Raw genomic sequence first — 51,552 nt, 5'->3', positions numbered from 1 at the left:
TCTTTTTGTTTGCGTATTTTTTCAGCGGCGTTAGCTTTGCTTAGCGCTTTTTTTGCTGCTGAGTCAGCTGCCTTTTTCTCTAGTAATTTTTTCTTTCTTTGTCGCTCAAGTTCTTTAATACGTTTTTCTTCCTTAGCACGTTTTACCCTAGCGGAAGCCACTTGTTGTTCCAAGTCTTTTAACTGTTGAGCATCATCAAGTTTTTTTTGCTTAATTTTATTAACTTGTGCTTCAATTTTACTTTTATCAACAATAGTTGCCTGAATAGTCTGTACTTGCACAACTTTGGGCGCCACTTTGGGTTCGCTGTCAAAATCGCCAATCAATAATACCGCAGCTAATACGATATGTAATAAGAAACTCAATGATAATGCGATAGCAAATTTTCGGCTCATTAATTATTTAGCTCCAGGGTCTGTCATTAAACCAACCGATGGAACACCTGCTTTTTGTTGTAATAACACCATTAGTTGTATCACAGCATCATAAGAAACAGCACCATCGCCGTTAACAACGACTGGCGTGTCAGGTTCAACTTTTAAATGGGCAGCAACCAGTGTTGCCACTTGTTCAGCTGACATGGGTTCATTCTTACTGGTACCGACCGCTAAATAATAATTGCCGTCGGCATCAACAGAAGCGACTAAAGGGGGTTTTGACTCTTTATCAAGCGCTTCAGCATCGGCCTTAGGAAGGTTAACTTTCACACCTTGAGTGATCAATGGTGCGGTAACCATAAAAATAATTAATAACACCAACATAACATCAATGTAAGGAACAACATTGATTTCAGCAACTTTACGGCGTCTTACTCTTTTATACATAAGATATTACTCCGTTTATGCTGATGGTTCACTGGTACTTTGACGTTGTAAAATACTGGAAAATTCTTCCATAAAATTACCGTAGCCATTTTCTAATTTTTCAACATGGTGGCTAAAACGATTAAAAGCGATCACTGCTGGAATTGCAGCAAATAAGCCCATAGCCGTGGCAATTAATGCTTCAGCAATACCCGGAGCAACCATAGCAAGTGTTGCTTGCTCAACAGCGCCAAGTGCAATAAACGAATTCATAATCCCCCAAACAGTACCAAACAAACCTATGTACGGACTAATAGAACCCACGGTCGCCATAAATGGCAAGTGTGTTTCAAGATGGTCAACTTCACGTGAAAGTGCAACGCGCATTGCTCGATGAGTTCCGTCAACAATCGCTTGTGGTGAATCCATATTGCTTTTTCGTAAACGGGCAAATTCTTTAAAGCCTGATACAAATAAACTTTCAATACCGGTGGCAGGACCTTTAGACGAAACTTCATTATAGAGTTTACTTAGGTCTGCTCCGCTCCAAAACTTATCTTCAAAGATTTTCATTTGTGCCTGTGCGTCGTTAAGTGCTTTTCGACGTTGAAATATCATCGCCCAACATGCAATAGAAAAACCGAGTAGAATTAACATTACACTTTTAACTAACAAACTGGCTTGAAGGAATAAATCAAATATAGAAATTTCAGCTGACACGTTTTAACGCTCCTAATATTTTTTCGGGAATAGCACAGGGTTTGGCAAGTGCTAAGTTAACACAAGCAATTTGGACAACAACAGCACAAATAAGCTTATTTTGCTGATCACTTATTTGTTGAGTAAAAACCAGACTGGCGCGTTTCAATTCGCTAATCCATGAGGTAACAATAAGTAAATCATCTAAGCTGGCTGAAGCTACATTATCCATTTCCACTCTTCTGACCACTAAACCAATGTTTTGTTCTAAAAAAGATGATTGATTAGCGTTTAATTCTCTCAACCACTCAGTACGTGCACGTTCACAAAACTTTAAATAGTTTGCATGATAAACAATACCGCCGGCATCCGTATCTTCATAATATATCCTAACTGGATAAACGTGTTTAATATCTGGCATGAGTTGTATGATGTAAAACGCTCAGTGCATCGTTATTTGTATTTTTATCGTTAAAAATAAAATTCGAGACACTCAATTATAATTTCTTCTATATTAATGATAATAACTTCTGACGACAAGCGTTTAGTGGTAATCGAATGTAACATTTTGAGAAATAGTTTCTAGCGGAGAATTACCGGTTTGTACCGCGCTGATTAAAGACACACCAAAAAAGTAACATTAGTTTTTCTAATGCGGAATATCTAATTTTTTTATCTTGTATAAATAGAACACTTACTCTAAAATCCGCTTGTTGTTCGAGCTAGCGTAATAATTATTCAAGTTTATCTTCACTGATATAACGGGGTAGTTGATAGCCAGACAATTTGAATAGATTTTATCTCTTCTCTCTGACATGTTTATTGGAACCCTATTTCCTCTTATCAACTTAATTTATAAGTTGGCCCACATAATTTATGTGGGCTTTTTTTTACCTAAAATTTGATATAACGATGTGGATTGGTTATTAAACCGGCTTATCTAAACCAAAATGCTGGTAAGCACGTTCAGTTGCTATACGCCCACGCGGTGTTCTTTGCAGGAAACCTTGCTGAATAAGATAAGGTTCAATAACATCTTCAATTGTTTCGCGCTCTTCGCCAATGGCTGCTGCGACATTATCAAGGCCAACAGGACCGCCCATAAATTTATCAATAATCGCTTGCAATAATTTCCGGTCCATTAAATCAAAACCTTGATCATCAACCTCTAACATATTTAGTGCTTTAGCGGCCGTTGCTTGGCTAACAATGCCTTGCGTTTTCACATCGGCATAGTCACGGACTCGACGTAATAACCGATTAGCTATTCTTGGTGTGCCACGAGAGCGCTTGGCCACTTCAAATGCGCCTTCTTCATCAATAGGTAGCTTGAGAAAGTAGGCTGAACGTTTAACTATTTCAGTTAAATCTTTAGTGTTATAGAACTCAAGTCGTTGCACAATGCCAAAACGGTCTCTCAGTGGCGAGGTTAAGGCGCCGGCACGGGTCGTTGCACCAATCAAGGTAAATGCCGGTAAGTCTAATTTTATTGAACGAGCAGCGGGCCCTTCTCCAATCATGATATCTAGCTGATAATCTTCCATTGCGGGGTAAAGGATTTCTTCAACCACAGGACTTAGACGATGAATTTCGTCAATGAAGAGCACATCATTTTCTTCGAGGTTAGTCAGTAAAGCCGCTAAATCTCCGGCTTTTTCTAAGACAGGACCAGAAGTTGTGCGGATATTCACGCCCATCTCATTAGCAACAATATTGGCAAGTGTGGTTTTACCTAAACCAGGAGGACCAAATATCAATAAATGATCGAGTGGTTCATCGCGCTTCTTTGCTGCCGCGATAAAAATTTCCATTTGAATTTTGACATGATCTTGTCCAGTATAATCGGCTAGTAGTTTAGGACGAATAGCACGATCAATGGTTTCTTCTTCTGGCTGGGCAGTAGGTTCAATAAGACGATCAGCTTCTATCATTATTTTCTCTTGTGTCTTTGCTTATTTAAATACGGCTAAGTGAGTATTGTCAGGCCGATGTTACTATTAGCAGCCTGTTATTTACGTGTTAGCTTTATCTACATTTTATCAATGCAGTAGATATTAAAGCATTGACTTTAATGCGTCACGAATAAGATCTTCACTCGTTGATTCTGCTTTAAATACGTTTCGTATCGACTTTTCAGCTTGTTGCTGACTGTAGCCTAAAGAAACTAATGCGTTAATCGCATCACCTTTTGCATTAGTCACAAAAGTATTTTCATGATGAAGCTCAATCGGAAGTGTTCCCGATGCTAATGGCGATGCCGTATGAGTGACTTGCCAATCTTTTAAACGGTCGCGCATTTCAATGAGTAAACGTTCAGCTGTTTTTTTCCCAACGCCTGGTATTTTTACAATGCTGGTCAAGTCGTCATGAGCCACACAGCTAACAAATTGGTCTGCAGACATGCTTGAAAGTATGGCAAGGCCTAATTTAGGGCCAACACCATTAACTTTAATAACCAGTCTAAATAATCTACGTTCGATTTTATTAGCAAAGCCATATAATAATTGCGCATCTTCACGGACCACAAAGTGCGTATAAATAATCGCTTGTTCGTTTAATTCAGGTAAGGCATAAATACTGGTCATTGGCATAGTAACTTCGTAGCCAATCCCCCCACACTCAATTAAGACTTCTGGTGCTAATTTTTCTAATAATGTTCCACGTAAACGACCAATCACAGCTAAAACCTTCTCTACATTAACTTTTGGCAACCATACCACTATATATTTATACAGTAAAGTCGCTTGCGTGGTTTATCGTAATCGTCCACGGACGATTTTACTAACCTGCCCCGCCATTTTTGCAAGAGTATCATGGCTATGCGCATGACAAAGCGCAATAGCGAGTGCATCGGCAGCATCCGCTTGCGGCATAGCAGGCAGTTTTAAAATAGATTTCACCATGTGTTGTACTTGGCTTTTATCGGCGGCGCCCGTGCCAACAACCGATTGTTTTATCTGTCTGGCTGAGTATTCTGCAACCGGTAAGCCTTTATTGGTTGCCGCAACAATAGCAGCTCCTCGCGCTTGCCCCAACTTCAACGCGCCACCAGGATTAACGCCCATGAAAACTTGTTCTATAGCAAAAAGTTCGGGAGAAAATTGCAGGATCAACTCAGAAACACCAGCAAAAATAGTTTGTAGACGCAGGCTAAAGTCATCTTCCTCTTTATTGCCCGCATATGCTTTTATACAGCCACTGCCCAAATATGAGATTTTGCGACCTTCTTTTTTTATAACACCGTAACCGGTAATACGTGAGCCAGGATCGATACCTAGGATTATGGTCAAATTGAGTTCTCTTATTTAATAGTATTTTTAACGAAAGCAGGAATGGCTTAAAAGAGTATCGAGATTATGCGTTGAAGTCAGTTAAATGGCAATGTCGTCGTTCATTTTGACAATGAACGTTATGCAGATAAGAACTGTTATTCAGATACTGAAATGAATTCAGCATGACGACAGGAGCCCTAGTACATCCTCGGCTTGTGCATCTATGCTTCGCTCTACCTTCTGCATACATGCGGTCGTGACCATTCGTCGTTCGTTGTAATTCATGGCGCCACAACATTGCCTAGAGGGATCAGGGTCTATGATTTACCTAGAACAAAAATGACCTGTACAAAGCAATAATACAGTGAAGGCATGGTTGCCTAAGAACTGTCATGACCGTACATTCTATAGATAAAAAAAGCAGCTAATTAGCTGCTTTTTATCGAACGCTGATTATTTATAAACTATTCAGCTAAAGGTTCTTCTTTCTTTTCAGCTTTAGGTAAACAAGCGATGCCCAGTTCAACAAGCTGTGCTGGATTTGCTTTACCCGGTGCATTGGTTAGTGGACAAGCCGCTGTGGTTGTTTTTGGAAAAGCCATAACATCACGAATTGATGATGCGCCAGTCATTAACATTACTAAGCGGTCTAAACCAAACGCTAAGCCAGCGTGTGGTGGAGCACCATACTGAAGTGCTTCAAGTAAAAAGCCAAATTTTTCTTGCGCTTCTTCGTCACTAATACCCAAAATTCTAAAAACTGCAGCTTGCATATCTTGGTTATGAATACGTACCGAACCGCCGCCTAATTCACAGCCATTTAACACCATATCGTAAGCATCAGAAAGCGCGCCAACAGGGTTAGCTTCTAATGCTTCAGCCGTTAAATTAATAGGTGCGGTAAACGGGTGATGAATTGCATGCATGCCGCCATCAGCTTCTTCAAACATTGGGAAGTCAACAACCCACAATGGTTTCCAATCACCTTGTAATAATTCTAAATCTTCGCCTAGTTTAAGACGCAATGCACCAAGTGATTCAGTAACAACATTGTACTTGTCAGCGCCAAAGAAAATAATATCGCCTGTTTTAGCGTTAGTACGTGTTAATAACGCTTTTACCGCTTCTTCATTTAAGAACTTCAAGACCGGCGATTGTATGCCGTCAATACCAGTACTTAAGGCTGCATCAACATCATTAACTTTTAACCAAGGCATGCCTTTAGCACCATAAATGCCAACATACTTAGTCAGTTCGTCAAGACCTTTGCGTGAGAATTTTGCAGCACCACCCGGAACACAAATTACCGATACACGGCCTTTTTCGTCGTTTGCAGGTCCAGAGAAAACTTTAAACTCTACATCTTTAACAATATCAGCAACATCCACTAATTCTAGTGGATTACGTAAATCAGGTTTATCTGAACCAAAACGTGTCATTGCCTCTAAATAAGTCATACGAGGGAATGTGCCTAAATCAACATTCATCAAATCTTTAAATAATTTAACGATCATCGTTTCAGCAACATTCATCACTTGCTCGCTGCTCATGAATGACGTTTCAATATCTATTTGAGTAAATTCAGGCTGACGGTCAGCGCGTAAATCTTCGTCACGAAAACATTTAACAATTTGATAGTAACGTTCCATACCCGACATCATTAACAATTGTTTAAACAACTGAGGTGACTGCGGTAAAGCAAAGAACTGACCTTTATGTGTGCGACTTGGTACTAAATAGTCACGTGCACCTTCAGGTGTTGCCGCAGTTAAGATAGGTGTTTCAATATCTAAAAAGCCCTGCCCTTCTAAGGACGTTCGCACTGCCGATGTTACTTTTGCACGAAAACGCATACGTTCTGTCATCTCGCTACGACGTAAATCTAAATAGCGATATTTTAAACGTTGTTCTTCTGAATTATTTTGGTTGGAATCAAGTGGTAATGGTGCAGACTTATTTAAAATAGTCAGCTCTAATCCTAAAATTTCAATAGCACCGGTTTTCATGTCTTTATTAATTTGACCTTCAGGTCGGGCACGCACCTTGCCTTTAATTTGAACACAAAATTCATTACGTAAGGTATTCGCTTTCGCTATAACTTCAGGTAAATCTGGATCATAAACGACTTGTACCATACCTTCACGATCACGTAGATCTAAAAAGATCACCGCACCTAAGTCTCGACGACGGTTAACCCAGCCGCATAAAGTAATTTCTTTGCCAATGTGAGATTCGTTCACATCACCACAATAAAGATCGCGCATGTCTGTTGTCCTGATAATACTAACTAGCTCATGCAAAGTATTAGCATGGCAATCGTTAGGATGGAAAATTGCCGACATTATAAAGGAATATGACGACAAAAAAAGCATTAAGGGGAATAGTGACCGTAAAATGATTAAAAAATATTTTACGGATGATAAAATAGTTTGGTTTTATTTATTTAGCTGCGTATGTCTCTGAGTTGAAGACATAATGATTTTTTCCATTTGCCTTAACTCTATACATTAACGTATCGGCAATTTTTAGCAGGTCATTATCTGTCACACCATCATCGGGATACATAGCAATACCAATACTACAACCAATATTAACCCGTTCCACCGACAATTCAAAAGGCTGCTGCATCAGCTTTAATACTTTGTCGGCAATATAAGCCGCTTCACTTTTTTGATGCAAACCTGTTAGCAGTAGAACAAATTCATCACCACCGAAACGAACAACCGTATCTGACTGTCGAACACAACTTTTTAGTTTATTAGCCACTTTGACTAACAGTTCATCGCCAACATCATGGCCATGGGTGTCATTTATAGTTTTAAAACCATCAAGATCGAGAAATAAAACGGCCATTTGTAATTGTTGGCGCTGATGGAAGCTAATGGCAGTATTTATCCGGTCTTTTAGCAATACTCGGTTGGCTAACCCGGTTAATTCATCATGGGTCGCCATATGTTTCATTTTTTCTTCAAGCAATTTACGCGTTTTTATTTCACCATATAAGCGCCTATTCCACATTATTATCGCAATAATAATAATGAGGATAAGTACACCAATTTGTGCTGAGACTCGCATGACAACGTCTTTATTAAACCCTGTTTCTATATTCACTCCAAACCAGCGGTCATAAATTTTCTGTTTTTCATTCTCAGAAAGAGTCAATAAGGTTTTGTTTATGATTTGTTGTAATTCAAGCCAATCCGGTCTAATGGCAAAGTGACTGCTGTCCCTTTGCAATTCTTCCAACACTGACATATCTAAAACACTGAGACTTTCTCGTTTCATTAATTCAGAAGCAGACGCTATATTAGAAATAAAACCGTCAACCTTACCTTGCTGAACGGCAAGTAGGCCGTCATTGTGAGTATCAACGAGTTTTAACGATATTAATGGGTGTTCTTTTCTAATAGCAGACGATAGATAGTAGCCTTTAATAACGGCTAATGTTTTACCATGAAAACTGTTAAGTGTCAGTTGAGAGCCCAATTGACGTTGGTGTAAAATGACCCAAGGCATACTCCAATAAGGTTGAGTAAATAGAACCTGTTTCTTTCGCTCTTGCGTCACAGAAATACTGGCAAGCATATCAATTTTTTCCTCGACTAATCCTTGATATAAGTCATTCCAGCTATCAAAAAATGTAAATTCAAACGCTAAACCAGAACGATCTGATATCAACTTAAGTACATCGGGGTTGATACCTGTTACTTGGCCTTTTGCATTAACAAATTCCATTGGCATCCAGTTTTTAACCAGTCCAACATTTACTTTTTGATTTTGTTCTAGCCATAATTGTTCAGACTGAGATAAACTCACTTTTTCAGCAGAGCGAACAAAATAGCCGTTATTTTTATCGATAAGCCAATTTCTCTCGAGTCTAATAAGTTGCTCAATAGGGATATTGTTAAAGCCTTCGTTAATCAATTCAACCAATTTATCATTACCCTTTTTTACTAAGGAATAAACCGGTGTTGGGAAAGTAACATTTTTTAATTGATAAAATGAAGATTGTAAATTGCTTTCTATTAAACGGGCATTTAGGTATTCTTGAGCACTGACCATAGCATCAACATTGCCTAATTCAGCCTGATGAAGAAGTTCATTAGCTGTCTGGTAAACCTGAACTTTTAGATTAGGGTACCTCTTAGTTAAGGTGTTTTCATAAGTAGTCCCCGCTAAAATACCTATTCTTTTACCTTGTAAGTCTTTCAATGAATAAACATTATCAATTCGGGTAGAAACAAACACGCCAGCATCAACACCATAAATTTGTGAAGCGATCTGTAATTTATTATTAAAATTTTCGGCTGAATAACCAATATGTATATCGACATCACCGCCTTGTAACATCGCTAATTCTTGTGATGGAGATTGAGCAATAAATTCAATTTCAATGCCACTTTCTTTCGCCCATAAACGCCATAAATCAATAAATAAACCTTGCGGTTGCCCCGTAGGAGATACCGCCATATAAGGCGGTGCTTGTGTTAGGAAGCTTAATAACAATGTTTTGCTACTTTTCTCTCGTCCTAACCATTTTTTTTCTATTAGCGATTTTTCGGCAACCGTAATTTTATCAAAACCTTCAACGATAAAGTCTTTTAACAACGTATTTTCTATTGATGTGGCGGCTACATATTCACCTTGATAAAAACTAATTCTTTTGTAAGGTGGGTATTGTTTATTTAATTCAAAATACTCACTAAAAAGTTTAGAAGGTTTTTCAACGTCCGTATAAACCATTATTTCGTTAGCTAATGCCGCTTGATATAAGACATGGCGATTTTCGTATAAACGTAATTTAAGGTGCGGATATTTTTCTAAAATGATTGCGGCATGACTTGACCCGCGAACCGAACCAATAATGTAAGGTGACAATTGGCTAATTTCAGTTAAATTAGTAAAGTCTCTATGGGTATAAAAATAGAAATCGTGATAGAAAAATGACGGTGTAAGCAATAATTCTTTACTGCGCTCTACTGTTTTAGTCATTCCGCCATGAATGTCAACTTCACCTGATTGAACCTGTGATAATGTTGATAACCAGTCCGTGGTAATAAATTCAATTTTAACACCTTGTCGCTCTGCCCATAGCTTCCAAAGATCGGGCATTAAGCCATCCGCCTGTCCTTTGTCATTGAGGAACATATAAGGATAGCTGGTTTTGTTTATCGCTATTGTGAGTGGCTTTGCTGAGATTTCAAAACGTTCATTGTTTGCTTGCACTGTTATAGCAAAACACATCACCAGTAAGATTAGACAACGAACAAAATAATTGAGTTGCAACAGCAATTCCTTAATGGTTAAAGTGGATGAAATAACAACGATTATAGACCTTATTCGTCATAAGTTGCAGGGTAAATTTTAGCTTTAACTACTAAAAAGTACGCAATACTACCCTATGACAATAAATTTGGGTTAAAATAACGCAAAATTGATATTTAAATACCAAGACAAGTTCAGCCTAATGAAACCATCAGAACCCGATTTAATTTTTTCAAAAAAACAAAGCCAAATTAAAGATTTTACTTTTGACGCACATGTTGTCGAAGTTTTTCCTGATATGATTTCCCGCTCTGTACCTGGTTATAATACCATTATTGATACCATTGGCCGCTTAAGTCAGCGTTTTGTCACTGACAATAGTCATGTGTATGACCTAGGATGCTCACTCGGCGCCGCAACGATAGCCATGCGTAAAGCGATCACCGCAAAAAACTGTAAAATTATAGGTGTTGATAATTCTTCTGCCATGGTTGAGCGCTGTAAAATGCATGTTAGTGCATTCAAAGGTGCTACACCGGTAGAAATTATTGAAGGGAATATTTTAGATATTGAGATTGAAAACGCTTCAATGGTAGTACTTAATTTCACCTTACAGTTTATTGAGCCAGAAATACGCTCGACATTAATAGATAAAATAGCCAAGGGTTTAAAGCCTGGTGGCTTATTGTTATTATCAGAAAAAATATCAGCTGATGATAAGATCTGTAATGAACTACTTGTCGATTTGCATCTCGACTTTAAACGCGCCAACGGTTATAGCGAACTAGAAATAGCCCAAAAACGTACCGCTATTGAAAAAGTTATGCGCATTGATAGCTTACCCGAACATATTGCACGCTTAGAAAATGCTGGTTTCAACCATCAAACGCCTTGGTTCCAATGTTTTAACTTTTTTTCACTCATCGCCATTAAGTAACTTTATTCATGTCATTCAATAAATTTTATCAAGAAATAGCTCAAAACCGCCTAAGCCATTGGTTAAACACTCTTCCTGCGCAACTTAGCCAATGGAAAAAAGAACAATTGCATGGCGAGTTTGCCCAATGGCAAAAAACCTTAACCGCTTTACCAAAGACGACACCATCAGTCGTTAATATCAGTGACGGAGTAACTGTCGGTAAAAAAGAAGATATTACTGAAGGTGAATATAAGCGTTTAGAAAATTTACTGAAAAAATTTAAACCCTGGCGTAAAGGCCCTTACCATATCCATGGTTTGCATATAGACACTGAATGGCGCTCCGATTTTAAATGGGATCGTTTAAAAGAGCATATTAGCCCACTCAACAATAAATACGTTTTAGATATTGGTTGTGGCAGTGGCTATCACTTATGGCGTATGCGCGGTGATGGAGCTAAATTTGTTGTTGGCATAGACCCAACACAATTATTTTTTACACAATTTAATGCTATTCAGCACTTTGTTAATGACCCTAAAGTCAACTTATTGCCGTTAGGTGTAGAACAATTACCTGAGCTTAATGCCTTTGATACCGTATTTGCCATGGGTGTTTTATACCATCGCCGTTCTCCTATTGATTTTCTTTACCAATTAAAAGCACAGTTAGTAAAGGGTGGCGAGTTAGTGCTAGAAACTTTAGTGGTTGATGGTGATGAACATACCGTTTTAGTGCCTGGCGAACGTTATGCTAAAATGCGTAATGTCTGGTTTTTACCTAGTTGTGATGCGATGTGTGCATGGCTTTCGCGATGTGGATTTAAAAATATACGGGTGGTCAATACCGATATCACCGCACTTGATGAACAACGAAAAACTGACTGGATAGATACTGAGTCACTGGCTGATTTCCTTGACCCTGACGATAACAGTAAAACAATAGAAGGTTACCCCGCGCCAAAACGCGCTATTTTTATTGCTAATACTTAAGTTGTCGAGATAAGTAGTCTGTTAATTATCTGCAGAGCATATTTAGGTAGTGACTTTTATTATTTAAGTATGTGATTATGATAGGTAAAAAATTTAACACAATTAAGATAAAAGGGTGTCTATGAACGAACTTTGGTCGCAGCGAAAACTAGCTAGTGTTGCAAAACGTCTAAATGATCACCGTAGCCCTTTTCAGCGTGATCGTGCGCGTATACTCCATTCTGCTGCTTTTCGTCGCTTACAGTCTAAAACCCAAGTGATGGGCAGTGGACAAAGTGATTTCTATCGAACCCGTCTTACCCATTCATTAGAGGCAGCGCAAATTGGCTCAGGAATTAGTGCCCAATTAAGAAACAAGCATGCACAATTATCTGCTGAGCTTTTTCCTGATGATGAGAACTTAATTGAATCTATTTGTTTAGCCCACGATATTGGTCACCCTCCATTTGGGCACGGTGGTGAGGTTGCTCTTAATTATATGATGCGTAACCATGGCGGCTTTGAAGGCAATGGGCAAACTTTTCGCATTGTTTCACACTTAGAGCCCTTTAGTGAGTTTTATGGGATGAATTTATCTCGCCGAACATTATTAGGCTTAATAAAATACCCACAACTATTAACCGAGTTAACACAATTACCTTTACCTGTTGCTCCGCACAGTTTTAGACAATTAAAAGCGGCTGACTGGCATCCTGCCAAAGGCTTATATAGTGATGACACTGAAATGTTTGATTGGGTTTTATCGCCATTATCTGCTGATGATCGCGCTCTTTTTCAATCAATAAAAAAAACCAAAAACAAACATAACAAAACAATATTTAAATCACTCGATTGTTCAATTATGGAGCTCGCTGACGATATAGCTTACGGTATTCATGACCTAGAAGACGCAATAGTTACAGGTGTAGTCAGCCAGCAAGATTTTGAACAAGAAGTTATCACTAAACTTAAAGCAATCGATGAACCTTGGTTGCAAGATTATTGTCAACGTTTAACAGCAAAGCTTTTTAATGAACAACACTACATTCAAAAAGAAGCGATTGGCGGCTTAGTCAATTATTTAATTACCGAAATATATTTAGCTGATTTAAATGAAAACTCGACAATAAGCTTTACTGAACCCTTATTACGTTACAACGCTAAGCTACCAGTTAATGCCGCGAAGGCACTACAGATATTCAAAGACTTTGTCTTCTCATTTGTTATTAAACAAACCAGTATTCAACAACTCGAATATCGTGGGCAACAAATAGTGATGGAGTTATTTGAAGCACTGGCCAGTGATCCCGCTCGATTATTGCCTAAACATACCAAGCAGCGTTGGCTTTATGCAAAAACGCATAACTTGAACGAACATCGAGTAATTGCTGATTATGTCTCAGGGATGACGGATGACTATGCTACTCATCTTTATCAGCGACTGTTCCTGCCCAGTGGTTCATCCCGTCTAAGTGAGCGCTAACTCTAAGCATGCAATGAAGCTAGATATTGACTTGGCTTCATTGTTTACTGTTTGCGCTAAAAGTAAAACGGTCAATACTGACAAAAATTAGCGTAATAGATAAAGCTTAATTCAACCTTGCTGATAGAGTGAACAAACAGCACCTGCGGGATCTTTAATCACCACATGCTTATCTTTACCTACCTACTTTATTTCAGTGAGCAATTCGCCGCCAAGCTCGATAACATTTGCAACGGCAGCGTGAATATCTTTAACTAAAAAATAAGGTAACCATGTCGCAGGCATACTAGCATTCACTCCTTTAGCATGACAAATACCACTGATCGCTTCACCGCTATCAGGACTCTTCATGACATAATCGTTATGATCGCCCATCGCCACGTTTTCAACTTGCCAACCAATAACGCGCTGGTAAAAATCTTTCACCTCAGTGGCATTGTCTACCGTTAAATCTAACCAAGCCATTTCACCTATTTTGTCACTCATTTTATTTCTCCACTGATTCAATTATTTTTGGGTTTCTTGGATAATACTTTTCAGGCAAGGTGCTGATATGTTCAAAATATCGGGTATCTTTATAGGGTAACTTCATAAAGCCTGATATTCCCTGACCTTGAATTGTTGGTAATAGCGTAATAATTTCAGCTAAACACTCGGCAAATTCTTGCTTTTTTTCATGGTTAAGTAACATTAAATAACTATGAATTTTTAAGTGAGTGGGCAAGACTTCAAAAATAATGCAGCCAGTATGATGAATTAGATTTAAACGTCCTAATACAGCCATTATTTCATCGGGTAGATAGAGGTATTCATCGGGGTCTTTACCGTCTTCAAAGTATGAATGCAAACGTGTAATATCATCTACCTCAGCAACATCACTGATCTCAAATGAAAACTCCTGTCCCAACTCAGCAATGAAGTCGTGCTCACTACTTTGTCTTTCGACATGCAAAGTATTTCTGGCATTAAATAAACAACTCTTAAACATACCAACGCGGTGAATACCTTGAGCGAGATGCACCATATTATTGACAGCACTTTGAAAAGAAGCATTAAGATTAGGGTCAAACAAGGTTAAATTAGAATCAATATAAACACCATCGGCCTGCCAACGTATCGCTAAACCACCAACCACAGGAAAATTACCTAGCCGGCCAACTGCGGCAATAAATGCTTTTTCGGTATCGCCCATGCCCATCAAAAAGTTTTTGTAATATTTTTCTAGTTGCGCATCATCAATCTCGTTTAACTCATCACTCTCGGTAGACTCTCTTAAAAAAGATTTTCTCGAACCGTAAACCACAGTATCAAAAATTTTGTCTGTTTTAGATTTTAACCAAACAGGAATAAGTAATTTAGCATCGAAAGCCGTATGCTTTTTGGCCATGACCATGCGTTTTAAATAAGGTAACTGTTTAAAAAAGTAATCACCGGCGCTATTACGTGTTTTGAGATCGTCGCTGAGCATAGCATCAATAATTTTCGCCAGTAACTTTGGTAAACCCAATGAAAGCGGAGAAATAACCTGATGACCATATCGACACGATTGACCTGACGCAATCGCATAAATAGTTGCCGCTAACCCCTGCTCATCAAAGCGTGGCGAAGACATTGCGCCACTTATTTGGTCTTGACCAATAAAGTAAACATCACCTAAACGCGCATTAGTATTTTGCAAATCACTACTCATTAAGTCCATGACACTATTCGCGGTATTTTGCCCAGCAGCATCTAGCTGCGCAACAACAGCAGAGCCCCAGTCAACTAAGTAAACCTTGCCCGTTTTTTCATTAAAAACAACATTCGAGGGTTTAATATCTCCATGAACATAGGGTTTCCCTTTGCTGTGTTTTTTAGGGTTGCGTAAATAAAGCAAAATTTCAGCGAGTTGAATCGCGATATTAACGACAAGTTCAGGCGCTAACGGCCCATGTTGTTGAGAATATTTTTCTAAATCGATGCCCGGCGCTCGTTCCATATGCACGATAGATTGGCGCTTAATTTTGTAATATTTAACAACTTTAGGGATGCGTCGATGCGATAGCTCTCCTTGAATTTCAGCTTCTTCTGCTAGTCTGTCTTGTACGTGTTGCGGTAAGTTCATCCGTGAAAATTTGAAAACAAAGGCATTCCCTAAGTCATCATCACCATTAAACACAAACCCATAGGCGCCCTTTCCCAATAAGGCGATATTTTTATAGCCCAGTAAACTTAATTGCTGCTGACATAATTCAACCCAAACTTTTAATTTAGTAGCGTCTTTAGTGTTTAATAAGTAAACCGATTGCTCTTCGGCAATATAAAAATGTTGCAGTTTATTTTCGTGCACGTGATTTCCTAACAATGCTTGCTCTGCTAAAAAGTATATCTTTAAAGTGACTTGATGTTAACTCAAAGCTCCCGCTTAAATTTAAGCGCTTGAAAGATAATTCTATTGAGGTAATATCTTTAAAAAATAATAAAACATAGATAAAAGGATTTATATGAATTTACTAAAAGCACTGATACTTTTGGCTGCTGGAGCAATACTCGGCTATGGTTTTTCATCGTTGAGCACAGAAAGTTATCAAGATAATTTGGCTCATCCTACGGTAATGGCAGTTAAGACACCGCCAACCGCAAAGATATCAAAATTTAAAGTCGCTCCGGATTTACTCGATCAAACCGTTGTCGCTACTCAAGTCCAACCACAAGTCACCAATAACCAGACATTAACAACTGTTGACGATGAGGAAATGTTAAATCAGCAGCACCTAGATTTAATCGCTGAGCATCAATTATTAAAAGACAAATATAAAAAATCTAAACGTAAAGTATCATCATTGAAATATCAATTAAGTGAATTTGATGGCAGTGAAGCAACCGACGAAGAAATGGAAAAACTCGCTCCAGAGCCCTTCAAATTTTTCTTGAGTTCATTTCGAGGAAAAACAAGAAATGACATCTACGATTTTCATCAAAAAGAAGACGATTTAGATTGGGGTTATAATATGCAAAACAATATTTCAGACTTTGTACTAACCCACTATGATGGCATGAACGTAGATTTAATATCAGTTATTTGTAAACAGCCTTATTGCGAAATTCTAGTGACTGAAAAACAAGAAGATGCTTGGGACAATATTATCAAAGACTTATCGGTACAAACATGGTGGAAATTCTCATCATTTTCAACGTCAACAAAGTCAAATGAAGATAATGAACTCTCTATCTATGCTTTCTTCACTCAATAAAACGTCTCCTTGAGAACCGATACCACCATAAACAAAAAAACCTGCATGAGCAGGTTTTTTTTAATATCAAAAAGCGTCAAACTAAGACATATGCATCAACATATTGCTTGGCTCTTCTAAGAATGATTTCCACAAGTTACAAAAACGGGCAATTGAACCGCCATCAATAACACGATGATCACCAGACCAACTTACTTGCATAATGTAACGTGCTTCAACTTCACCTTTATCATTAAAGCGTGGTAATTTTTGTAATTTACCTAACGCAACAATCGCTGATTCAGGTTTATTGATTATCGGTGTAGCAACCGTGCCGCCAATCGCGCCAATGTTTGAAATGGTAATAGTTCCACCCTTCAAATCTTCTGCACCAACACGACCTGCACGGGCAGAGTCAGTTAAACGCATGATATCTTTAGCAACGTCAACAATAGATTTGTTCTGTACTTGCTTAACATTAGGGACGAGTAAGCCGACTTTAGAGTCAACTGCCATACCAATATTATGATCGTCAAAATAAGTAATTTCAGTACAATCATCATTAACTTGCGTATTTACAATCGGGAATTCTTTTAATGCTAAAGAAATCGATTTCATGAAAAACGGCATCATAGTTAATTTAATATCTTGTTTCGCATAAGCGTCTTTCATACCGCTGCGTAACGCCATTAGATTCGTCATGTCAATTTCTTCACAATAAGTAAAGTGAGGAATCGTTGACACTGAACGTACCATAGCCTTTGCCATCGCCGCTTTAATACCGCGAATAGGCTCAACACGTTTACCGCCACTTTGTGCCACAGCAACGACTGGCGCTACATTTTCAGTGCTTATAACTGGCGCTTTAGTGAAAGAAACAACGTCTTCTTTATAAACACGCCCTTTCTTGCCACTGCCTGGTATTTCATGAATATTAACATTTAATTCGCGAGCTACACGGCGCACCGCCGGGCTAGCAACAGCTTTACTGTTAATAATCTTTTTCTCAACAGCTGCTGCAATAGTTGTTAAAGCCACTTTTTCAACGGCAGAAACCGTTGGCGTTTCAAGAGTTTCTGCCGCGACAACTGCATTCTGATGGCCATTAGCCGCCAGTTTTTCTATTTCAAATAAAGGCGCATGTACTTTCGCAATTTCACCTTTAGCATAGTAAAGCTTAGTCACAGTACCGTTATGCATCGCTGGAATTTGTACTAGCGCTTTGTCTGTCATTACATCAGCAATGGGTTGATCTTCAACAATCACATCACCTTCTTTAACTAACCATTCAACGAGTTCACACTCAACAATACCTTCACCAATATCAGGTAAGATAAAGTCTTCACGTTCAAGTGTTGGCTCACCATGAGTCGAAGCCGCAACTGAATGCTCAGCAACTGGCGAACTTGGCGCAGCAACCACTGGGCTTGCTTGCACAGGCGAAGGTGCCTGCTCTTGATCGGTTGTCATTGAAAAAAGTGGCTGATGTACTTTGGCAATATCGCCCTGAGCGTAATAAAGCTTAGTAACCGTACCATTATGCATCGCCGGAATTTGTACCAGCGCTTTATCTGTCATCACATCAGCAATGGGCTGATCTTCAACAATAACGTCGCCTTCTTTAACTAGCCATTCAACTAGCTCACATTCAACGATACCTTCACCAATATCGGGTAGAATAAAATCAATACTCATGACAAAAACCTTAGTAATTTATGCTGTGTTTAATGGCTTCGTACACTTTTAAGTGGTCGGCAACATATTCTTTTTCTAGTGATAATGGGTAAGGTGTATCCATACCACAGATGCGTGCAATCGGTGACTCAAGGTGTAAGAAACACTCTTTTTGAATCGTTGCTGCAATTTCACTAGCAAAACCCGCCGTTAATGGCGCTTCTTGGCTAACAACTAAGCGTCCTGTTTTGGTAACAGAATTAACAACCGTTTCAATATCCCATGGTAAAATAGTACGTAAATCTATGATTTCACATGAAATACCATCAGCTGCAGCCATTTCAGCCGCCTTCTCTATTATTTCCATTTGTGCGCCCCACGCTAATAACGTGATATCACTACCTGGCGTAACAATTTCAGCTTTGCCAAGGGGTAATTGATAGTCTTCTAAAGGCACTTCGCCCACAGAGGCACGATACAAACGCTTAGGTTCAAAAAAGATAACCGGGTTTTTATCGCGAATAGACGCTAACAATAAACCTTTTGCTTGGTAAGGGTTACGAGGTACAACAACTTTTAAGCCCGGTGTATGAGCAAAATAAGCTTCTGGTGATTGGCTATGATATAAGCCTCCCGCGATACCGCCACCGTATGGTGTACGTATCGTTAAATTACCCACATCAAATTCATTACCACTGCGGTAGCGAAACTTTGCGGATTCATTAACAATTTGATCGAAAGCAGGGAAAATATAATCAGCAAATTGAATTTCAGCGATAGGCACACTGCCTTGAGCTGCTAAACCATTAGCAAAACCAATAACACCTTGTTCAACTAGAGGTGTGTTAAAACAACGTAATTTACCAAATTTTTCTTGTAAGCCACTGGTTGCGCGAAAAACACCACCAAAATGGCCAACATCTTCACCAAAACACACGGCGCGTTCATTTTCTGTCATTGCAATTTCAAGTGCGTTATTAATTGCATGTAATAAATTCATTTGTGCCATTATTTAATTCTCCCCGCGGTGAATGGGTAGGCTTCTGGATACTTTTTAATATGTACTTTCAGCTCGGCAAGTTGTGCTTTTAATAACGTTGGTGGTTCATCATAAACATCAGTGATTAAATCTTCAACGGGTGGCTTATCAATTTTTTCAGCAACTTTTACTGCCGCTAAGACTTCTTCACGTAATTTATCAAACAAGGTTGTTTCTTGTGCTTCATCCCACCACTTATTCGCTAACATCCAATTTTTCATACGAAGAATAGGATCATGTGCTTGCCATTTAGCCTCTTCTTCACGCGTACGATATCCAGAAGGATCATCTGAGGTAGAATGTGCACCTAAACGATAAGACATGGCTTCAATAAGTACTGGCTTGTTTTCTGCTAAAGCATAAGTACGAGCATCTTGTGTCGCTTTTAAAACCGCAAGTATATCGTTGCCGTCGATTCGAATCGTTTTAATTCCGTAACCCACACCACGAGAAGCAATACCATTACCTGCGTACTGCTCATCTGCAGGTGTTGAAATTGCGTAGCCGTTATTACGACAGAAAAAGATAACAGGAGCACGATGTACTGCTGCCATATTTAATCCCGCATGGAAGTCACCTTCTGACGCAGCGCCTTCACCGAAATAACAAATTGTTACCGCGTCAAGCCCTTGTATCTTCTGGCCATATGCATAACCGGTCGCTTGTGGTATTTGAGTAGCTAGTGGCGATGAAATCGTCATGTAGTTTAATTCACGGCTGCCGTAATGAATGGGCATTTGACGACCTTTGCCTAAATCCTTTTCATTACTGAACATTTGATTCATGAAGTTTTCAAGTGAGAAACCACGATACATTAATGCACCTTGCTCTCGATATTGCGCCATGATCATATCTTGAGGTTTTAAACCGGCAGCACCACCGACACTTGCGGCTTCTTCGCCAAGTGCGGTCATGTAAAAGCTTAAACGACCTTGACGTTGCGATGCGACCATTCTCTCATCGAGTACACGGTGAAACGCTAACGTTTTATAAATTTTTGTTGCTGATTCTTGATCAATTTCAGGAAGCTCAGCACCTTCATATACGGTGCCGTCTTGTTGTAATACTTTGAGGATGGGAATTTCAACTGAATGACCATCAATAAAAGCGGGTTGATGTACCACCGGACTTTCTTTATATACGTCAGTGTTCATAGCCTTCTCTTCTCTTCTTGTCTTATGGAATATGTTCATTGCAGGATTTGCTATACCCATTATTCTTAATGTAAGTGTACTTAGTTTTAGTACTTTTTGGGTTTTGCGCAATGAGCTGCTGTAAATAATCGAACGTACTTTACCTTTACGTAAACTGAAACACAAGTTGTGTGAGCTAAGTAAAATTTTGGGCATACGGCAATATCATCAATATGCCCATAAAAGTTTACATAAGCATGACCATTATTCGATAGATGTGGGAATAACGGTTAATAATGCTCGCTGCCCAATAGCAACATTAGCATTAGGGAAGATAATTGCTTCCCCGACTTTATCTGTTTTGATCTCGTTACCATCATCTATTGCGAGTACGGTACCTTTTGGAAAGTCAGTAAAGTTTTCAACGTTATCAGAAAAATTTAAAGCAAAGTTTTCACCCTGACGATTAATGGTTTGGTAGATCTCATAAATACTAAAGTCATTTTCATCATAGTCTTTTAGCAACAAGTCTTGTCCTGAAATCAAACGCGTTAGTGTTTCTTTAACTTGAACGAATTTAGCCATGTCATTTTCACCAAAGGGCATCACTTTGCCTAATTCCACAGTAAAAGCGTCAGCATTAAATTCATTTGATGAAAAGTAACTAAAGGTCGTGGTGGGTGAATGCGAAAGTAAAATAGTACTTACCCCACACGCATGCATAAATTGAAGTTGAGATTTTTTCCAAGCTTTACCATGTCGAAAAGGATAAACCGCAAATTTATCGTTTTTTGAGCCTCTAATGGCGGTATGTAAATCGTAATGACAACGCTCTCTCTCTTTATTACTGGATAAGCTTTGACCTTGCTGGAAAAAATCTCGCACGGTATTTTCAAGTAATAAAGCACGGTGGCGTTCTTTATTAATTAAACCCGCCCCCTGTCCCTGATCAGCAGAATGGCCACCAGAGAATAAACGATTCATATTTTCTTCAATAAAACGCTCAGAAATGTTAATAGAAGCTGGGTTGCCAAAAATAAACAGTACACGCTCGGTACAAGCAAGCTCTCCTAAAATAAGCTTTTTAATGAGCTCAGCACAAATTTCAATTGGCGCGGTTTCATTACCGTGCACGGCACTAGAGAGCACAATGTCTTTATTAGATGTTTGCAGTTCAACGGGTTCAAAAGTAATAAGACCGGTATCAAGTACGGTAACGTTTGTTTCGCTATTACTTTCTTGATGTTTAACTTGAAAGGAAAAACGTCCTGCTATTGACCACTCATTTGCACGAGTTAAGGCGAGAAAGTCACCCGTAGATTGTAACGCTTGCTGTTGTTCTTGTAAGACTACTTGTAATTTATTCAAACCACATTCACTAAGGCAATAAAAATTACTTATATTGTACAAAAAAATAGAGATTATTGCTTGGTTTGATCACAATAAAAGTTAAAGCGACGATAAAGAAAAGTGATGAGAAGTAGCGACGTTTGGCAGTGCTAGCATATAATATGGGTTAATGATTTAGGTCACTAACCCATATTATTATGTTATTTCAATTTATAGCAGGGTAAAAATTCTGATACCTTTATCTTAACTATCGACCTATAAACCGGCTTTAGTAAAAGCAGCACTTACCAGTACTTGGGCTTCGGTAATAATAAGGGCTAAGTGTTTTTGATCGATAAAACTCTCGGCATAAATTTTATAAATATCTTCGGTCCCTGAAGGACGAGCAGCAAACCAACCATTGTCAGTCGTAACTTTCACACCACCAATAGCGGCATTGTTGCCAGGTGCGTGTGATAAAACTTGGTTAATTTTTTCACCAGCGAGCATCGTAGTCGTAATGTCGTTAGCGCTTAATGAAGTTAGCACTTGTTTTTGTTCAAAACTTGCAATGGCTTCAACACGGCCATAACAAGGCTCACCTAATTTTTCAGCAAGCTCTTGGTATAGTTGATAGGGGTCTTTACCGGTAACAGCAAGAATTTCTGCTGCCAGTAACGCCATAATAAAACCGTCTTTATCTGTTGTCCAGCAACTACCATCACGAGATAAAAAAGCAGCACCCGCACTCTCTTCACCACCAAATGCATATGAAGCATCACTGAGACCATCGACAAACCATTTAAAGCCCACCGGCACTTCTGATAAAGGACGGTCAATATAGTTAGCAACACGGTCTATAAGTGAACTAGACACTAACGTTTTCCCAATTTTACTGGTTTTAGGCCAGTCACGATGAGTCATCAAATAATATATAGCAACGGCTAAGTAATGATTAGGGTTCATTAACCCGCCCGTGCGAGTGACGATACCGTGGCGATCAAAATCGGGATCATTGCCAACAGCAATATCAAACTTGTCTTTTAAAGCAATGAGTCCGGCCATGGCATAAGGAGATGAGCAATCCATGCGAATTTTGCCATCTTTATCAAGTGGCATAAAAGCAAAACTGGCATCAACAACAGGATTGACAACTTCAAGATTTAACTGATATTTCTTTGCGATAACTGGCCAGTAATGAATCCCTGAACCACCAAGCGGATCAACACCAATTTTAACACCGGCTTTCGCAATAGCTTTCATGTCAACCACTTGTTCAAGTTCGTTAACATAAAAAGTAATAAAGTCTTGTTTTGATAATAAAGCGGACGAACAAGCTTGCTGGTAGCTAACTTGTTTGACATTGATGAGCTTTTCGGCAATTAAGTCATTGGCTCGTTGTTCAATTTTTTTAGTCACACCACCTTCAGCTGGCCCGCCATGAGCTGGATTATATTTAATGCCGCCATCTGTTGGTGGATTGTGAGAAGGGGTAATAATTAAACCATCGGCTTGCTTATCTTTATTTATCGATAATTTATTATGAGCAATAATGAGCCTAGAAATAACCGGGGTTGGTGTAAAACCATCATCGTCTTGAATAACGACCGGGATGTTATTAGCAATTAACACCGACAGCGCATTAGCAAAAGCGGGCTCTGAAAGGGCATGGGTATCTTTACCTAAAAACAATGGCCCTTTCAATCCTTGTTCAATGCGATGTTCGGCAACTGCCTGGCAAATAGCCAGAATATGTTGCTCATTAAAGCTGGTTTTACTGGCATTACCGCGATGACCTGAGGTACCAAAAGTTACCCTTTGCGCGGTAATAGCAACGTCTGGCCTTAATAAAAAATAATCACTGACTAATTTACCAATATTGATACGGTCTTGTGGTCTAACTGGTTTTCCTGCGTGTGCATGAATAGTCATGATATTCCCTTTATTTTTTATTTAAATATTATCGTCGACAACTTTATACGGCTTATAAAAGATCTCTAATATTTTCGGCATCTTCGTTAGTGTAACCTAACATTAGCGATGCTTTCGTTAACATCATTTTTTTACGGGTAGTGTTCGAGTTTGTCATTACCCAAAATGGACTATCAGGTATTTGTAATGGTTTAGTACTGCTACCACTGGCGGAAAGCTCATCTTTGCTTTTGGCAAAATATAGACGGTCTCGCCCGCGGATCTCAGAGACAACAGCAAAACTTTCACTGTGCACGCGATATAAAGCGGCAAGAATAAGTAAAAATCGACCAACTGCACCACGTTGCATGGCTAACTCTTCTTTATTGATATAATTGAGTACATTATCAATACTAGGTGGTTCTGCCATTACTTCTTCAACTATCACGGCTTCCATTTCGATATTTTCTTCAACGCCAGGCACTAAGTTGTCAGTGGTGACTTCAACATCTTGAACACTTTCGACAAGATCATCAAGCGCATCTTCAGCTAACGTTAAACTCAGTAAGCGACGCAAGATTGACGAAGCACTTTCGCCAATAAATTGGGTATTCGACACTATGTGTTGATAAAGTTCTTCATCTATTTCAATGTTTTTCATTAATTACCCTAGAATTTTATTATTCGCGCAGGATTATACTTAGCTTAAGGAAAACTTTCCAGCGCCAATATCTCGATAAAGCCTCAAAATAATTGCATGGTGCAATAAAAGCTAAGACAATAAAGGTTAAAGCAAGTATATACATTCGATGAGCTATCAATGACTAAGAATTTACATTACCAACAACAAGGCTCCGGCGCCGATATTATTTTAATACATGGCTTATTCGGTAGTTTAGAAAATCTCAATATGGTGGCAAAAGGTTTAAAAGATAATTACCGAGTAACTAATATCGATGTGAGAAATCACGGTTTATCTTTTCACAAAAACTCAATGAGCTATCAAGAATTAGCCCAAGACGTTGTCGATCTAATGGCAATAATTAATATTGAACGTGCCCATATCCTTGGACATTCGATGGGCGGTAAAATAGCCATGCAGCTTGCACTAGACCATAGTGAAAAAGTGGATAAGCTTATTGTTGCTGATATCGCGCCTGTTGCCTATCCACCTCACCACAATCTAATTATTGAAGGTTTACAAAGTATTAAGCTTGAAGACATTAATAATAGAAAAGATGCAGACAAGCAATTGTCTGCATTCGTTGATGACATAGGCGTTAGGCAGTTCTTATTGCGTAATTTAGTGGCCAAAGATGGAAAATTCAATTTCAAATGCAATTTAGATAATATTCAGCAATGTTATCGACAAATAATGGCGGCAAACGAAGGTAAACAAGATTTTAAAGGTGAAACCCTTTTTATCAAAGGTGGTAACTCTGATTATATAACCGCAGCGCATCGTGATATTATCCAAGCATTATTTCCAAATAGTCGAGCCAAAATCATACAAGGCACAGGGCATTGGTTACATGCAGAGAAAACGACAGTATTTAACAAAATTGTTAATGACTATTTAAGCCTTTAATATCGACTTATAAACGCTTTAAAACGAATGAATCAAATAACCTTTTTAGGTTTGCTACAATTAATTGATTGAAAAAATAGCGTCAAATTGCCTTGTCATTTGTGGTAAAAATTATGTGTTTAAGCGTTAGATTATGCTATAGTGCGCCTGAAATTTTTAGGGTGAATTATGTTAGCTGAAAACTTAGAACTTATTGAAACTATTGGTTTGAATTTATTTTTTGCTTTTATCTTTATTTTCATTGGCTTATCGGTCCATGATGTAATGACAAAAAATGATGTTCCCAAAATGGGCCGTATGGTCGTTTATTTGGTTCTATTTTTAGGTTGTGCTGGCTTTATTGCCAAAGGCATTATTCAACTGGTTTGGGAAAGCCAAGGGGTTGGGTAAGAGTTAACAATGGCAAAAGAAGCAAGTGATTTAACCACTATTGATTTGTTTAGTGATGAAAAGCGTCCCGGGCGCCCAAAAACAAATCCTCATTCGCGTAGCGTGCAAGTAAAAATAAACAAGCGCAATCAAGTTAAACGCGATAAAAACAATGGCTTAAAACGAGTTGAGTTTAAAATACATCAAGACTTGTTTGAGCAACTCGACGACTTAGCTAAAGTTAAAGGTGTTAGTCGCGGAGAACTTATTGAGTCGATATTGAAAAATTCAATGACGGCACCAGCATTAAATATTAGTAAATAAGGGTTTTATACCATGGCAATTGTAGGTTTATTTTTCGGTAGTGATACAGGCAATACTGAAGCTGTCAGCAAAACTATTCAAAAAAAGTTAGGCAAAAAATTAGTTGAAGTAAAAGACATCGCAAAAAGTACAAAAGAAGAAATAGCTGAATTTGATTTAATCATTTTAGGTATTCCAACTTGGTATTATGGCGAAAATCAATGTGATTGGGACGACTTCTTACCTGAGCTTGAAGAAGTAGACTTTACCGATAAGTTAGTCGCTATTTTTGGTTTAGGTGATCAAGAGGATTATTCTGAATACTTCTGTGACGCAATGGAACCTTTAAAAGATATTGCCGAGTCAAGAGGCGCAATTATTGTTGGTAACTGGTCAACTGAAGGTTACGAATTTGAAGCATCTAAAGCCTTAGTTGATGAAAAAACGTTTATTGGTTTATGTATTGATGAAGACCGTCAGCCAGAATTAACTGAAGCGAGAATTGACAAGTGGGTTACTCAAATATTTGAAGAAATGTGTTTAGCAGAACTTGCAGACTAATTTATTTCTTATAAGCCACTAATAATAAGCCTGTATCGACAGGCTTTTTTTTGTCTTACTTTTACCTAATTAGGTCAATAAAGTCGGTTTATTCTTCTGACGTATATATAAACGCCTATTTAGTTTAGCCACTAGCTCACCATCAATATTTTTGACATAAACATTGACCGTGGGTTGATATTTTTCACCATGACGGGTTTTTTCAATAATCTCATTAATAAAATCATCACTGACGTAAAAATCAGCTGTTACTTCGCCTTTCCCTGGTCTGATAAAGTCAATGTCAGCTGATTTATCCCAGACATAATATTGATTATCTAAACGCGCTAAAATCATTAACACATAAAAAGGGTCGGTCATCGAGAATAGTGAACCTCCAAAATGTGTGCCTAAAGCATTTTTATTCCATGCTCGCATTTTTAAACGCACCTTGGCTTGTCTAAAATCACTAGAAAGTTCTGTAACTTTGATACCCGTAAATAAAAATGGCGGCCAAATATTTAGCAGTAATTTTAATAACCACGCTTTTTTTAACATCTAAATCTCCTTTGATCCTATAATCACTCGCTCATACAACTCATCGTACCAGTAAAGCTATTGGTGTTTATACAAATTTCGAAAATCAAAGCCAATGAATTTACTATTCATTTCAACTAAGGCTTCCCTCAAGCAGAAGAACCCCCTATAATTTTGTTTAAATTACCGAATTAGAGAATTAAAGTTAATGGCAGACCAAAATGAAGAGCTAAAAAGAGCTGGATTAAAAATCACCCTGCCGCGAATCAAAATTCTCACTATTTTGCAAAATCCGAATAATCAGCATATTAGTGCGGAAGATGTTTACAAAATATTATTAGTGCAGAATGAAGAGATTGGCTTGGCTACCGTTTACCGGGTACTTAATCAATTTGACGATGCGGGCATTGTTAGTCGTCATCATTTTGAAGGCGGTAAATCAGTTTTCGAATTAAGTCATAAAAAGCATCACGACCATCTTGTTTGCTTAAAATGTGGCAAAGTAGTTGAGTTTGAAGATAACGTCATTGAACAACGCCAAGAAGATATTGCTAAATCACATAAAATAAAGCTAACAAACCATAGTTTATATTTATATGGTGAGTGTGAAGATGAAGAAGCTTGTGATTCATACCGAACATCTAATAGCTAAGTTGTAGTATGAATTTCGCTTGATAAAACCTGCTTTTAGCAGGTTTTTTCTTTACTGAACAACAATATAATTTCTACAAGTATTAAGATAAATTAGGTGTGTAAATAATCTTTTTCTAGACAAAGAAAAAGCGACATAAAAGTCGCTTTTTTCGTTGCTAAATATAATGCTGCAAATCCATTTGCTAATTTTTAAATTTCCTAAATCATACGGAAATTATTTTTGGGTAATATCACTTTACTCAAACTTTATTACTATCCTTAATTAACATCCATTTCAGTACTAACTGTTCATTTAATTCCTTTAAATGACTCCGTATAAGCAGAGGTATTATCTCTGTGTTAAGTATCCCTTCTCAGCTAGTTTCATCCATAAATTTTTATTCATTATAAGCGTAGTAAATTAAGTTAACTTCAGCACTTGTTGTTGCATCCATTCATGTAAATCCATTTACCTTCCATTCCGTTGGAAATGTTAGTGTCCTTGCGGGTAAATCCTTTATCAACTGAATATTAACTTATACCACTTTCCATTTCGTACTTCCTATACGTGTTCAACAAATAGTATTTATCCCTTAAACTTATTTGTAGTGTTATCCATAACTTGTGTCGTCCTGACAAGATAAATATTAGCATTCATGTGTTTTGTCGCTAGCAAGGTAAACGAAATAAAATTAACGTTATTTTGTCTTTTTATCGAACAATTAAAATTTATTACTATTAAACATATAGTTACAAAGTGTTTCTTTTTACACTTACAAATTATTGTATGATCACTGACGTCATTGTGCGAAATGGCTTACACCAGAGGTGTGACTTTGTCGGAAGGTATCAAGATGATAAGTGATGGAATATGAAAATATCACTGAAAGTTAAAAGAAAATTGGTTACTCTTGCCAAAGTTTTCAGATCAAACAATATTTTTAGGAGTTTATGTGCTTTTGTTGAAGTCACTATTTTGTTTAACCGGTTCAGATAATCGTCGTCGATTCATCGCTATTCATATAAGTTGTTACTTGTTGTTTACCCTTACTAGCGCCATTTTTTCTTTTAACAACTTATTATCTTTTATGGCATTGTCTATTTTTGCAGGTATTTTTACTCTTTCAACAAAACGTCGTCTAAATGATGCCAACCTCAAGATAAGCTGGTTGCTGCCACCTACAGCCAGCTTTTTACTTGCTGGGTTAATTATCGTCATCAGTGATAACACCATAAGCTACTGGTTACTTTTACTCCCTTTAGCTATTTCTACATTCTTAATGACCTACAAAAGCCAAAAAATTAATCATATTCTTGGTTACGCTGGTGATGTCGATTTAACGGGCTATATAAAAAAAGGAAGTTCTCAACCTCAAAAACGTATAGAACCGACATTTAATCAGCACGAAGTAAAAGATTCATTGGCAAGCTCCTATCAAGATACCCCTGATACGTTGGCTCAACATGATAACAAAGCTAAAGACTCGCCTGTTTCCCCTGCTAATGATATTGGTGAAGCGATCAGGCTGAAGCTACTTAACAATAAACAGAAGGTATTAGTGTTAACAGTACTAATATTAATCATCATAATGGCAATAATTCTGCCATCGAGTATTACCTCAGTTGATGATGACGTTATAGCAGCAAACACTAATGAAACAACAGCCATAGAGCAATCAAAATTATCCCTGAGGCACGAAGTTACACTGCCTGATAACTTTTCTTTATTGGCATCATCTTTTGATGGTATTACTATAAAATGGCAGGGTGACAAATCTATTAGTGGTTTTTTATGGCAACAAATGACCGCACAAGGTGATAAAAGCTGTCAGGTTATCTCTTATGATAGTGGTGAAGTGATTAGAACATTGGACGTTAATCAAGAAAATAATGGTGACTATTTAGCGCGGTTTTCACCACTAGATACTAAAGTGATAATCAAGAATATTGCCATTAGAAGCAGCTTTACTTTATGTGGTTATACCTTTTCTCTTAAGGGTAGCCAAGCCATTTTAGGTAAGCACCCATATTATTCAACATTCCTTGAGAATTAAATTACTATATTTTAAGCAAAAAAATACGGCTCTAAGAGCCGTATTTCCTGAACTAGCTTATATGCATCCTGCATATTATATGTGTCCCGCTTCATCCATAAAGAACTGTCCGTAGTGTTTCCTAATAATCCTTTGCTTTCCATTCATCTTCCGTGATTGCAACTCGTCCTGAGTCACATCAATAGTGATATTTCATCCTTGGGCTTATTCCGTCAGCCGTTATTCCTTTAACCTAAATCCATTTAGTTCATTCGATGACTCCTGTCATCTGGCTTGTTCCTCTAGCCGTTATTCCTTTAACCTAAATCCGTTTAATTCCTTCGATGACTCCTGTCATCGGGCCTATTCCTTCAAGCGTCCTTTTAAGAGTACTCTACTCTATCGGTCTTCCTGACCTGCATCTTCCTGATGTGGTTAATATTACGTTAATTAAGATTTATTCGTACCCATAATAATATTTTATATTTAACGATATAAAAATGTAACAAGCATGTAAATATACAAAAACCAACATAATCAACAACTAAAGTATATAACACGTCTTTTTTTTTACATCTACTTACTCAATATCTTACATTAACGTAAGATATGTCTTACAAATATTTAATCAAAAATGCAATAGTCTGCAATAAATTGCGTGGTTCGTCACAAATAATAAGAAATGACTCACACGATGAGGAAATTTAACATTTAATTTACACCGGAGAAAATTTTGTAACCCGTCAACGATCCAATAAGGTCAGCAAAGATACGATAGCGGAAGTTAGCATTGGCTTCACTAACGACAAGAGAACCGACAACAGTGACCAAAAATGCTTTCAAAATTTATCGTTACTAAAGACTCCTCTGTGGCAAAAATGATCAAAAAAAATTATCATATAGAAACTACAATATTTAATGGCTATCCATGTACCACGAAAATCTACTAAATCTTTGCTTTGAGGCTTTATTACATCTTTACTTCACAGTTCAGTCAAATGATAGTTATACTTCTGCTACAGCTAGAAATGCGATACTAGTTAAGTTTTTAAAACCTAAATTGAAGTTAGCGGCTTATAAAGATCAAAAAAAGAATATTCAGCTCATGCTACGACTGGGACGTCAAAAAGATAAAAAATTAGAGCTAGAATTATTTGAGTTAAAAAAACTTACGTTCGATGTTTATAATGCTCCCGATTCTTAAGATCCCTGACTGGCATCTAAGCCACCATTGCCGTCAGTCACGAAGTTTCATGGCATGACTTCAAAGTGCGCCTTGTTGACATGGCCTAGTGGCTAATCTTTAGGTCAACTGATAGCAGTTAAGCAGATGGTCAGCGGTTGTTATCAAATTTCAATTTCAGCGAGATGCAGTTATATGAATAAATAAGTCGTGACTGACTTGTGGATCGCACTTACCAGTCATGCATTGCGTACTGTTTTTAGTATTTTAGCGGCCAGTGATCATCCAAGATAGTTAACTGGCTTTGATTTGATACTATTGAAATTGTAAATTGCTCCTTAAGTTCTTTTTTTTCGATATTTCCATCCAAATAAAAGTGTCAGGTTTCTTTACATTTTCTTATGTTTAATAAATATAGAACAAACCAACACATTGTATTTTATAGATAATTTAATGATGGCGTAATTCGTGCTGAATAAGCATAATAGACAGTAGTCTCTTCCTGTTTCCTAATTCTAGACACTTCCCGTGTTGAGTTTTTGCTGATATGAAGTCCTCACCTTAGGAATAAATTGTCCTTCTATGGGCATTTCAATTAACGTGATATGGAAACACCAAATGAAATTTAAGTTCCGAAACCAGATACTAGCCGTGTTTTACGCCATAACCATGTTTATTACGGGTGGCGCAAACGCTGGTTTGATTACAATAGACGCCGTTAAGCATAATATTGGGAGTGTTATAAGTTTTGACGAATTTGATGATACGTTAGGCACGTTAAGGAATGTTAAGGAATGTTAAATTACATTATAGTCTTAGCATGTGGCTACGTATAGTGAATGATTGTTGCGATATAGCTGCCGACGAGTGGAACGCGGCCGTCGAAGTCAGTATTGATGACTTTATGACTTATGAAGCCTTGGGGGTTAAGACGTACGATGTTGCAACGTTTGATATTGTGGAAAGCGGCGGGTCGGTGGTGATGTATGAATTCACTATAAGCGATGTAATGGACATCGCGCCGGCCACAGGCGTTGTCGGGATTCAATGGATTTATGTGAGAATTTTCGGAAGCGGGGCTGACGCAATGTTTAGGGGGTTGAGCGGAGGGGACGCGTACTGTGAGGATGATTACCATTGTATAGGCGGCGGTTTTAGCAGTGTACGTTTAGAGTACCAATACGAGACATTTGCCACAACCACCCAGACCAATGTACCCGAGCCGTCAACACTTGCTATTTTTGCATTAGGAATGATGGGTTTAGTATCACGTCGGTTCAAGAAGTAATCTTAAATTTACTGATTCAATATCAAAATTAATTATCGACGACCCAATGCTTTGGTTTATATTAGCCAAGCCATGTAAGCCAGCGTTGTCACGTAATTTATAAAAGAATCACCAAGAAGCATCTTCCAATTAGGTAGGTGCTTTTTTGATCGCCAAGGATGGTGGAATGAGACAAACGCAGGTCCAGTTTTTGTGCGGCTCATAAAGGCGTGTAAATCTACGAATGTAGTTGTTTAATATTAATACTAACATCAGCTATACGCTTTAAAGCGTTCAGCATATGAGTTAAATATCTCCATTAATCAAGACCGCAGTGTGGAAAGGTTTTGTGTCCAGCGACGATACGCCACAGAGTCCTTTGAGCTTAAACCAGCCCCACAAGTGAGCAGAAAATTTTGGTTAATATTACCCTAAATATACTCCTGAATTTGCTAAGGCTTAATGTCCGCAATTGGCTGATAAGTGACCATTCAGTACATAGCTTAGGAGGTTTTTAAATTTCCTTATTTTTTGTGACGTTTTTTATAGTTTTCTCACGATTTTTGACGAAAATTTTTCAATCGATTTAACTCAATCTAGCTACAGCCAAGAAAATCCTGAACGAGAGTTCTAATTATTCATGAAGATCCATAATTGTGCAGATCCTCCCTCCTTAATCATACAGGGTAACGCAGACAAGGATGTAGCGATTGTTTAAGGGGGAATTACGTTTAGAGAAGGTCAATCCCCTGGAGTTGAATCTCAATATATAGAGTTTGAGGATACGAGTCACTCGCCGACCCTCGAACAGGATCAGCGCGGAGTATATGCGGTATTAAAGTCGTTTAAAAAGCATTTTTAATATGACTAATTAGCGTATGCCAAAAATATTAATGAGACGATTAAAAAGGTTATTTTTAATCGTGATGTCTAGCAATAAACATTTGCTACCCAAACTTTAATGATTTAGAGAGCGGTTGTTAGAACATGGGGTTTATATTTCATCCTTTAAATAATAAAGGCACAAAGCTATTTTGTTAACTATGCCCACCTATGATTAGTTAATAACTTCTCGCCACGAGATGACTCGATCATTTCCTCTAAAGACTCCAAAGGTGGCAACAGCAGTAGGATTATCATCATACTCACCATCATTGTCCCAATCATATTTCAACCAGTCATAGCTATCGTACAAGACGCCTATTTCCCCTTGTTTACCTGATCCCGGCGCTGTCAATTTAATATCCCGAGCTTTACCCGTCATAAACACACCCTGTCCTTCTGCACGAGTAAGTGCGGGGTCTAAACTAATATTGCTCAGGGAAATTTTATCTGCGTTATAAGTAACACAATTATTATCAGTGGTAGTAATAAAAGTTGTACCATCAAAATGTTCACTATTGATCAGTTGGTTAAGATTGGCAGTTTCAGGCCCAAAGCTATTGACTAATGATAATCTTCCAAAGCGAATTTCGACTCCCACCGGTGACGCATCAGCCGTCGTTATTACGTTAACATTGTCAGAATCGGTAATTGAAGCTATTGAAAAATCAATATCAGCGGTAAAGGGTGCCACCAGAGCGTTGGCAGAGCGGTCATAAAAAAAGTTATCACTATTTGATAGTTGATAGTGCAATACCCCTTTAGGGAGCGGATTATCTTCGGGTATTAATGTTGTTAAATCATTTTGACTCAAAATACCCGTATTCATATTAGCCGTTAACAATAGTTTAGTGCTATCAGCGCCTATCGCCACTTGGTCTAAAGTCGGCTCAGTGATACTAACCCCCGTATTGCTGAGCTTCATATAACTGTCGGTATAGTTCTGGGTAATTTGGCCCTGTTGATTGTAAGCCGTAATAGCCAGTGTTGGATTAGTTAAGTATGTTATTGCACCAATAGTGTTAGTCGCTTCGTCTTTTTGGCCGCTGTAGGCAAATGTTGTTCCTGAGTTACATGTCGCCAAAAAATAACCATCTTCTGCTATTGTTTGAATAAAGTGATCGGGGATAAAGCGACCGATATCAATTGCATCAGCTAAAACAGTAATATTAGCATTGCCATAATTACTGTCTTTTACCGCTAAGTTAAGCAAGCCTACTTCTGAATATTGTGCTTCACTATAAGTAGATACACCTGAAGAAAAATCACTAAGCGTTACATTTTCAAATTCAGGTTTTAGATAAGCCTTTAATAGACCTGTTGTTGCATAATTAAAATTACCATCTGCACTTACACCTACTGTTGGACCTGTCCTACTTAACTTAATTTGTATTTGCCCTGGCGAGTAGTTTGGCGTAATAACATCAAGACTATTGAATGCTTTTACACTTAACTCAAAATTTGCACCTGCTGGGTGTACTTTAGTTGCCGTTGACGTTGCGCCATTTATATCAGTTGTGCCCGCTTTAGCACTAACAATTAATTTAGCTGGACTTACCCAAAAGGTATTACTCGTTCCCAATACTGTTGATTCACCTAAGGTATAACTAGCATGCAAACGAATTTGACCTGCATCATGATAAATTGGCATGGGTATGACGGCAATACTATCACCCGTAAACTGTAACGTGGTAGGTGAAGTGTTTGGATGTTTGGCAATAATCCTATTGTTAGTGGTAAAGCTAAGACCGCTCGTCCCAACAGGATCGATATTTTCTTGCGATAAAGCTACGCTAACATCATCATTAAATAACCCCGTACACACTCCAAGAGTATCTTTTACAGCCTGCAACTTTAATGTATCGTCAAATACCGAACCTGATATTTGATTCGTTAATGTCAATCGATTATCGTCACCGTAGAGGAACCTAAAACCAACATTACTAAACGCCATATCACAAGAAGAGCCAACGCCATCATCACACACAAAGGGATTAGAAGAGGTAACTGAAGCGTTTGCTATTGAGAAGGTTAAGGTTTCAACGCTGGTATAACTAAAATCAATGCGAGCACTACCGTTAAAAGTAGGTGAACTGATGATATTGCCATCAGCAAGGAAATCTAATGACACTGATACGGCACTTAAACTTGAGCAGCTTTCATCAATACAGGCTTTAACGGTCACAGACTCTTCTGCACAAGTTAACCCTTGGCCATCATGTACGATTTCGTAGTGATGAACAACGGGTTCAGGACAAGTACGCGGACTACCGTTATAATTTTTTTCGCCGGTAAGTTGGTTGTTATAAATAGTACGCACATCATTTAAAGATAGCACTGAACCAAAAACCAGCAATTCGTCGAGTTGACCGTTAAAATTTACTCCATTGTTTTTAATGAGACCAATACTAGAGAAGGCTGTACTCACATCTCCAATTTCAGAGGTTACAGAATTGTCTAACTTTCCATCTACAAATACTTGCACTACTCCGGTTGAGCTGTCCCAAGTTAATACAACATGGTGCCAACTGCCGTTATTAATAGGTTGGTTTGAAACGGCGGAACGTCCATTACCTTTTTGTATTCGTATATGCCCAGAGGCATCTATATAGCCCCAAAAAATATCATTGCCACCACCGTTTTGCTCAACACCGGCAATACCAGGGGCATTCCAAGCAGTATTATTACCAACTTGAAGAGTATTTATCCAAAAGGAAAGACTTGCTGTCGTACTAAGGTATTCATCGATACCCGGTACCTCGACGTAATCGCCACTACCGTCAAAAGTACCCGCTCTACATACCTGTCCATCATTAATGGTCGTGCTATTACCAATGGCAGTACCATTAAGGCCGTTACTTAAATTATCAAGTACTTCACCACTGTTTCCGCCCCAGCTTAATTCATCAAAGTGATACTCAACTAACAGGTTTGTTTTTTCATAAACAACGATATTACTGAAAAAGCTATCAGCTCTTTGTCTTCTATCATCGTCATTTATAAAAAATAAATATTGAAAATTACCGGTATAAAATTCGCCTACAGGAATAGTAAAATGGGTTGTACCGTTACCGGTATAAGTAGCAAAATTAGAAATCCCCCAGTTTTGTGTGCCATGTACCCTAAAACTTTTATCTGAGCTGATGCCTAAATCGTTATCAAAACCTAAACCGTGTATCTCACCCTCAACAGTACTTTGAAAATCAAATTCTATAACCGTATCTACGGTAACCGTATAAGGAAAATCAATCTTTTGCCAACGATTACCATCCATGTAAAGCCCTAAACCAGCATCTCTTATCTCTACCGCTCCGGTTCTGTCTTGACTTGAACCGCCATAACTAGAAACACCATACTCACCGATCACGTCCTCGGTATATACAGATAATTTAATCGGTTTTGGTGTGTAATCAACAACTAATAACGGGCCGTTATTACGTTCCCCATCATATGATTCTGCAGTACGTTGGCAAGTCGGTAATATGCACCCCGAACCAGGTTCAACAATCAGTACTAGATTATTGTTAGCCAACCAACCGGCTCTATCAACAATCTCTTGAATGATACGGCTAAGATCAGGCGTTTGATGAAGGGCACTAATAGTATTCCAAGCTGATGGTGTCCAATTTACCGCTGCTGAGGTTTTAGCTCGGTTGTTGCTAATATTATTAGCAACACTGGAAAATTGATTAGCGCTGTCAGCATCTTCGCCAAATATAACTAGAGTAGTAGCACCACTGTCACGCTCATCAGTTTCGAAAACAATATAAGCTGAATTTATGGTTGCACCTTGAGGAATATTGACATTTTGAAAGCGCATACCAACAATTTGTAAACCGCCAACAAACTCATCAAAACCAAATTCAAGATCTGTACTATCCCGGTACATGTCGCCATCCGTGATACGTTCTTCTACGTCATCATTAGTCGAACTTATTCTAATTTGTTCAGTGACAGCCTGAGCGGGTAATGAGAATATTGATAAAGCCCAGAGAAGGCACGCGATTAAACAGCGAGAATTTTTATGATAAACATACATTTGAGACTATCCCCTAAAAAGCTATTTCCTCTACAAAACATCATAATTATAATATATAAAAAATCGTATGTATCTACTAGAAAAGTAAAAATAACTAGTCAAAGATCTAAGCTTATGCCCTTTTTTATAAGGTATAAAAAAAACACTAAAACAATAAAAACACCCTTCAAAAACAAAACTTACCTTACCACCAAATAAAAATGGATACTCACTTGTATCCATTTTTTTACTTATTCAAACAACCTATAGCTTACGACTGTTAATAAACCTGTTAAATAACGAGACCATAAAGATATTATTTATCTTTATGGTCATTAATATCTACCCATGAATTACCTCAAAGATATCTTTAAATGAGGTTTTAGTAATAATATCAATATGTAAATGTAATTTCCGCGCAATATCACTCGAAGATATAACACCTCTTATATGGTGATTACTCCTATCAACAACTAAACAATGGCGTAATCCATAATTTTTTAATGTTGAAACAACATCATTAACCTTAGCATTTTCAATATCTTTGTAATCAAGTGCGTGTAGCATAGACCTTGGTATCATCATATCTTTTACTAGTATTTCATCTCTAGCAATGCCCTTCGCAACTTCTGCTACGATACTTTGCTCTGACAACTCATTGGTACTCACTATACCTAAAAAATCATTGTTTGTTGACACAACTATTTTCATTTTTACATGTGCTTTGAGCATCAACTTTAAAGTATCAGCAGCATCAGTATCCCCTTCAATCACTAACGCCTTATGTTCTTTAAAATCAGTAAAGATATCTGTAGCTGGCGATGTTAAAGATATATTGTGAAAATCTTCTGGTGATATAATCTTATCTATTAAATCTAAATCAAATAACTGTAAACTGGTCATAATTACTACTCACTTTATTAAGAATCATCTTGTCTATAACAGAAAAACACATACTAAATAAATGATATTTTCCTGCTGCTTAATCAAGGTTTTAATCGTGTTACTCAGTTAATTAAACGCTTGATTAAAAGCATCTTTTGTATAATTACAAATCACTTTTATATTGATGTTTTTTCTGCCTAGTAAATGACATATGACAGCCGAACTTAGCATGACCTTTTCGACAACTATCAAGCTCAAAAGTAACGTGAACACAATGAATTAAATGTGTATGTATACTAAGGTTTTTACGATTTTATTAACGTAGGATTTTAATTTTGCGTCCTACGTTTAATAACAAAATATCGTTGATAGCATCTTAAATAAATCTCCACAAAAAATTGTCGAGATTAGGTCAAAAATCAATATTTAAATGGTCTAATTAAAAGCAATGAAATTTATACGATTTTTAAGGGAGGAGCTCTTGGGTGCAGGTATTGAAATTTGTCATTCAATAATATGATGTTTTTGTTTGTTGAGATTTTAAATAGATAGGTAACTTGGTTGATGCGATTATTTGTTTTATTGCTGATAAGCAATACATCAGGTTCTGCATCACATGCGATATCAGTGAAGACTTCAAGAGTGAATTGTTGAGCAATGTTCGAGTTTATTTCATCGCCAATACTATATCCTAACTCTCCATGGGAGCTGGTTATAACAAATAAAAGTATGGCGAAGATAAATTTACTCAAGCGGTTCTCAAAATAAATTACTATTAAATATATATTGAGTGACAAGTTTATTTTTTCAAGTCAGTAAATGTAATTTTTTATTTCTATGATTTTCAAGTTACTTTTTCACATGTAATTTCTCTTAAATGACACTTTAGATAGCGCTTATTTAGGCTATCTACTGGTTATATCTAACAGCATAATCTAAGTAAAAACTCAGCAAATCTTAAGTTAACTCTGCTATCTTCTACAAAGAGAAACTGTTTATTATAGGCTTACCTTGAAAATATTAATTATTGAAGATTCAACTTCATTAAGAAGAAGTCTAAAAATAGGGCTGTCAAACTTAGGTTTCACGGTAGATGATACTGGCGATGGCTCTGAAGGCCTGAGTATGGCTTTAGCTGGTGATTACTCGCTACTAATACTTGATTTGATGCTGCCATCTGTTGATGGCACTGCAATATTAAAAGCTATAAGAAAAGCCAATAAAGACCTAAGGGTACTGATACTATCAGCAAGAGATCTGACTGAGGATAAAATATCAGGCTTACTAAATGGCGCTGATGACTATTTAACAAAACCGTTTTCATTCGATGAACTCCATGTTCGTCTGCTTTGCTTAATGCGCAGAGGCAGCTTAAATATAAATGACAGCAAAATTAATATTGGCGTTTTTTCATTAGACATCCATTTAAAACAATTGCTATGCAATAGCATCGATGCCCATTTAACACCTAATGAATATAAGCTTGTTGAATGTTTATTTACCAATCAAGGTAAAGTCGTCTCTCCTGAAAAACTAAGTGACTATCTAGCCGGCCAGTACAATGCAGTAGCAAAAAATTCCATTGAAGCCCATCTATCAACTACCCGAAAAAAAGTAAGAGATATAGGTCATGATTTACCCATAAAAACCAAGCGTGGTTTCGGCTATTTTGTTGAGAAAAATTAATGACTTCTATTAAGAAAAAGTTAAGTCGATATATATCAATATCAATATCGATATTGTTAGTCTCGCTCTTTTTAATTACTGATATTAGTGTTGATAGTTGGATCAGCAGTCAGTTTGACCGCGCGATGATTAATAAAGCCGGTTTATTAGAAACCTTAGTAAGCGAGCATCCTGACAAAGTAGATTTTGATTTTGCTGATGAGTTTATGCCTGAGTTTTCAGGGGCTAACGATCCTGAATATTTTCAATTATGGCGAGATGACAAGGTATTTGAGCGCTCTGAAACACTTAAGCTTTTTGAAAATAACGACTTACCCAAGTTAGACGTTACACTACACAAATCATCAATAACAAATATAACGCTACCCGATGGGCGTTCTGGCCGGATGTATTTCACAAAATTCATCCCTCAAATCGACAGTGATGTGAGAGAAGAATACGGAATAACAAAAGCGTTCTTTGCAAAAACTCAAAAGCCAATGGAGTTGGCCTATGCAACGAGTAACGAGGGCTTAAATCAAATTCTTTGGTTTGTTGATATTATTTTTATATTGACCTCGATTTTCGCGGTTATCGCGGTAAGGATTATCGTTTTTAATGTTGTTGAGCGAGGGTTAAAACCGCTCGATGAGTTAAATATCAAACTGAAACAGATTAATTTAAATTCTGAAATTAGCACCATATCAACTAGCCAACTCCCCGAAGAACTTATCGCAATAGCAAACGGAATTAACCATTTTATCAGCGAGAATAAAATTCTTTATTCCAGAGAAAAAAGAATTACCTCTGATATTGCACATGAGTTAAAAACGCCAATCACCGAGTTACTTAATTTAAGTGAAGTTGCAATAAAATTCCCTCATGAAGAGCAGTTAGCCGCAAGCTTTAAGACGGATGTACTTGCGATCACACAGCGATTAAGAAATATCGTCAATGGGATACTTTTATTGCAAAAAAGTACTTATCAAGCTGAATTAGAGAAACAACAAGTAAATGTTGAGCTGTTACTCAAGACAATCATGGTCTCTGAAAATAAGCAGTGCAGAAATATTACCCTTAGCTTTAGTAAGCAATGTGGTTATATTCAGACCAATGAATTTGCTTTCACTACTGTGCTAACTAATCTGATTAATAATGCGATCTACTATAGCCCAGAAACAACTCCGGTGATTATTGCCGTAAGGCCAGAAAAAAATACCAATAAAATACGGCTGGATATTTCAAACGTCAGCAGTTTTGAATATTCAGAACAAGACTTAACGATGTTTTTTGAACCTTTGTGGCAAAAAGATTCATCAAGAACATCCGAAGAAAGGTACGGGCTAGGTTTAGCAATTGTTAAATCTTACTGTGAGAGAATAGGGGCTATTTTAGACGTAGCAATAGCACCTGACCAACGTATTACTTTTACTATTATAATATGATCTACGGTATTATTTTATCTAGCCTATGACTAAGCTTGTGGCGTTATGAAAAATAACGACCATCAGTACCACTCAATTGCATTTATGTTTACCGCTTTAAAATTAAATATTTGCGATAAAGCTACGATAATTCGTAAACGTCAAGGCAGTTACCAGGCAACTAAGCTGCCGTTAATATTTTGTCAAACATTGATGATATAAAACTTTTAACTTTAACGATGCCCCCATAACGATCATAAGTAGATATAATAGCTATTTCCCTTTATCAATTTTATTTGTTAATGTGCCAGTGCGTTAAATCAGTATCGATGTGGGGACGACCTCACCGCTCTATTTTTTCAGGGGACGACCCCTAAATTTAATAGAGTGTCTCTATGTATTGGTTCATCTTATTTCTCGCAGGAATTTTAGAAGCTGGCTGGTTAGTTGGTATTCAAAAATCAGAATCTTTTACAAATATCCCATATGTAATATTCGCTGTTCTTTCAATGACGCTTAGCTTAGTGTTGTTCTCAATAGCATTAAAAGACATTCCTGTTAGCCAAGCATACCTCGTTTGGTTAGCTATAGGTGCGTCATCAATTTCAATCATAAACCATTACTTTTTTGATCAACCACTTTCAATTCAACAATTGTTTTTCTTTTGTTTGATCTTTGTTGGTGTGGTTGGTCTAAAAATATCTAATTAATACAAAAATTAAACTTAGGAAATATATATGTCTGGTGAAAAAAACTTAACAAAATTAATCGCGTCAATGACGCCTGTTTTAGTCGAAAATGAATATGTGTTTGGCACTCTTGAGACATACGATTATCAACAAGTTTTGTTGCTAAACCCTTTAAGTACTTTTCAAGAAAAGGAAGGACTAACCGTTATATTGACGAAAGAAAAAGCCGATGAATTTGGCATTTCTTACTCTGGTGTTTTTAAATGTATTACATTGAATGTACATTCAAGCCTTGATGCAGTTGGGTTAACCGCTGCGGTTTCTACTAAATTGACGCAATCCAATATTAGTGCAAATGTGGTTGCTGCTTACTATCATGATCATGTTTTTATTGCCGTTAAGGATGCAGAACAAGCATTAATTGATCTTAACGCACTGACTCAACAAGGCATTGCAGGTTAATACCGTACTGGTTATTGAAAGGCATTACATGGTTTGTATACTGCTGAAGTATCTACTTTGTCAGAGGTTGCCTTTCAAATTTAAAACCCTAATGACTTCAATGTTGGCTTAGTTGCCAGTTAGGATAAATCCGCATCTATGACTTATGATTATGCTCAGTGGCCTAATAATATATTGATGCTAACGTCGCTTAATCGGAACAGTTACTATTATAAAAATGAGTATTAACGACTCTTTTTCAGAAATGATGATGATTTATTTCTGAAAGTTGGTGGTTAACCTAAATAACATTAGCTGGTCAATGTATTAGGTCGCAGTAGTCAATGGTAGAAATCGAAAGTTCTAATATAATTGGGTGGCATAACCGATGTTATTATTCAAAAAAGTAATGCCTAAAGAAGTACCTATTATTGAAATAAATGCCAATGTCGTTCAGTTTCGTTACAAATATGTTTTTTAACACTGGCCACCTTTTATCTAAACTATCGATTTAGTGGCGAATGCCAGATGACATGACTCAATTTAAAAATACTAATCTTAATCTTTATAAAAGACAGCTTAAAAAAAAACGCTCTTCGCCTTTTGACTAAACTGAGGCTTGAATTTTAATCTAGTCACGCTTTAACCTAATAGGTAAACTAGAAGAATCACCTATTTAAGATTCTTCTAGTTTACGGCAGGTATTATCAATTTTTTTAATTCGAGTGTTGCAACTTCTTTACCTTCTTTTTCTTGCTCTACTCTAAAAGGAATAAAGTTATGCTCGACACTTAACCAAAAATGGGTTTTTCTTGAGCTATTGGTTTTTACTCGAGAAACCTTTAACGTATCAACCAGCCCCATTGGTGTCTTAATTTTTTCTCTACCTGAATATTCAAATATATAACTTTTAACTGAATTATCATCATAAACAAAATATTCTAAATGCTGTTCTTTTTTTTGTAAGTCATGGCTCAATTTCTCGATAACTAATAACGGGTCGAGTATATTAGCTTTTAAAGCAAGCGACCATTGTTCAGCGGTATCGCTCCCTAAAACAAGTTGGTTAGCATAATCAAATTCAATCGTTTGATTCTTTGTCTTCTTAAATGTTCGCTCATCTTTGCTGGTATATTTTATTGGTTTTATCTGTTGAGCATCATATGAAAACTCACTAGATTCTTCGGTATTAATAACATAAAAATATTTTGAAGCCTCCGTTTTAAATGTCAATTTATACTGATTATCAGCAGTTTTTGATAACATCCGCTCTGCTGTTCCATATTTATCACCTTTTCGATAAACGGTATAATGCGCTGTATATTCTGCCAAAGTGGCATTATTCGCTACAGTGGGTTTCTCTGTACTTTGTGCATAACAACTGACCATAACTAAACAGGACAATATATAAGTTCGAATATAAGTTGAGCGTAAAAAATGAGAGTAGAGAAACATCCAAATAGTACCTTGTGGTGGTGATGCAGAAAAATCACATGGAAAACGTTCTCTTTTTAGCGTAAATCACGTCCAAGGTAAATTGATTTTTATCTTAAAGGCTATTTTCAGTTTAGCCTAAGCGAACCTTAAGTTTGTATTATTACTATGAAGACACTAACCCATAGGTGTTTTTATGAATTTAATAATTAAATATATCTCTTATTTCAACAATATAAAATTAACAACGAATCAATTATTGTTCTTTACCAGTTGCTACATAGCACTGATCTTGAATTTACCTTTTTTGATCAAATCCACAACGATTATTACGGCGCTTGATAACTATAATTTATTCTTTCTGGTGTCATTGCCAATATTTTTATTAGCGTTAACCATGATCATTCAAGGGCTTTTTTCATTTAGATGGTTAACTAAACCTTTGTTGATCGCTACGGTGATTTGTTCTGCTTTAATATTTTATGGCACCATTTCATACGGGATCGTTTTTGATTACGGTATGGTGCAAAATACTATAGAAACCGACACGGCTGAAGCGTGGTCCTACATAAATTTTCACGCTATTATATTCTTTATATTTTTTGGATTGCTCCCCTCGTTCATTATTTATTCGGTACAATTAATTTATAAGCCCTTTTTCAAAGAACTGTTAAGTCGACTAAAAATCATTGGCCTAAGTCTTATCTCGGTCTTTTTAATAGGCGTCTTTTTCTATTCAAATTACGCGGCTGTTGGCAGAAATAATAAAGACCTTATTACCTACATCATCCCTTATAAAATGGTGGTTTCGTCATTCAAATTTGTCCGAAATCATTATTTTTATCCACCATTAGAATTTAAGGTCTTAGATACAACACCATCAATAGTGCGTGACAGTCAGAAAAAGCATGTCACCGTAATGGTATTAGGAGAAACAGCTCGCGCTCAAAGTTTTTCACTAAATGGCTATAGTAAACGGACTAACCCATATACCGAAAAACAAGGTGTTGTCTCTTTCTCAAATATGAGTTCATGTGGAACGGCAACGGCTGTTTCTGTCCCCTGCATGTTTTCAAGATTAAATAAAACGGGTTATGACAAACGTGTTGCGATGGCACAACAAAATGTTGTAGATCTTATTCACTTAGCGGGGGCTGACGTTTTATGGATAAGTAATAATAACGGCAGTTGTAAAGGCGTTTGCACGCGGGTAAAAACGAAACAAATAGACACTAACAAATCAAACCCTTTGTGTGATGGTGAGTACTGCTATGACGAAGCACTTTTAGCGCCCTTAAAAAGTAAGCTTAATGAACTAACCCATAAAAACACCATGATCATACTGCATATGATTGGCTCTCACGGACCCACTTATTTTAAACGCTACCCTAAAGACAAACGTATTTTCACTCCTGATTGTCAACGCAGCGATATTCAAAATTGTACACAAGAGCAACTTATTAACAGTTATGACAACACTATCGCTTATACCGACTTGGTACTCTCAAAAATTATTAATGAGTTAAATCAAGTGGCTGAGAAAAATGATATTGAAACTTCTTTGCTTTATATTTCAGATCATGGCGAATCACTTGGTGAGAATGGACTTTATTTACATGGTTTGCCCTACGCCTTCGCTCCAGAGGAGCAAACCCATGTTCCCATGATCTATTGGAACGACCCAATGCAAAATGACTTTGACCTTAATTGCTTGAAAACATCCGCAAAATCACCTATAACTCATGACAATGTTTTTGACACTTTACTTAGTATTACGTCAGTTCGAACAAAAGCATATTATATTGATAATGACCCTTTTCTGGCGTGTAAATCACAAGGTGCTATAGCACGCACCACTATAACCCAAGACAAATCAATGGAGATTCAAGACTAGTGTTTGACAATATAAATAAACCCAAAGGGTTGCATAGAGTCTATTTAGCGGCTTTAAATTCACTACGCGCATTTAAATGGCTTTACGCCAATGAGTCAGCATTTAGACAAGAGCTTTTACTGCTTATTATAGCCATACCACTGTCTTTTGTTTTTAATATAAGCTTCAAAGAACAAGTGATATTAGTCCTGGCGATCCTCTTTGTTATATTTACAGAAATAATAAATACCGCCATCGAAGCTGTTGTTGATAGGGTTGGTTTAGAGATTCATCCATTGTCTGGGCTTGCAAAAGACTTAGGATCTGCAGCAGTGATGATCAGCCTTATTGTCGCCAGTAGCATTTGGCTAATAATACTTCTGTAATGCTCATAAAAGCTTAACTTCAGTTTAAGTTAAGCTTTCCTTAAGTTTTATACTTTAAGGTAAGTATCGTGTTTTATTAGAGATATTAATAACGATGTTTACCTCTACAACCGCTTTAGTTCGTCCATTTTTACTGTTTGCATTATTATTAATTTTTACACTTCTTGTCGCTAGGCTTGGCTTTTCGATTTGGCAAATTGAACGTTTTACCGATTTTAGCAGTATGGTTACCCTGATACTTAATGGGCTAAAAATCGACTTAAGCACGCTAGGTTATCTATTAATTTTACCTGGAATAGTTCATCCATTGCTAATGCTGTCTAAATTTCAAAGCACATGGCTTAGCGCGTTAAGAGCAATGTTTTTCTTTATTTTTATGGCAGTGCTCTTTTTTGAGCTTGCCACACCTGCATTTATTAATGAATATGGATTTAGACCTAACAGGTTATTCATCGAATATTTAGCTTATCCTGATGAAGTCATGAAAATGTTATTCAACGGACACTTATTGACCATAGTTGTATTATGTTCCTTAATGATGGTGTCTAGTCCGTTTATTTGGCGTACGGTAGGTAAACTCACTCGTACCAAAAAGCCAATAATTGCTGTAACGCCCTCATCATCATCCCTATCATTTATCATACTCTTTATTGTGCTTTTTCTCTGCGCCAGAGGTACTGTAGGTCATCGCCCTATTAACCCGTCATTCGTTTATTTTTCTACCGACCCACTGATTAATTCATTAACCTTAAATTCAATCTATAGTGTTGCTCATGCTTATAAACAGTTCGGTAATGAAAAGTATGCATCAAAACTTTATGGCACTATGGCTACAGAACAAGTTATTAAACTTGTTCGCCAGGAAACTGGCTTAAATACACAAGTTTTTAATAATAATGCGCAACCTTCTTTTAGCGCTAGGGCACCCGTTTACCAAGGAAAACCTAAAAATTTAGTGATAATTTTAGAAGAGAGTTTAGGTGCGCAATTTGTTTCATCATTAGGAGGGCTACCACTTACGCCTGAAATTGATAAATTAAATACTGAAGGCTGGGCGTTCAAAAATTTATATGCTACCGGTACACGCTCTGTAAGGGGCATTGAAGCGGTTATTACTGGGTTCACACCAACGCCAGCTCGAGCAGTAGTAAAGCTTGATAAATCTCAGCATGGCTTCTTCACCATCGCAAGTTTACTTGAGAGAAATAATTACACCACGCAATTTATTTATGGTGGTGAAAGCCATTTTGATAATATGAAAGGTTTCTTTTTAGGCAATGGCTTTAGCGATATTGTTGATTTTAACAAAATACAAACCCCTCAGTTTGTCGGTTCGTGGGGAGCCAGTGATGAAGACTTGTTTAATCAAGCTGATATCGAATTAAGCAAATTACACAAAGGTGATAAACCTTTTCTAAGTTTTATTTTTTCATCCAGCAATCATGATCCTTTTGAAATACCCTCAGGTAAAATAACGCCACTAGCATATTCAACAGCGCAATTAGCTCTGTACGATTCAAAAGAACTATTGCGCCATCAGGCGATCCAATATGCAGACTATGCTCTGGGTAAGTTTATCGACCAAGCAAAAAAACAACCCTATTGGCAAGACACTATATTTATTATTGTTGCTGACCATGATGCTAGAGCGTTAGGAAACGACCTTGTTCCTATTAAAAATTTCCATATTCCAGGCGTTATTCTTAATTCAGGCAATAAACATTTATCTGATGAAAGAATTGTAAGTCAAATCGACCTTGCTCCGACCTTGCTGTCCTTAATGGGCGTAACTAACGATTCCCCTATGATTGGCCGTGATTTAAATAATACCCAGGTCAAAGGAAGGGCAATGATGCAATATGCCGATAACTTTGCCTATATGACCGATGAGAATGTCACAATACTGCAACCACAAAAGCCACCAGTAAATTTTGACTATTCTTTAAAGAAAAAGAAACTAGAACCTAAAGCAATTAACGCGAAACTTGCTGAGATCGCTTTAGCCCATGCTTTATGGGGAAGTTTAGCCTATGAAAATCAGTGGTATTCCAGTAAAACTGAGTAAAAGACTGAGTAATCGAAACTTAAGTTATTATTTTTAATAACTTATTAATGATATCACTGACATATTTTCGTCAGCATTCCATTCGTGAGCTTTATTAAGTCGGCGGGGCTCAATTCTATTTCTAATCCTCGCCGGCCTGCACTCACATAGATAGAGGCGTAATGGTTAGCTGAGGCGTCAACAATTGTTCTCAGTGCTTTTTTTTGCCCAAGTGGGCTTACTCCTCCAAGAACATACCCCGTTGAACGTTCAACATCAGACTTATCAGCCATATTAGCTTTTTTAGCTCCAACAGCTTTTGCAATAAGCTTCATACTAAGCATAGCGGAAACCGGAATAATACCTACGGCTAAGCTTTTATCATCTAGCATTACCACTAAAGTTTTGAATATTCGTTGTTCGATGACACCTAATTTTTCGGCTGCTTCGAGTCCATAGGACTCCGTGGTTTCATCATGAGAATACTCATGTATTTTATGTGAAACTTTATTTTTTTTAGCTACATTGATTCCTGGTGTCATTTCAATATCCTAAGTGAGTAGCCTAAAGAAATCGCTGATAATTGTTGGCTAATATATTATTATAAAAACAATGTTCAAACTTAAAGACTTCTTTAAAGCGACTCTTTATGTTCATGCTGACAGTTCCAGCATATCTCAAAGGAAGCATCATTTGTTTCAGCGCAGCTTTTACATAGCCAGTCTTCGCCTTTGTTTCCCTGCTGATATGACGTTAATATCGTCGTCGCACGTTCAAAATCAGCCTCATTAACAAGCCAGACTTCTGGCCAAGCATCAAAAGCTGATATTTCACCTACGGCTCCTTGAGCAAATTCATTTTTAATAAAGCAACTTATTTGTTGTGCTTCAATAAGGTTTTTAACATTGTTAACCATAAAATGGTTTTCGTGAGCATAAAGCAGTTTCATCATTTCGCCCTAGTGATAGCTATTAATAGGTAGGGTGTAGTTAGCTAAAAGATTAATCAATAAATTCATTATTATTTTGTTAATAACACTGAATTTACGCAAGTACGTGTTGGCTAATATGCTGATTAAATTGGATAAGATCGAAAGAACCTTTAATCTCAAATTTAGCCATACCGAGTTCACTAACATAGACTTCTATTTCACAATCCAAATCTAATGTGCCAGATGACTCAACTGAAAAAGCCTGTATTTTGCTATAAGGTAAAGAAGTATAGTCGACCTTTGAACCGGTAATTCCCTGAACGTTGGCGGCAATAATGCGCTTATTCGTGAATACCACTTGGTCTCTAATACTCTTAAAGGCCGCAAAAATTGACTCCCCCTCAATCATAAACTTGTGAAAGTCTTCTCTCGCATCTTCGATTTCTATTGGTTTTAATTTGAACACCGAAGAGTTTTTAAAATCTATCATAGTTAATCCTTATGTAAATAATTTTCGAATACCGTAATAAAAAGCATAGCTTTGCAGTATTGACAAACGTGACATTTATCTCCAACTTCATGGTTTCCCACGATAATGTTACGCCATAGCAGTATAGTTGGGGTGTGTTTGTACCCTATTGATCCACATTTGAATCGCAGGATATTCAAGCAGATTAAAACCACCCTCTTCTGCTACGTGTGTATATCCATAAAGTGAAATATCAGCGGTAGTCAATGTGCTCCCGACAAGATAAGGTGTTATTTCCAATTGCTTCTCCATAATTCTTAGAGCTTTGTGACCCCCTTCTTGTTTGGATAGATATTCCGCTTTACGGTTATCAGGTAAACCAAGATATTTAGCAATAAACCTAGCAACAGCAATAAATGGCTCATGGCTATATTGTTCAAAAAATTGCCACTGCTGTACCTTTGCATTTTCATATCTATCTTTAGGTAACAGTGATGAACCTGAGGCAAGGTAATTCAAAATAGCGTTAGATTCTGATAAAAAACGTCCGTCATCGAGCTCAAGTAACGGAATTTTTCCTGTTGGGTTCTTTTTCAAAAACGACGCTGTGCCACTCTCACCTGCAAGTATATTAATATTAATCCACTCATGCTCTATCTTTAAAATTGAGGTGACAAGCTTAATTTTATAACAATTACCTGACTGAATATCCGCATATATTTTCACTAAATTATCCTTAAGCATGCCACGGTGCAATAATTGCTCGAACAATTATTATCGACAATATAAATAATAGCTTGTGTAATCAAACAGCGTAATACTTTACTGACTAGCTATGCCGATTACTCGTCCAACAACCAACCTTGCTCTACCGCATTATCAATTTGCTGACAAACATATAACCATAACTGAGGAGCGAGTCCTTCAAGAAAACTATTACGTTTTAGTACCTGTGATTTGTTAACCTTATGCTTAACCCAACTGCCCCCCTCATTCTTTATATTTTGTAAAAAGGGTAAAACGCTGTCTATGGCTTTAGCAAATCGAGCATCAACAGTTTCAGCTTCTTCGAACTCTAACCATAAGGCATTAAAAGCTTGAAATTGTTTATCCGGCAATAAACCAAAGATACGGGTTGCTGCAGCAATTTCTTTTTCTTGTTGCTCTGCTAGTGCTTGTTTATCGGAAAAAGCAAACATATCCCCTGCATCTATCTCGACAATATCGTGAATAAGTAACATACTCATCACTCGTGCTATATTGACCTTCTCTACTGCATACTCTTGAAGTATTTCAGCCGTTAATGAAATATGCCAACTGTGCTCTGCACTGTTCTCAAATCTATTTTTATCAGACTTGACCAGCGCTTGTCGATAAATTCCTTTGAGCCTATCTAATTCAATAATAAAATCTAATTGTTTATTGAGTTCTTCCATTGTTTTTCCAAAATGATAAGGTAAATGAAGCATAATTTGACGACAGTTCGCCGCCTATAGCATAAAAGATCGTGCTTAGTGGTGGTCAACAAATCATCAAATAATGGCGAGGCGGGAATGAGCAACTAAGTGGCGTTTAAAACCAAACCTTTCGATTGATTAATGATCACAAGTGAGAAGACAATTTCTGTTGCTCCACCAATAAATGCGCCAATGATAAAATTAGCACCTAACAATATACATAACATACCAGAAAATATCAGCACGCTTCCTAAAAGCCAATATATTTTTAAGCCATACAGCGTATTAAACACTAGATAACGTACACCAATGATCATCAGCATTATCGGATAAAACCATTCAACTTGCAGCTTTGCTACATAGAAAGCCAAAAATAAACCAACAAATAAGATAATTGTACTTTCTAATGCCAGTTTGCCAAGTGGATTTTTAGGATAGTGATTGCCAGGACGTTTAAAGTATTTTGACAATAGCATCGACAACGGATGGATAAACATACCGCCAAAGAATAATGCTAGCATACTCAATTGATTCGAATGCACTAAGGCAACTGAACCAGCAGCACACCAAATTAAACCAGAAACTAATACACCAATTCCACCATCAAAATATGAAAAGCGCATATTTTCCTGTGCTGCTTCAAACTTCATCTAAACTCCTTAACTTTGCAATGCATGTCCTATTAACGGCAATTCACTAACAATAATATCCTTAACAAAAATATTGAGTAAACCCCTATAGCTAATACTTAGTGTTTGAACATTTTTTGTAAGCTAAAATGGATAGTTAAAGCA

At 37.2% G+C, this 51,552-nt stretch carries 47 protein-coding genes; 20 read left to right on the top strand and 27 right to left on the bottom strand.

Going from position 1 to position 51,552, the window contains the following annotated elements:
• The 9 genes from tolA to H4J76_RS14645 all read right to left on the bottom strand — a co-directional run.
• A partial coding sequence (tolA, locus tag H4J76_RS14685; protein ID WP_182230873.1) for a cell envelope integrity protein TolA occupies positions 1-395 on the bottom strand: 395 nt, incomplete at its 3' end.
• Between the two features lie 3 nt (positions 396-398).
• Positions 399-824, bottom strand: a complete 426-nt coding sequence (gene tolR, locus H4J76_RS14680) for a protein TolR (protein WP_146798955.1) — start codon at positions 822-824, stop codon at positions 399-401.
• Positions 825-839: 15 nt separating this feature from the next.
• Complete coding sequence (gene tolQ, locus H4J76_RS14675; protein WP_070376296.1) at positions 840-1,523, bottom strand: protein TolQ; 684 nt, start codon at positions 1,521-1,523, stop codon at positions 840-842.
• Positions 1,513-1,923: a tol-pal system-associated acyl-CoA thioesterase gene (ybgC, locus tag H4J76_RS14670; RefSeq protein WP_182217695.1), complete on the bottom strand. Its 411-nt coding sequence runs from the start codon at positions 1,921-1,923 to the stop codon at positions 1,513-1,515. The genes tolQ and ybgC overlap by 11 nt, the downstream gene beginning before the upstream one ends.
• 505 nt (positions 1,924-2,428) lie before the next feature.
• Complete coding sequence (gene ruvB / locus H4J76_RS14665; RefSeq protein WP_146798954.1) at positions 2,429-3,433, bottom strand: Holliday junction branch migration DNA helicase RuvB; 1,005 nt, start codon at positions 3,431-3,433, stop codon at positions 2,429-2,431.
• 123 nt (positions 3,434-3,556) lie between these two features.
• Positions 3,557-4,180, bottom strand: coding sequence for a Holliday junction branch migration protein RuvA (gene ruvA / locus H4J76_RS14660; protein WP_070377216.1), 624 nt, complete (start codon positions 4,178-4,180; stop codon positions 3,557-3,559).
• 75 nt (positions 4,181-4,255) lie between these two features.
• Positions 4,256-4,792, bottom strand: a complete 537-nt coding sequence (gene ruvC / locus H4J76_RS14655) for a crossover junction endodeoxyribonuclease RuvC (protein WP_146798953.1) — start codon at positions 4,790-4,792, stop codon at positions 4,256-4,258.
• A gap of 446 nt (positions 4,793-5,238) precedes the next feature.
• Positions 5,239-7,038 carry an aspartate--tRNA ligase gene (gene aspS / locus H4J76_RS14650; protein ID WP_182171721.1) on the bottom strand — a complete coding sequence of 600 codons (1,800 nt, stop codon included), beginning with the start codon at positions 7,036-7,038 and terminating at the stop codon, positions 5,239-5,241.
• Between the two features lie 175 nt (positions 7,039-7,213).
• Positions 7,214-10,060 (bottom strand): transporter substrate-binding domain-containing protein, encoded by a 2,847-nt coding sequence (locus tag H4J76_RS14645; RefSeq protein WP_182230872.1) that lies wholly within the window; start codon positions 10,058-10,060, stop codon positions 7,214-7,216.
• A 181-nt stretch (positions 10,061-10,241) separates the two neighbouring features.
• Here H4J76_RS14645 and cmoA point away from each other — a divergent pair, with 181 nt between their 5' ends.
• The 3 genes from cmoA to H4J76_RS14630 all read left to right on the top strand — a co-directional run bounded on the left by cmoA (position 10,242) and on the right by H4J76_RS14630 (position 13,409).
• Entirely contained in the window at positions 10,242-10,976 is a 735-nt protein-coding gene (gene cmoA / locus H4J76_RS14640) for a carboxy-S-adenosyl-L-methionine synthase CmoA (RefSeq protein ID WP_182171727.1), read from the top strand.
• Positions 10,977-10,984: 8 nt separating this feature from the next.
• A complete protein-coding gene (cmoB, locus tag H4J76_RS14635) occupies positions 10,985-11,947 on the top strand; it encodes a tRNA 5-methoxyuridine(34)/uridine 5-oxyacetic acid(34) synthase CmoB (protein WP_070376289.1) in 963 nt (320 codons plus the stop codon).
• A 121-nt stretch (positions 11,948-12,068) separates the two neighbouring features.
• Positions 12,069-13,409 carry an anti-phage deoxyguanosine triphosphatase gene (locus H4J76_RS14630; protein WP_182230871.1) on the top strand — a complete coding sequence of 447 codons (1,341 nt, stop codon included), beginning with the start codon at positions 12,069-12,071 and terminating at the stop codon, positions 13,407-13,409.
• Positions 13,410-13,592: 183 nt separating this feature from the next.
• On the opposite strand, the gene H4J76_RS14625 is transcribed toward H4J76_RS14630, so the two are convergent.
• Together H4J76_RS14625 and H4J76_RS14620 are read right to left on the bottom strand one after the other, a co-directional pair.
• A complete protein-coding gene (locus H4J76_RS14625) occupies positions 13,593-13,895 on the bottom strand; it encodes a VOC family protein (protein WP_182230870.1) in 303 nt (100 codons plus the stop codon).
• A gap of 1 nt (position 13,896) precedes the next feature.
• A complete protein-coding gene (locus H4J76_RS14620) occupies positions 13,897-15,738 on the bottom strand; it encodes a protein kinase domain-containing protein (RefSeq protein ID WP_182230869.1) in 1,842 nt (613 codons plus the stop codon).
• 154 nt (positions 15,739-15,892) lie between these two features.
• Here H4J76_RS14620 and H4J76_RS14615 point away from each other — a divergent pair, with 154 nt between their 5' ends.
• Positions 15,893-16,642, top strand: a complete 750-nt coding sequence (locus H4J76_RS14615; protein ID WP_182230868.1) for a hypothetical protein — start codon at positions 15,893-15,895, stop codon at positions 16,640-16,642.
• 81 nt (positions 16,643-16,723) lie between these two features.
• Here H4J76_RS14615 and H4J76_RS14610 read toward each other — a convergent pair whose 3' ends face one another.
• The 6 genes from H4J76_RS14610 to seqA form a co-directional block, all read right to left on the bottom strand.
• Positions 16,724-18,316, bottom strand: a complete 1,593-nt coding sequence (locus tag H4J76_RS14610; RefSeq protein ID WP_182217709.1) for a dihydrolipoyllysine-residue acetyltransferase — start codon at positions 18,314-18,316, stop codon at positions 16,724-16,726.
• Positions 18,317-18,326: 10 nt separating this feature from the next.
• Positions 18,327-19,304, bottom strand: a complete 978-nt coding sequence (locus H4J76_RS14605) for an alpha-ketoacid dehydrogenase subunit beta (RefSeq protein ID WP_070376283.1) — start codon at positions 19,302-19,304, stop codon at positions 18,327-18,329.
• Positions 19,304-20,488 (bottom strand): thiamine pyrophosphate-dependent dehydrogenase E1 component subunit alpha, encoded by a 1,185-nt coding sequence (locus H4J76_RS14600; RefSeq protein WP_182217711.1) that lies wholly within the window; start codon positions 20,486-20,488, stop codon positions 19,304-19,306. The genes H4J76_RS14605 and H4J76_RS14600 overlap by 1 nt, the downstream gene beginning before the upstream one ends.
• Positions 20,489-20,731: 243 nt before the next feature.
• A complete protein-coding gene (gene astE, locus H4J76_RS14595) occupies positions 20,732-21,835 on the bottom strand; it encodes a succinylglutamate desuccinylase (protein ID WP_182230867.1) in 1,104 nt (367 codons plus the stop codon).
• Positions 21,836-22,072: 237 nt separating this feature from the next.
• Complete coding sequence (gene pgm, locus H4J76_RS14590) at positions 22,073-23,728, bottom strand: phosphoglucomutase (alpha-D-glucose-1,6-bisphosphate-dependent) (RefSeq protein WP_182217714.1); 1,656 nt, start codon at positions 23,726-23,728, stop codon at positions 22,073-22,075.
• 52 nt (positions 23,729-23,780) lie between these two features.
• A complete protein-coding gene (gene seqA / locus H4J76_RS14585; RefSeq protein WP_182217716.1) occupies positions 23,781-24,368 on the bottom strand; it encodes a replication initiation negative regulator SeqA in 588 nt (195 codons plus the stop codon).
• A 159-nt stretch (positions 24,369-24,527) separates the two neighbouring features.
• Between seqA and H4J76_RS14580 the strand changes: the two genes are divergently transcribed.
• From H4J76_RS14580 to fldA, 4 genes are all read left to right on the top strand, one after another.
• Positions 24,528-25,295, top strand: coding sequence for an alpha/beta fold hydrolase (locus H4J76_RS14580; protein WP_182217718.1), 768 nt, complete (start codon positions 24,528-24,530; stop codon positions 25,293-25,295).
• A 168-nt stretch (positions 25,296-25,463) separates the two neighbouring features.
• Positions 25,464-25,685, top strand: coding sequence for a DUF2788 domain-containing protein (locus tag H4J76_RS14575; protein ID WP_070376277.1), 222 nt, complete (start codon positions 25,464-25,466; stop codon positions 25,683-25,685).
• Positions 25,686-25,694: 9 nt separating this feature from the next.
• Positions 25,695-25,988, top strand: a complete 294-nt coding sequence (ybfE, locus tag H4J76_RS14570) for a LexA regulated protein (RefSeq protein WP_070376276.1) — start codon at positions 25,695-25,697, stop codon at positions 25,986-25,988.
• Positions 25,989-26,000: 12 nt separating this feature from the next.
• On the top strand, positions 26,001-26,528 hold the full coding sequence (gene fldA, locus H4J76_RS14565) for a flavodoxin FldA (protein WP_070376275.1): 528 nt from the start codon (positions 26,001-26,003) through the stop codon (positions 26,526-26,528).
• 69 nt (positions 26,529-26,597) lie between these two features.
• Here fldA and H4J76_RS14560 read toward each other — a convergent pair whose 3' ends face one another.
• Complete coding sequence (locus H4J76_RS14560; RefSeq protein WP_182230866.1) at positions 26,598-27,065, bottom strand: DUF4442 domain-containing protein; 468 nt, start codon at positions 27,063-27,065, stop codon at positions 26,598-26,600.
• Between the two features lie 187 nt (positions 27,066-27,252).
• Here H4J76_RS14560 and fur point away from each other — a divergent pair, with 187 nt between their 5' ends.
• From fur to H4J76_RS20035, 5 genes are all read left to right on the top strand, one after another.
• The gene (fur, locus tag H4J76_RS14555) at positions 27,253-27,696 is read left to right on the top strand and encodes a ferric iron uptake transcriptional regulator (protein WP_070376273.1); all 444 of its coding nucleotides are present in this window, start codon (positions 27,253-27,255) and stop codon (positions 27,694-27,696) included.
• Between the two features lie 940 nt (positions 27,697-28,636).
• Positions 28,637-29,731: a hypothetical protein gene (locus tag H4J76_RS14550; protein ID WP_182217722.1), complete on the top strand. Its 1,095-nt coding sequence runs from the start codon at positions 28,637-28,639 to the stop codon at positions 29,729-29,731.
• A 907-nt stretch (positions 29,732-30,638) separates the two neighbouring features.
• On the top strand, positions 30,639-30,914 hold the full coding sequence (locus tag H4J76_RS14545) for a DUF2913 family protein (protein WP_182217724.1): 276 nt from the start codon (positions 30,639-30,641) through the stop codon (positions 30,912-30,914).
• Positions 30,915-31,511: 597 nt separating this feature from the next.
• Positions 31,512-31,694, top strand: coding sequence for a hypothetical protein (locus tag H4J76_RS14540; protein WP_182230865.1), 183 nt, complete (start codon positions 31,512-31,514; stop codon positions 31,692-31,694).
• Positions 31,695-31,713: 19 nt separating this feature from the next.
• On the top strand, positions 31,714-32,181 hold the full coding sequence (locus H4J76_RS20035) for a PEP-CTERM sorting domain-containing protein (protein ID WP_259377151.1): 468 nt from the start codon (positions 31,714-31,716) through the stop codon (positions 32,179-32,181).
• A 1,036-nt stretch (positions 32,182-33,217) separates the two neighbouring features.
• Here H4J76_RS20035 and H4J76_RS14530 read toward each other — a convergent pair.
• A complete protein-coding gene (locus H4J76_RS14530) occupies positions 33,218-37,081 on the bottom strand; it encodes a LamG domain-containing protein (RefSeq protein WP_182230864.1) in 3,864 nt (1,287 codons plus the stop codon).
• Between the two features lie 321 nt (positions 37,082-37,402).
• Entirely contained in the window at positions 37,403-37,963 is a 561-nt protein-coding gene (locus H4J76_RS14525) for a CBS domain-containing protein (RefSeq protein WP_182218548.1), read from the bottom strand.
• Positions 37,964-38,956: 993 nt separating this feature from the next.
• Here H4J76_RS14525 and H4J76_RS14520 point away from each other — a divergent pair.
• The 4 genes from H4J76_RS14520 to H4J76_RS14505 all read left to right on the top strand — a co-directional run bounded on the left by H4J76_RS14520 (position 38,957) and on the right by H4J76_RS14505 (position 42,185).
• Complete coding sequence (locus tag H4J76_RS14520; RefSeq protein WP_182218550.1) at positions 38,957-39,631, top strand: response regulator transcription factor; 675 nt, start codon at positions 38,957-38,959, stop codon at positions 39,629-39,631.
• Positions 39,631-41,055 carry a HAMP domain-containing sensor histidine kinase gene (locus tag H4J76_RS14515; RefSeq protein ID WP_182218552.1) on the top strand — a complete coding sequence of 475 codons (1,425 nt, stop codon included), beginning with the start codon at positions 39,631-39,633 and terminating at the stop codon, positions 41,053-41,055. The genes H4J76_RS14520 and H4J76_RS14515 overlap by 1 nt, the downstream gene beginning before the upstream one ends.
• Positions 41,056-41,429: 374 nt before the next feature.
• Positions 41,430-41,744 carry a multidrug efflux SMR transporter gene (locus H4J76_RS14510; protein WP_182218554.1) on the top strand — a complete coding sequence of 105 codons (315 nt, stop codon included), beginning with the start codon at positions 41,430-41,432 and terminating at the stop codon, positions 41,742-41,744.
• A gap of 27 nt (positions 41,745-41,771) precedes the next feature.
• On the top strand, positions 41,772-42,185 hold the full coding sequence (locus H4J76_RS14505; protein ID WP_182218556.1) for an ACT domain-containing protein: 414 nt from the start codon (positions 41,772-41,774) through the stop codon (positions 42,183-42,185).
• A 666-nt stretch (positions 42,186-42,851) separates the two neighbouring features.
• Here the strand turns inward: H4J76_RS14505 and H4J76_RS14500 are convergent.
• Positions 42,852-43,619, bottom strand: coding sequence for a DUF3108 domain-containing protein (locus H4J76_RS14500; RefSeq protein ID WP_182218558.1), 768 nt, complete (start codon positions 43,617-43,619; stop codon positions 42,852-42,854).
• 175 nt (positions 43,620-43,794) lie between these two features.
• Between H4J76_RS14500 and H4J76_RS14495 the strand changes: the two genes are divergently transcribed.
• The 3 genes from H4J76_RS14495 to H4J76_RS14485 all read left to right on the top strand — a co-directional run bounded on the left by H4J76_RS14495 (position 43,795) and on the right by H4J76_RS14485 (position 47,922).
• Positions 43,795-45,492, top strand: a complete 1,698-nt coding sequence (locus tag H4J76_RS14495; RefSeq protein WP_220466031.1) for a phosphoethanolamine transferase — start codon at positions 43,795-43,797, stop codon at positions 45,490-45,492.
• On the top strand, positions 45,492-45,857 hold the full coding sequence (locus tag H4J76_RS14490; protein WP_182230863.1) for a diacylglycerol kinase: 366 nt from the start codon (positions 45,492-45,494) through the stop codon (positions 45,855-45,857). Before H4J76_RS14495 ends, H4J76_RS14490 begins: the two co-directional genes overlap by 1 nt.
• Before the next feature lie 94 nt (positions 45,858-45,951).
• On the top strand, positions 45,952-47,922 hold the full coding sequence (locus H4J76_RS14485) for an LTA synthase family protein (protein ID WP_182230862.1): 1,971 nt from the start codon (positions 45,952-45,954) through the stop codon (positions 47,920-47,922).
• A 53-nt stretch (positions 47,923-47,975) separates the two neighbouring features.
• Here the strand turns inward: H4J76_RS14485 and ybaK are convergent, their stop codons facing one another.
• From ybaK to H4J76_RS14455, 6 genes are all read right to left on the bottom strand, one after another.
• Positions 47,976-48,443: a Cys-tRNA(Pro) deacylase gene (gene ybaK, locus H4J76_RS14480; RefSeq protein WP_182222487.1), complete on the bottom strand. Its 468-nt coding sequence runs from the start codon at positions 48,441-48,443 to the stop codon at positions 47,976-47,978.
• A 92-nt stretch (positions 48,444-48,535) separates the two neighbouring features.
• Positions 48,536-48,850, bottom strand: coding sequence for a DUF2007 domain-containing protein (locus H4J76_RS14475; protein WP_182230861.1), 315 nt, complete (start codon positions 48,848-48,850; stop codon positions 48,536-48,538).
• A 94-nt stretch (positions 48,851-48,944) separates the two neighbouring features.
• A complete protein-coding gene (locus tag H4J76_RS14470) occupies positions 48,945-49,322 on the bottom strand; it encodes a PH domain-containing protein (RefSeq protein WP_182173093.1) in 378 nt (125 codons plus the stop codon).
• A gap of 108 nt (positions 49,323-49,430) precedes the next feature.
• On the bottom strand, positions 49,431-50,027 hold the full coding sequence (locus H4J76_RS14465; RefSeq protein ID WP_182230860.1) for a glutathione S-transferase family protein: 597 nt from the start codon (positions 50,025-50,027) through the stop codon (positions 49,431-49,433).
• A 116-nt stretch (positions 50,028-50,143) separates the two neighbouring features.
• Positions 50,144-50,737 carry an HD family hydrolase gene (locus H4J76_RS14460; RefSeq protein ID WP_182217558.1) on the bottom strand — a complete coding sequence of 198 codons (594 nt, stop codon included), beginning with the start codon at positions 50,735-50,737 and terminating at the stop codon, positions 50,144-50,146.
• A 125-nt stretch (positions 50,738-50,862) separates the two neighbouring features.
• Positions 50,863-51,408, bottom strand: coding sequence for a DUF7010 family protein (locus tag H4J76_RS14455; protein WP_182217556.1), 546 nt, complete (start codon positions 51,406-51,408; stop codon positions 50,863-50,865).
• Positions 51,409-51,552: the final 144 nt, after the last annotated feature.

The sequence above is a fragment of the Colwellia sp. BRX9-1 genome, from assembly GCF_014077195.1.
Classification (GTDB): Bacteria; Pseudomonadota; Gammaproteobacteria; order Enterobacterales; family Alteromonadaceae; genus Colwellia_A.
Note: the sequence above shows the minus strand (reverse complement) of the source record. Positions and strands in the feature narration are given on the sequence as shown.

Excerpts from the sequence above, each read along its gene's own strand:
- H4J76_RS14460 (WP_182217558.1), bottom strand. The coding sequence starts at position 50,737 with ATGGAAGAACTCAATAAACAATTAGATTTTATTATTGAATTAGATAGG.
- H4J76_RS14525 (WP_182218548.1), bottom strand. The coding sequence starts at position 37,963 with ATGACCAGTTTACAGTTATTTGATTTAGATTTAATAGATAAGATTATA.
- H4J76_RS14455 (WP_182217556.1), bottom strand. The coding sequence starts at position 51,408 with ATGAAGTTTGAAGCAGCACAGGAAAATATGCGCTTTTCATATTTTGAT.
- H4J76_RS14580 (WP_182217718.1), top strand. The coding sequence starts at position 24,528 with ATGACTAAGAATTTACATTACCAACAACAAGGCTCCGGCGCCGATATT.
- H4J76_RS14560 (WP_182230866.1), bottom strand. The coding sequence starts at position 27,065 with ATGTTAAAAAAAGCGTGGTTATTAAAATTACTGCTAAATATTTGGCCG.
- H4J76_RS14485 (WP_182230862.1), top strand. The coding sequence starts at position 45,952 with ATGTTTACCTCTACAACCGCTTTAGTTCGTCCATTTTTACTGTTTGCA.
- H4J76_RS14600 (WP_182217711.1), bottom strand. The coding sequence starts at position 20,488 with ATGAACACTGACGTATATAAAGAAAGTCCGGTGGTACATCAACCCGCT.
- pgm (WP_182217714.1), bottom strand. The coding sequence starts at position 23,728 with ATGACTATTCATGCACACGCAGGAAAACCAGTTAGACCACAAGACCGT.
- H4J76_RS14475 (WP_182230861.1), bottom strand. The coding sequence starts at position 48,850 with ATGAAACTGCTTTATGCTCACGAAAACCATTTTATGGTTAACAATGTT.
- H4J76_RS14545 (WP_182217724.1), top strand. The coding sequence starts at position 30,639 with ATGTACCACGAAAATCTACTAAATCTTTGCTTTGAGGCTTTATTACAT.
- H4J76_RS14630 (WP_182230871.1), top strand. The coding sequence starts at position 12,069 with ATGAACGAACTTTGGTCGCAGCGAAAACTAGCTAGTGTTGCAAAACGT.
- seqA (WP_182217716.1), bottom strand. The coding sequence starts at position 24,368 with ATGAAAAACATTGAAATAGATGAAGAACTTTATCAACACATAGTGTCG.
- cmoA (WP_182171727.1), top strand. The coding sequence starts at position 10,242 with ATGAAACCATCAGAACCCGATTTAATTTTTTCAAAAAAACAAAGCCAA.
- H4J76_RS14510 (WP_182218554.1), top strand. The coding sequence starts at position 41,430 with ATGTATTGGTTCATCTTATTTCTCGCAGGAATTTTAGAAGCTGGCTGG.
- cmoB (WP_070376289.1), top strand. The coding sequence starts at position 10,985 with ATGTCATTCAATAAATTTTATCAAGAAATAGCTCAAAACCGCCTAAGC.
- H4J76_RS14505 (WP_182218556.1), top strand. The coding sequence starts at position 41,772 with ATGTCTGGTGAAAAAAACTTAACAAAATTAATCGCGTCAATGACGCCT.
- fldA (WP_070376275.1), top strand. The coding sequence starts at position 26,001 with ATGGCAATTGTAGGTTTATTTTTCGGTAGTGATACAGGCAATACTGAA.
- H4J76_RS14540 (WP_182230865.1), top strand. The coding sequence starts at position 31,512 with ATGAAATTTAAGTTCCGAAACCAGATACTAGCCGTGTTTTACGCCATA.
- H4J76_RS14495 (WP_220466031.1), top strand. The coding sequence starts at position 43,795 with ATGAATTTAATAATTAAATATATCTCTTATTTCAACAATATAAAATTA.
- ybgC (WP_182217695.1), bottom strand. The coding sequence starts at position 1,923 with ATGCCAGATATTAAACACGTTTATCCAGTTAGGATATATTATGAAGAT.
- ybaK (WP_182222487.1), bottom strand. The coding sequence starts at position 48,443 with ATGACACCAGGAATCAATGTAGCTAAAAAAAATAAAGTTTCACATAAA.
- H4J76_RS14515 (WP_182218552.1), top strand. The coding sequence starts at position 39,631 with ATGACTTCTATTAAGAAAAAGTTAAGTCGATATATATCAATATCAATA.
- aspS (WP_182171721.1), bottom strand. The coding sequence starts at position 7,038 with ATGCGCGATCTTTATTGTGGTGATGTGAACGAATCTCACATTGGCAAA.
- ybfE (WP_070376276.1), top strand. The coding sequence starts at position 25,695 with ATGGCAAAAGAAGCAAGTGATTTAACCACTATTGATTTGTTTAGTGAT.
- H4J76_RS14610 (WP_182217709.1), bottom strand. The coding sequence starts at position 18,316 with ATGAGTATTGATTTTATTCTACCCGATATTGGTGAAGGTATCGTTGAA.
- H4J76_RS14470 (WP_182173093.1), bottom strand. The coding sequence starts at position 49,322 with ATGATAGATTTTAAAAACTCTTCGGTGTTCAAATTAAAACCAATAGAA.
- fur (WP_070376273.1), top strand. The coding sequence starts at position 27,253 with ATGGCAGACCAAAATGAAGAGCTAAAAAGAGCTGGATTAAAAATCACC.
- H4J76_RS14615 (WP_182230868.1), top strand. The coding sequence starts at position 15,893 with ATGAATTTACTAAAAGCACTGATACTTTTGGCTGCTGGAGCAATACTC.
- H4J76_RS20035 (WP_259377151.1), top strand. The coding sequence starts at position 31,714 with ATGTGGCTACGTATAGTGAATGATTGTTGCGATATAGCTGCCGACGAG.
- H4J76_RS14530 (WP_182230864.1), bottom strand. The coding sequence starts at position 37,081 with ATGTATGTTTATCATAAAAATTCTCGCTGTTTAATCGCGTGCCTTCTC.
- H4J76_RS14500 (WP_182218558.1), bottom strand. The coding sequence starts at position 43,619 with ATGTTTCTCTACTCTCATTTTTTACGCTCAACTTATATTCGAACTTAT.
- H4J76_RS14575 (WP_070376277.1), top strand. The coding sequence starts at position 25,464 with ATGTTAGCTGAAAACTTAGAACTTATTGAAACTATTGGTTTGAATTTA.
- ruvB (WP_146798954.1), bottom strand. The coding sequence starts at position 3,433 with ATGATAGAAGCTGATCGTCTTATTGAACCTACTGCCCAGCCAGAAGAA.
- H4J76_RS14605 (WP_070376283.1), bottom strand. The coding sequence starts at position 19,304 with ATGGCACAAATGAATTTATTACATGCAATTAATAACGCACTTGAAATT.
- H4J76_RS14625 (WP_182230870.1), bottom strand. The coding sequence starts at position 13,895 with ATGAGTGACAAAATAGGTGAAATGGCTTGGTTAGATTTAACGGTAGAC.
- tolR (WP_146798955.1), bottom strand. The coding sequence starts at position 824 with ATGTATAAAAGAGTAAGACGCCGTAAAGTTGCTGAAATCAATGTTGTT.